Annotated in this window: 59 protein-coding genes and 1 tRNA gene (2 of these 60 cut by a window edge); 33 read left to right on the forward strand and 27 right to left on the reverse strand. The window is 62.4% G+C overall.

The features are described 5' to 3' along the window. The 4 genes from atpD to JYU29_RS12625 form a co-directional block, all read left to right on the forward strand. Positions 1 to 185 carry the 3' portion of a F0F1 ATP synthase subunit beta gene (gene atpD / locus JYU29_RS12610; protein WP_213985181.1) on the forward strand. The gene continues 1,255 nt to the left of window position 1, outside the view, so 185 of the gene's 1,440 nt are visible here — the last part of the coding sequence; its start codon lies beyond the left edge, outside the window; its stop codon occupies positions 183 to 185. Between the two features lie 66 nt (positions 186 to 251). Next, complete coding sequence (locus tag JYU29_RS12615; protein ID WP_213985182.1) at positions 252 to 650, forward strand: F0F1 ATP synthase subunit epsilon; 399 nt, start codon at positions 252 to 254, stop codon at positions 648 to 650. A 12-nt stretch (positions 651 to 662) separates the two neighbouring features. Further along, on the forward strand, positions 663 to 1,271 hold the full coding sequence (locus JYU29_RS12620; protein WP_213985183.1) for a hypothetical protein: 609 nt from the start codon (positions 663 to 665) through the stop codon (positions 1,269 to 1,271). A gap of 108 nt (positions 1,272 to 1,379) precedes the next feature. Further along, complete coding sequence (locus JYU29_RS12625; RefSeq protein WP_213985184.1) at positions 1,380 to 2,081, forward strand: glycosyltransferase; 702 nt, start codon at positions 1,380 to 1,382, stop codon at positions 2,079 to 2,081. Between the two features lie 74 nt (positions 2,082 to 2,155). On the opposite strand, the gene JYU29_RS12630 is transcribed toward JYU29_RS12625, so the two are convergent. Beyond that, the gene (locus JYU29_RS12630) at positions 2,156 to 2,689 is read right to left on the reverse strand and encodes an RNA pyrophosphohydrolase (RefSeq protein ID WP_213985185.1); all 534 of its coding nucleotides are present in this window, start codon (positions 2,687 to 2,689) and stop codon (positions 2,156 to 2,158) included. A gap of 122 nt (positions 2,690 to 2,811) precedes the next feature. On the opposite strand from JYU29_RS12630, the gene JYU29_RS12635 reads away from it, so the two are divergent. Together JYU29_RS12635 and JYU29_RS12640 are read left to right on the forward strand one after the other, a co-directional pair. Beyond that, positions 2,812 to 3,276 (forward strand): Rrf2 family transcriptional regulator, encoded by a 465-nt coding sequence (locus JYU29_RS12635; RefSeq protein WP_213985186.1) that lies wholly within the window; start codon positions 2,812 to 2,814, stop codon positions 3,274 to 3,276. After that, complete coding sequence (locus JYU29_RS12640; protein WP_213985187.1) at positions 3,266 to 4,156, forward strand: NAD(P)/FAD-dependent oxidoreductase; 891 nt, start codon at positions 3,266 to 3,268, stop codon at positions 4,154 to 4,156. The genes JYU29_RS12635 and JYU29_RS12640 overlap by 11 nt, the downstream gene beginning before the upstream one ends. Before the next feature lie 9 nt (positions 4,157 to 4,165). Here the strand turns inward: JYU29_RS12640 and JYU29_RS12645 are convergent, their stop codons facing one another. From JYU29_RS12645 to htpX, 13 genes are all read right to left on the reverse strand, one after another. After that, positions 4,166 to 5,236 (reverse strand): divergent polysaccharide deacetylase family protein, encoded by a 1,071-nt coding sequence (locus JYU29_RS12645; RefSeq protein WP_250157430.1) that lies wholly within the window; start codon positions 5,234 to 5,236, stop codon positions 4,166 to 4,168. Between the two features lie 225 nt (positions 5,237 to 5,461). Continuing rightward, a complete protein-coding gene (locus JYU29_RS12650) occupies positions 5,462 to 6,787 on the reverse strand; it encodes a S41 family peptidase (RefSeq protein ID WP_213985189.1) in 1,326 nt (441 codons plus the stop codon). Beyond that, positions 6,777 to 8,150 carry a murein hydrolase activator EnvC family protein gene (locus JYU29_RS12655; RefSeq protein ID WP_213985564.1) on the reverse strand — a complete coding sequence of 458 codons (1,374 nt, stop codon included), beginning with the start codon at positions 8,148 to 8,150 and terminating at the stop codon, positions 6,777 to 6,779. Before JYU29_RS12655 ends, JYU29_RS12650 begins: the two co-directional genes overlap by 11 nt. Positions 8,151 to 8,294: 144 nt before the next feature. Then, the gene (rlmH, locus tag JYU29_RS12660; protein WP_213985190.1) at positions 8,295 to 8,774 is read right to left on the reverse strand and encodes a 23S rRNA (pseudouridine(1915)-N(3))-methyltransferase RlmH; all 480 of its coding nucleotides are present in this window, start codon (positions 8,772 to 8,774) and stop codon (positions 8,295 to 8,297) included. 21 nt (positions 8,775 to 8,795) lie between these two features. Further along, positions 8,796 to 9,206: a ribosome silencing factor gene (gene rsfS / locus JYU29_RS12665; RefSeq protein ID WP_213985565.1), complete on the reverse strand. Its 411-nt coding sequence runs from the start codon at positions 9,204 to 9,206 to the stop codon at positions 8,796 to 8,798. Between the two features lie 100 nt (positions 9,207 to 9,306). Next, positions 9,307 to 9,903, reverse strand: coding sequence for a nicotinate-nucleotide adenylyltransferase (locus JYU29_RS12670; protein WP_213985566.1), 597 nt, complete (start codon positions 9,901 to 9,903; stop codon positions 9,307 to 9,309). Positions 9,904 to 9,951: 48 nt separating this feature from the next. Beyond that, complete coding sequence (locus tag JYU29_RS12675) at positions 9,952 to 11,232, reverse strand: glutamate-5-semialdehyde dehydrogenase (RefSeq protein ID WP_213985191.1); 1,281 nt, start codon at positions 11,230 to 11,232, stop codon at positions 9,952 to 9,954. Then, positions 11,216 to 12,382 (reverse strand): glutamate 5-kinase, encoded by a 1,167-nt coding sequence (gene proB, locus JYU29_RS12680; protein ID WP_213985567.1) that lies wholly within the window; start codon positions 12,380 to 12,382, stop codon positions 11,216 to 11,218. The genes JYU29_RS12675 and proB overlap by 17 nt, the downstream gene beginning before the upstream one ends. 3 nt (positions 12,383 to 12,385) lie before the next feature. After that, on the reverse strand, positions 12,386 to 13,429 hold the full coding sequence (obgE, locus tag JYU29_RS12685) for a GTPase ObgE (protein WP_213985192.1): 1,044 nt from the start codon (positions 13,427 to 13,429) through the stop codon (positions 12,386 to 12,388). A gap of 194 nt (positions 13,430 to 13,623) precedes the next feature. Then, positions 13,624 to 15,240, reverse strand: coding sequence for a bifunctional phosphoribosylaminoimidazolecarboxamide formyltransferase/IMP cyclohydrolase (gene purH / locus JYU29_RS12690; protein ID WP_213985193.1), 1,617 nt, complete (start codon positions 15,238 to 15,240; stop codon positions 13,624 to 13,626). Between the two features lie 77 nt (positions 15,241 to 15,317). Further along, a complete protein-coding gene (locus JYU29_RS12695) occupies positions 15,318 to 17,015 on the reverse strand; it encodes a heparinase II/III family protein (protein WP_213985194.1) in 1,698 nt (565 codons plus the stop codon). Between the two features lie 90 nt (positions 17,016 to 17,105). Then, complete coding sequence (locus JYU29_RS12700; RefSeq protein ID WP_213985568.1) at positions 17,106 to 18,473, reverse strand: RsmB/NOP family class I SAM-dependent RNA methyltransferase; 1,368 nt, start codon at positions 18,471 to 18,473, stop codon at positions 17,106 to 17,108. Positions 18,474 to 18,484: 11 nt separating this feature from the next. Beyond that, entirely contained in the window at positions 18,485 to 19,492 is a 1,008-nt protein-coding gene (htpX, locus tag JYU29_RS12705) for a zinc metalloprotease HtpX (protein WP_213985195.1), read from the reverse strand. A gap of 107 nt (positions 19,493 to 19,599) precedes the next feature. Here htpX and JYU29_RS12710 point away from each other — a divergent pair, with 107 nt between their 5' ends. Beyond that, positions 19,600 to 19,824, forward strand: a complete 225-nt coding sequence (locus JYU29_RS12710; protein WP_213985569.1) for a DUF1674 domain-containing protein — start codon at positions 19,600 to 19,602, stop codon at positions 19,822 to 19,824. 99 nt (positions 19,825 to 19,923) lie between these two features. After that, a complete protein-coding gene (locus JYU29_RS12715; protein WP_213985196.1) occupies positions 19,924 to 20,787 on the forward strand; it encodes a transglutaminase-like domain-containing protein in 864 nt (287 codons plus the stop codon). 316 nt (positions 20,788 to 21,103) lie between these two features. Here JYU29_RS12715 and typA read toward each other — a convergent pair whose 3' ends face one another. Further along, positions 21,104 to 22,924: a translational GTPase TypA gene (gene typA, locus JYU29_RS12720; protein WP_213985197.1), complete on the reverse strand. Its 1,821-nt coding sequence runs from the start codon at positions 22,922 to 22,924 to the stop codon at positions 21,104 to 21,106. Between the two features lie 151 nt (positions 22,925 to 23,075). Here typA and JYU29_RS12725 point away from each other — a divergent pair, with 151 nt between their 5' ends. Next, entirely contained in the window at positions 23,076 to 23,336 is a 261-nt protein-coding gene (locus JYU29_RS12725) for a hypothetical protein (protein WP_213985198.1), read from the forward strand. 3 nt (positions 23,337 to 23,339) lie between these two features. Here the strand turns inward: JYU29_RS12725 and JYU29_RS12730 are convergent, their stop codons facing one another. Beyond that, positions 23,340 to 24,299 carry a small ribosomal subunit Rsm22 family protein gene (locus tag JYU29_RS12730; protein ID WP_213985199.1) on the reverse strand — a complete coding sequence of 320 codons (960 nt, stop codon included), beginning with the start codon at positions 24,297 to 24,299 and terminating at the stop codon, positions 23,340 to 23,342. Positions 24,300 to 24,302: 3 nt separating this feature from the next. After that, complete coding sequence (locus JYU29_RS12735; RefSeq protein WP_213985200.1) at positions 24,303 to 26,345, reverse strand: M3 family metallopeptidase; 2,043 nt, start codon at positions 26,343 to 26,345, stop codon at positions 24,303 to 24,305. Between the two features lie 277 nt (positions 26,346 to 26,622). On the opposite strand from JYU29_RS12735, the gene JYU29_RS12740 reads away from it, so the two are divergent. Both JYU29_RS12740 and JYU29_RS12745 read left to right on the forward strand, forming a co-directional pair. Then, the gene (locus JYU29_RS12740) at positions 26,623 to 26,985 is read left to right on the forward strand and encodes a MarR family winged helix-turn-helix transcriptional regulator (RefSeq protein ID WP_250157432.1); all 363 of its coding nucleotides are present in this window, start codon (positions 26,623 to 26,625) and stop codon (positions 26,983 to 26,985) included. Then, positions 26,982 to 28,247, forward strand: a complete 1,266-nt coding sequence (locus tag JYU29_RS12745; protein WP_213985202.1) for a multidrug effflux MFS transporter — start codon at positions 26,982 to 26,984, stop codon at positions 28,245 to 28,247. Before JYU29_RS12740 ends, JYU29_RS12745 begins: the two co-directional genes overlap by 4 nt. A gap of 18 nt (positions 28,248 to 28,265) precedes the next feature. On the opposite strand, the gene JYU29_RS12750 is transcribed toward JYU29_RS12745, so the two are convergent. Next, positions 28,266 to 28,514, reverse strand: coding sequence for a hypothetical protein (locus JYU29_RS12750; RefSeq protein WP_213985203.1), 249 nt, complete (start codon positions 28,512 to 28,514; stop codon positions 28,266 to 28,268). A 138-nt stretch (positions 28,515 to 28,652) separates the two neighbouring features. Here JYU29_RS12750 and JYU29_RS12755 point away from each other — a divergent pair, with 138 nt between their 5' ends. From JYU29_RS12755 to ppa, 5 genes are all read left to right on the forward strand, one after another. Further along, positions 28,653 to 29,291: a LemA family protein gene (locus tag JYU29_RS12755; protein ID WP_213985204.1), complete on the forward strand. Its 639-nt coding sequence runs from the start codon at positions 28,653 to 28,655 to the stop codon at positions 29,289 to 29,291. A gap of 14 nt (positions 29,292 to 29,305) precedes the next feature. Beyond that, on the forward strand, positions 29,306 to 30,178 hold the full coding sequence (locus JYU29_RS12760; protein ID WP_213985205.1) for a TPM domain-containing protein: 873 nt from the start codon (positions 29,306 to 29,308) through the stop codon (positions 30,176 to 30,178). After that, a complete protein-coding gene (locus JYU29_RS12765; protein WP_213985206.1) occupies positions 30,179 to 30,814 on the forward strand; it encodes a TPM domain-containing protein in 636 nt (211 codons plus the stop codon). A gap of 130 nt (positions 30,815 to 30,944) precedes the next feature. Beyond that, positions 30,945 to 31,451, forward strand: a complete 507-nt coding sequence (locus JYU29_RS12770) for a GNAT family N-acetyltransferase (protein ID WP_213985207.1) — start codon at positions 30,945 to 30,947, stop codon at positions 31,449 to 31,451. A 119-nt stretch (positions 31,452 to 31,570) separates the two neighbouring features. Beyond that, positions 31,571 to 32,107 (forward strand): inorganic diphosphatase, encoded by a 537-nt coding sequence (gene ppa, locus JYU29_RS12775; RefSeq protein WP_213985208.1) that lies wholly within the window; start codon positions 31,571 to 31,573, stop codon positions 32,105 to 32,107. A 62-nt stretch (positions 32,108 to 32,169) separates the two neighbouring features. Here the strand turns inward: ppa and JYU29_RS12780 are convergent, their stop codons facing one another. Then, the gene (locus tag JYU29_RS12780) at positions 32,170 to 32,460 is read right to left on the reverse strand and encodes a YggT family protein (protein ID WP_213985209.1); all 291 of its coding nucleotides are present in this window, start codon (positions 32,458 to 32,460) and stop codon (positions 32,170 to 32,172) included. Between the two features lie 170 nt (positions 32,461 to 32,630). On the opposite strand from JYU29_RS12780, the gene JYU29_RS12785 reads away from it, so the two are divergent. The 12 genes from JYU29_RS12785 to JYU29_RS12840 all read left to right on the forward strand — a co-directional run bounded on the left by JYU29_RS12785 (position 32,631) and on the right by JYU29_RS12840 (position 42,410). Next, positions 32,631 to 32,706, forward strand: a tRNA-Ala gene (locus JYU29_RS12785). A gap of 143 nt (positions 32,707 to 32,849) precedes the next feature. Further along, positions 32,850 to 33,068 carry a hypothetical protein gene (locus JYU29_RS12790; RefSeq protein ID WP_213985210.1) on the forward strand — a complete coding sequence of 73 codons (219 nt, stop codon included), beginning with the start codon at positions 32,850 to 32,852 and terminating at the stop codon, positions 33,066 to 33,068. Beyond that, entirely contained in the window at positions 33,065 to 33,823 is a 759-nt protein-coding gene (locus JYU29_RS12795) for a Crp/Fnr family transcriptional regulator (RefSeq protein ID WP_213985211.1), read from the forward strand. The genes JYU29_RS12790 and JYU29_RS12795 overlap by 4 nt, the downstream gene beginning before the upstream one ends. 93 nt (positions 33,824 to 33,916) lie before the next feature. Next, positions 33,917 to 35,539 carry a cytochrome-c oxidase, cbb3-type subunit I gene (ccoN, locus tag JYU29_RS12800; protein WP_213985212.1) on the forward strand — a complete coding sequence of 541 codons (1,623 nt, stop codon included), beginning with the start codon at positions 33,917 to 33,919 and terminating at the stop codon, positions 35,537 to 35,539. Positions 35,540 to 35,562: 23 nt separating this feature from the next. Continuing rightward, positions 35,563 to 36,318, forward strand: a complete 756-nt coding sequence (gene ccoO, locus JYU29_RS12805) for a cytochrome-c oxidase, cbb3-type subunit II (protein WP_213985213.1) — start codon at positions 35,563 to 35,565, stop codon at positions 36,316 to 36,318. Positions 36,319 to 36,323: 5 nt separating this feature from the next. Next, on the forward strand, positions 36,324 to 36,500 hold the full coding sequence (locus tag JYU29_RS12810; RefSeq protein WP_213985214.1) for a cbb3-type cytochrome c oxidase subunit 3: 177 nt from the start codon (positions 36,324 to 36,326) through the stop codon (positions 36,498 to 36,500). A gap of 1 nt (position 36,501) precedes the next feature. Further along, positions 36,502 to 37,443 carry a cytochrome-c oxidase, cbb3-type subunit III gene (gene ccoP / locus JYU29_RS12815; RefSeq protein WP_213985215.1) on the forward strand — a complete coding sequence of 314 codons (942 nt, stop codon included), beginning with the start codon at positions 36,502 to 36,504 and terminating at the stop codon, positions 37,441 to 37,443. Between the two features lie 112 nt (positions 37,444 to 37,555). Beyond that, positions 37,556 to 39,091 carry a cytochrome c oxidase accessory protein CcoG gene (gene ccoG / locus JYU29_RS12820; RefSeq protein ID WP_213985216.1) on the forward strand — a complete coding sequence of 512 codons (1,536 nt, stop codon included), beginning with the start codon at positions 37,556 to 37,558 and terminating at the stop codon, positions 39,089 to 39,091. After that, the gene (locus JYU29_RS12825) at positions 39,088 to 39,567 is read left to right on the forward strand and encodes a FixH family protein (protein ID WP_213985217.1); all 480 of its coding nucleotides are present in this window, start codon (positions 39,088 to 39,090) and stop codon (positions 39,565 to 39,567) included. The genes ccoG and JYU29_RS12825 overlap by 4 nt, the downstream gene beginning before the upstream one ends. 14 nt (positions 39,568 to 39,581) lie before the next feature. Further along, a complete protein-coding gene (locus JYU29_RS12830; RefSeq protein WP_213985218.1) occupies positions 39,582 to 41,813 on the forward strand; it encodes a heavy metal translocating P-type ATPase in 2,232 nt (743 codons plus the stop codon). Next, the gene (gene ccoS, locus JYU29_RS12835; RefSeq protein WP_213985219.1) at positions 41,810 to 41,995 is read left to right on the forward strand and encodes a cbb3-type cytochrome oxidase assembly protein CcoS; all 186 of its coding nucleotides are present in this window, start codon (positions 41,810 to 41,812) and stop codon (positions 41,993 to 41,995) included. The genes JYU29_RS12830 and ccoS overlap by 4 nt, the downstream gene beginning before the upstream one ends. Further along, positions 41,988 to 42,410, forward strand: coding sequence for a hypothetical protein (locus JYU29_RS12840; RefSeq protein ID WP_213985220.1), 423 nt, complete (start codon positions 41,988 to 41,990; stop codon positions 42,408 to 42,410). Before ccoS ends, JYU29_RS12840 begins: the two co-directional genes overlap by 8 nt. 77 nt (positions 42,411 to 42,487) lie before the next feature. Here the strand turns inward: JYU29_RS12840 and JYU29_RS12845 are convergent, their stop codons facing one another. Further along, positions 42,488 to 42,928, reverse strand: a complete 441-nt coding sequence (locus JYU29_RS12845) for a pseudoazurin (protein WP_213985221.1) — start codon at positions 42,926 to 42,928, stop codon at positions 42,488 to 42,490. A gap of 211 nt (positions 42,929 to 43,139) precedes the next feature. Between JYU29_RS12845 and JYU29_RS12850 the strand changes: the two genes are divergently transcribed. The 3 genes from JYU29_RS12850 (at position 43,140) to JYU29_RS12860 (ending at position 46,837) form a co-directional block, all read left to right on the forward strand. Further along, positions 43,140 to 44,144 (forward strand): iron ABC transporter substrate-binding protein, encoded by a 1,005-nt coding sequence (locus JYU29_RS12850; protein WP_213985222.1) that lies wholly within the window; start codon positions 43,140 to 43,142, stop codon positions 44,142 to 44,144. Between the two features lie 147 nt (positions 44,145 to 44,291). Next, entirely contained in the window at positions 44,292 to 45,785 is a 1,494-nt protein-coding gene (locus JYU29_RS12855) for an ABC transporter permease (RefSeq protein WP_250157471.1), read from the forward strand. After that, entirely contained in the window at positions 45,782 to 46,837 is a 1,056-nt protein-coding gene (locus JYU29_RS12860; protein ID WP_213985223.1) for an ABC transporter ATP-binding protein, read from the forward strand. The genes JYU29_RS12855 and JYU29_RS12860 overlap by 4 nt, the downstream gene beginning before the upstream one ends. 12 nt (positions 46,838 to 46,849) lie before the next feature. Here JYU29_RS12860 and JYU29_RS12865 read toward each other — a convergent pair whose 3' ends face one another. Continuing rightward, the gene (locus JYU29_RS12865; protein WP_347879899.1) at positions 46,850 to 47,143 is read right to left on the reverse strand and encodes an ArsR/SmtB family transcription factor; all 294 of its coding nucleotides are present in this window, start codon (positions 47,141 to 47,143) and stop codon (positions 46,850 to 46,852) included. Between the two features lie 121 nt (positions 47,144 to 47,264). Continuing rightward, entirely contained in the window at positions 47,265 to 47,567 is a 303-nt protein-coding gene (locus JYU29_RS12870; RefSeq protein WP_213985224.1) for a hypothetical protein, read from the reverse strand. 277 nt (positions 47,568 to 47,844) lie between these two features. Between JYU29_RS12870 and JYU29_RS12875 the strand changes: the two genes are divergently transcribed. Continuing rightward, positions 47,845 to 48,324 (forward strand): hemerythrin domain-containing protein, encoded by a 480-nt coding sequence (locus tag JYU29_RS12875; protein WP_213985225.1) that lies wholly within the window; start codon positions 47,845 to 47,847, stop codon positions 48,322 to 48,324. Positions 48,325 to 48,328: 4 nt separating this feature from the next. Here JYU29_RS12875 and JYU29_RS12880 read toward each other — a convergent pair whose 3' ends face one another. Further along, a complete protein-coding gene (locus tag JYU29_RS12880; protein ID WP_213985226.1) occupies positions 48,329 to 49,051 on the reverse strand; it encodes a Crp/Fnr family transcriptional regulator in 723 nt (240 codons plus the stop codon). 195 nt (positions 49,052 to 49,246) lie between these two features. Here JYU29_RS12880 and hemN point away from each other — a divergent pair, with 195 nt between their 5' ends. Continuing rightward, positions 49,247 to 50,596, forward strand: a complete 1,350-nt coding sequence (gene hemN / locus JYU29_RS12885) for an oxygen-independent coproporphyrinogen III oxidase (RefSeq protein ID WP_213985227.1) — start codon at positions 49,247 to 49,249, stop codon at positions 50,594 to 50,596. 45 nt (positions 50,597 to 50,641) lie between these two features. Here hemN and lpdA read toward each other — a convergent pair whose 3' ends face one another. The 4 genes from lpdA to JYU29_RS12905 form a co-directional block, all read right to left on the reverse strand. Next, complete coding sequence (gene lpdA / locus JYU29_RS12890; protein WP_213985228.1) at positions 50,642 to 52,033, reverse strand: dihydrolipoyl dehydrogenase; 1,392 nt, start codon at positions 52,031 to 52,033, stop codon at positions 50,642 to 50,644. Positions 52,034 to 52,035: 2 nt separating this feature from the next. Beyond that, positions 52,036 to 53,370 carry a dihydrolipoamide acetyltransferase family protein gene (locus JYU29_RS12895; protein WP_213985229.1) on the reverse strand — a complete coding sequence of 445 codons (1,335 nt, stop codon included), beginning with the start codon at positions 53,368 to 53,370 and terminating at the stop codon, positions 52,036 to 52,038. A gap of 220 nt (positions 53,371 to 53,590) precedes the next feature. Further along, the gene (locus JYU29_RS12900) at positions 53,591 to 54,703 is read right to left on the reverse strand and encodes a TRAP transporter substrate-binding protein (protein WP_213985230.1); all 1,113 of its coding nucleotides are present in this window, start codon (positions 54,701 to 54,703) and stop codon (positions 53,591 to 53,593) included. Between the two features lie 163 nt (positions 54,704 to 54,866). Continuing rightward, positions 54,867 to 55,264: the 3' end of a CaiB/BaiF CoA transferase family protein gene (locus tag JYU29_RS12905; RefSeq protein ID WP_213985231.1), read on the reverse strand. Its footprint extends 787 nt past the window's final position; the window shows 398 of its 1,185 coding nt (coding positions 788-1,185); its start codon lies beyond the right edge, outside the window; it ends in the stop codon at positions 54,867 to 54,869.

Raw genomic sequence — 55,264 nt, forward strand, 5'->3', positions numbered from 1 at the left:
TCTTCGTGGCCGAAGTGTTCACCGGTTCGCCCGGTCAGCTGGTGCCGCTCGAAGACACGATCCGCTCCTTCAAGGGCCTCGTGGACGGCGAATACGACCACCTGCCGGAAGCCGCCTTCTACATGGTCGGCTCCATCGACATGGCCGTTGAAAAGGCCAAGCGTCTCGCTGCAGAAGCAGCCTGATAGTTTAAGCACCTCATGGCCGGCGAGTTTTCATCGCCGGTCATTTCAGCTGATATGTGAGACGTCATGGCCGAGCCCTACAAGTTCGAACTCGTTTCGCCGGAACGCCTGCTCGTTTCGGAAAGCGTTGAATCGATCGTCATCCCCGCCACCGAAGGCGAGATGACGGTGATGGCGAACCATTCGCCTGTGATGACCACGATCAAGCCGGGTATCGTCACGATCAAGACGGCTTCCGGCAAGGAAGACCGCTACGTCGTTTACGGTGGCTTCGCAGATATTCTGCCGGACGCCTGTACCCTTCTGGCCGAATCCGCCACGCACATCGACGCGCTCAACAAGGCCGACATCATGGCCCGTGTTGAACGTGCCCGCGCTGATGTCGGCTCCGCACCGGATGACCATGCCCGCACCCGCGCGGAAGAGTTCCTGCATCACCTGTCCGCTCTCAGCGACGCCGTCTGAGGCTGAACGGATATGACTGGCCGCGTCGTCGTTGTCGGCAATGGCGGACTGTCGCGTGATCTGACGGAGGATGTTGAAAGTGCAGACTTCGTTCTGCGCTTCAACGAGCCGAAGCAGGGCTTTGGTTTGTCGGGCGTCAAAACCGACATGCTGATGGTCTCCAATTCCGGAAAGCCGATGCAGCGCCGCTTGCGCGATCCCGGTTATTTCCGTTCCGCTATCGTTCAAAACGCTGGCGAGATCGTTTTTCCCTACCATCCCTATGCCATTCGGACCTACATGATCCGCCCAAACTGGTTGTCCAGTCTGCGCGGCCGCAAGGCGGACTGGACCATACAGGCCATCGAAGCCTTCGGAATGGCGGGCAAGGAAGTCCGCATCATGCCACCATCGTTCTACGAGGATGGCTGCGCCGAGCTGGGTATTCCGCGCGAACAGATGCGCACCGTCTTTCCAAGCACCGGCTATCTCGGTTTGCGCCACGTCTTCCATCATTATCCCGACCATCACGTTCAGATCTGCGGCTTTTCATGGGAAGGCTGGAAGCGGCATGCTTGGTCGGACGAGCGCGGTTGGGTCGAAAAGAAGATCGCCGACGGCCGCTTGTCGCTGCTGGTCTGACAATCAACCGCTTTTCACGCTTTCGATTGTTCCAGAGCGACAGTTTTCCTCGACATTGCCTCCAAGACCAGCAAGTTGCTTAGGCAGGTCATACGGAGGGCTTGAACCATGGATCAATCGCTGGACATCTATATCGGCTGGGACTCGCGGGAACCCATCGCGTATGACGTGGCCGAGAAAACGCTGAAGGATCATGCCAGCGTTCCGGTTCGCGTGTTCCCGATCAAGGTGCAGGAGCTGGTTGCACAGGGCGTTTACACCCGCGACATCGATCCGCTCGCTTCAACCGAATTCACCTATTCCCGCTTCTTCGTGCCCTACATGGCCGGCTTCAAGGGCTGGGCGCTGTTTTGCGACTGCGACTTCCTGTTCCTCGACGACATCGCCGAGATCCTTGCTCTGCGCGACCCGTCCAAGGCCGTGTTGTGCGTGAAGCATGATTACACGCCCAAGGCGACGGTGAAGATGGATGGCAAGGTTCAAACCAACTATCCCCGCAAGAACTGGTCGAGCTTCATGCTCTTCAACTGCGAGCATCCCTCGACGCAGCAGCTGACACCGGAGCGGATCAACAGCGAAAGCGGCGCCTACCTTCACCGCATGCAATGGGCAGCGGATGACGAGATAGGTGAAATCCCGATGCGCTGGAACTGGCTGGAAGGCTGGAACGAGAAGCCCGAAACCGGCACACCCGGCGCGGTCCACTTCACGAACGGCGGTCCCTGGTTCAAGGACTGGCAGAACGTCGATTACGGCGACCTCTGGCGCGCCGAAGCCGACAAGGTCGAACCCGGCTGGCAGCCGGTCTGATCCCCAACGCACTTGCTTGAAAAAAGGCGGCTTGTTCGACAAGCCGCCTTTTTTCTATCCACGTCTCGGCAAGCTCACGCGCTCGGCTGACCGGCGAGATGGCCGAACACATCCACGACCTGCAGATAGACCGAACGCTTGAACGGCACGATCAGGTCCGGCAGGGCTGCCATGTCCTTCCATTCCCAGGCATCGAATTCCGCGGTGTGACCGCCCGGCGGCGGGTTGATCTGGATCTCGCTTTCGTCGCCATCGAAACGAAACGCAAACCAGCGCTGCGTTTGTCCGCGAAACCGACCCTTGAACGCCACGCCCACCAGGTGCGGCGGCAGGTCATAATTGATCCAGTACGGGGCTTCTTCGAGCAGCGTCAGGCTCGTCATACCGGTTTCCTCGTAGATCTCACGCAGGGCCGCCGGAAGCGCTTCCTCGCCCTCGTCGATGCCCCCTTGCGGCATCTGCCAAAGCTGGGTGACGCCTGCCGTCTCGCTGTCTTCCTCCGGGATGCGATGACCGGCCCAAACCTTCCCGGCACCATTCAGCACCATGATGCCGACACAGGGTCGATAAGGCAGTGTTTCGGGATTGATATGCGGTTTATCCGGCATGGCTCGCTCACTCTGCGCTTTGGTTTGCCCGTTCTGTGTTCCCATACGGCTAATCTCTGACGGTTTGAAGACGCGTTGACCGCCGCTTGACACAGACCGCTTCATGGAACATATCGAGTTACATGAAACGCGATAGTCGCTTGTCGGGCATCCTGCATGTCCTCCTTCACATGGCCGAACAGGATGGTCCGGTCACATCCGAAATGCTGGCGACTGCCATGCAAACGAACCCGGTCGTGATCCGCCGCATCATGGGTGGCCTGCGCGACCAGGGCTATGTGTCGTCCGAAAAGGGGCATGGCGGCGGCTGGACGCTGACCTGCGATCTCAACGCCATTACCCTGCGCGATATCTACGACGCGATTGGCGCCCCCACCCTGCTCGCAATGAGCAACCGCACGGAAGCGCCCGGTTGCCTTGTCGAACAGGCGGTTAATGCCGCGTTGGTGCAGGCTTTCAACGATGCCGAGGCCTTGCTGCTCACAAGGCTCGGCGAAGTCACGCTGGCGCAGCTCAGCGCAGATTTTCACACCCGCCTTTCGCAACGCGGCGGCAAATTCGATCTGGAGACCGTTCATGCATCATGACGCCATCATCATCGGCGGCAGCTTTGCCGGCCTGTCTGCCGCCATGTATATCGCCCGTGCTCGCCGCTCCGTGCGCATCATTGATGCCGGCCTGCCCCGCAACCGCTTCGCAGCGCAAAGCCACGGCTTCTTCGGACAAGACGGCAGTGAGCCTGGCGCGATGCTCGACAAGGCGCGCGCACAGGTCGCAGCCTACCCCACCGTGCGCATCACCGATGGCCGTGCTCTCAGCGCCAACAAGAACGAAGACGGCTTCGCTGTGACGCTGGAAAGCGGCGAGCAGCTGCAGGCGTCGCGCATGGTGCTTGCCTACGGCATTTCCGACGAGCTCCCGGCCTTACCTGGGCTGGCGGAGCGATGGGGTCATACGGTGATCCATTGTCCTTACTGCCACGGTTTCGAGTTCGGCGGCCGGCGTCTCGGCGTGCTTTATTCAACCCCGATGTCCCTGCATCAGGCGCATCTTGTCACCGAATGGGGACCGACGACGCTTTATCTCAACGGTGCTGAACTGGATCCCGCCGCAGCAGCCAACCTGCAAGCCCGCGGTGTGCGGATCGAGCCGGCTCGCCTGATTTCACTGCATGGCGAAGGCAAGGGACTATCGGCGATGGAGCTTGCGGATGGGCGCATGGATCCTATCGATGCTCTGTTCGTAGGCCCGCTGATGCGCGCCAACAGCGACATCGCCGACCAGCTCGGTTGCGCCATGGATGATCATCCGCTTGGGCAAATCATTCATACCGACGAGATGAAGCAGACTTCCGTGCCCGGCGTGTTTGCTGCCGGTGACATCGCGCGCGGCGCCCATAGCGTCACCTGGGCAAGCGCCGATGGCGTGATGGCCGGCGTCGCCCTGCACCGCTCGCTGGTGTTCTAGGATCTGGCGTCAGCGGCGCTCGGGATCATTCGCTACGGCAGTAATAGGAACGACTTCGATGCCGCGGCGCTGCGCATCGGCCACCCAGGCGGATACCGTATCCACTGTCACGTCGAAGGCCGAGCCGGTGCCGACGGCAGAGCCGTTGGCTTGTGCCATGCGCTCGAGTTCGTCGAGCTTGGCAAGAATGGCGCCGCGCTCGCGCACAGCGTCGATCTGCATGTCGGAGGAAGCGAAGGGCACGCGGTTCACCTCGGCCAAAGGCTGCGCTTCATTGCGCGCTGTCGAACCGTCGTCGACAAAGGCCAGGCCGCGCTTGCCGAGCTCCGCCATCATGGTTTCAACCGGCTTCGCTTCGCCGAGAAAGCGCGCGCCCATATAGTTCATGACGCCGACATAGTTGGTCGTGCGCGCCAGAACCCATTGCAGGTTCTCGACCGTCTCGGACGCCGGCGCGTCCACCGTGAGCGTTGCCCGCCCCGGATCGACCGCAGGATAATCGAACGGCTCGAGCGGCACCTGCATGACGATCTCGTGGCCGCTCTGGCGTGCAGCCTGCATCCAGCGCGGCAGACTGTTACCGCCGGATGCCAAGGCCAGCGTGATCTCAGGCGGCAGCTTCTCGATGGCTTCCTGCGTGCCCGTTTGGCTGACCCCGAGACCGCCGATCACCAGCGCGATGCGCGCACCTCGTGCGCAGGACCACGGCCTTGCATAGGCATCAAAGGGCCGCCGCCCGTCTGCAGCGCGTTGCGGAAGCAGGCCGACGGGGCTCGTCTCGATCAGCGCCTGATCCGGAAGATGGGCAACGCGTACATCCCGCGGCATTCCTGGCGTGTTGCGGATGATCGTGGGGCCGTCGGCGGTGGCTGCCCCGGGATTGACGCGGATGATCGCAGGACCGCCTGCAGGATCGTCCGACAGGCTGGGACGCGGCGCCTTTGCGGGTTCGGTGGTGGCTGCAGCTGTTTGCACGGGCACGGAAACAACAGCGGCCTCCGGCATGCGAATCCCGCGATCACGCAGGGCAATGGCGCCGGCGCTGACGGCAAGCGCAATGGCGACCGCGGCGCTCGTCATCGATGAAGGGGATAGAGGCCGGGCCGGCTTCCGCTTTGCCGGGCCGCTGATGCCAAGGCCAAGCGGAAGGTCGATCTCCCGAATACGCGTCGTATCCTCGCCCCGCTTCTGCCCCTCCATCGTAACCCGAACGCTCTCAAACCTGCTTTTGCATCGTCCTGGAATCAAATGTCCGGCGAAGGGGTTCCTTCGCCGGACATGGTAACTTCAATCAGCGCAGCACGCTTACTGGTTCATGACCGCCTTGTCGGGGTTCGGCGGGAAGGCGGCATCGCTCTTGGCGCCGCGGATCAGATCCAGAGCATATTGCAGCTGGATGTCGTCCTTGGCTTCCGGCGGCACATAAGATGCCGAGCCCGAACCTTCTTCGCTTTCTTCCACACCCTTGATGTGACCGCGCAGAGCGGACTCACCACGGTTGACTTCACGACCCTTGAACTCTTCCGGCAGAGGCTGGTCGACCTTCACGTCGGGCGTGATGCCCTTGCCCTGGATCGATTTGCCGGCCGGCGTGTAATACAGCGCCGTGGTCAGGCGCAGAGCGCCGTTTTCAGCCAGCGGGATGATGGTCTGAACCGAACCCTTGCCGAAGGACTGGGTGCCGAGCACCGTTGCACGACGGTGATCCTGCAAGGCACCGGCCACGATCTCCGAAGCACTCGCCGAACCGCCATTCACCAGAACGATGATCGGCTTACCGTTCACCAGATCGCCGGGACGCGCATCGAAGCGCGAAATGTCCTGCGGATCACGGCCGCGGGTCGAAACGATCTCACCCCGGTCAATAAAGGCATCGGAAACACTGACCGCCTGGTCCAGCAGACCGCCCGGGTTCAAGCGCAGATCCAGCACATAGCCCTTCAGCTTGTCGTCCGGCAGCTGCTTGCGGATGGTGTTGATGCCAGCCTGCAGATCGTCGAACGTCTTTTCGGTGAAGGAGTTGATCTTGAGATAGCCGACATCGCCTTCGACGCGAGCCCGAACGGCCTTCACCTTGATGACGTCGCGGATGATGGTCAGCTTGATCGGCTTGTCCGCGCCATCGCGGATCAGCGTCAATTCGATCGGCGTATTCACCAGACCGCGCATCTTCTCGACGGCGTCGTTAAGCGACAGGCCGCGCACTTCCTGGCCATCGATTTCGGCAATCAGATCGCCTGCGAGAACGCCTGCCTTGGCAGCTGGCGTTTCGTCCATCGGCGTGATGACCTTAATCAGGTCGTTTTCCATCGTGACTTCGATACCGAGACCGCCGAACTCGCCCTTGGTCTGGACGCGCATATCCTTGGCTGCCTCTTGGTTGAGGTAGGAGGAATGCGGATCAAGCGAGGTGAGCATGCCATTGATGGCGTTTTCAACCAGCGACTTGTCGTCGGGCGGGGTCACATACTGGGCGCGCACGCGCTCGAAGATGTCGCCGAAGATCGCCAGCTGGCGATAGGTTTCGGAACCCGCAGCATTCGCAGTCGAGCCGGGCGCACCGTAGACCACGCTCATTGCCGAAGCCCCCATCAGGGCGCCGGCAAACAACAGCGACAGCTTACGAATCATTTGCAGTCCTTCCAGCGATCCGCTCCGACCACCAGGGGGCCGGGTCCACGGGTTTTCCATCTTTCCGGAACTCGACGTAAAGGTCAGGTCCGGTGCTGCCGTCCTTCAGCGAAACCGGGCCAGCGACCCTTGTTTCACCCATTGCTCCGATCGGCTCACCCGCCAAAACGGCTTGGCCAAGCGTCACGCTGATTCTGCCCATCCCCGCCAGCACGACATGATAACCGTCGCCGGCATTAAGGATCAAGAGTTGACCGTAGGATCGGAAGGGTCCTGCATACAAGACGCTCCCTCCGGCCGGTGAGGTAACAATTGCCCCGGATTGTGTTGTAATGGTGTCTCCCATCCTCACGCCGCCGTTATTGTCGGCTTCGCCGAACCGCGCCGTGCGACGACCCGTCGCTGGAAGGCCCATCTGTCCTTTCAAGGCGGCGAACGGGATCATGGACAGGCGATAGGCTTCGGGAATGGGTTTGTTGAGCTCGGCTTCCTCGCGCGCCATCCGCTCCATTTCCGCCTTGGCTGCCGCGTCCGCCGCGGCACGGGCGGATTGCCCTTCCTGTTCGAGCTTCGAGATCAGATCCTGGAAAGAGGATGCGGAAGCCGCAAGCTGCTCCGATCGCTTCTGCTCGGCAGCGTACACGGCTTCGGACTGAACCTGCAGCCGCTGCTTTTCTTCCAGAAGCATGCTGAGCCGCTGCTTTTCCGCCACCTGCTCTTCCGCCGTTACGCTCAAGCGACCGCGCTCGGCCTCGATCGAGGCTGCGACGCGTGACAACTCCTTGAGGTCAACAAGCAAGGTTTCGGTTTCCTGGCGCAGTTCCGGCACCACGGCGCCGAGGAGGATCGCGCTGCGCACCGATGACAGGGCGTCTTCCGGCTTCACCAGAATGGCCGGGGGCGGATTGAGGCCCATGCGCTGCAGGGCGCCGAGCACTTCGGCCAGAACCGCGCGCCGCCCATCGAGCGACGATTTGATGCCGGCTTGCTCGCCGCGCAAGTTGACGAGACGGCCGCTGATTTCCTCGACGTCTTCCGCGAGCTTCTTTTCGGTCTTAGCAGCCTGGATAAGCGCCGCGGTCACCGAAGCACTGTCCTTCTTCAGCGTTGCGATACCGGCCGAAATGGAAGCCAGCCGCTCTTCCGACAGCTTGATCTCATCCAGCGCGCGTTGATAGTCCGCCTGGGTTTGCGCCCGACGGGCTTCGATGGCAGCTATCGGATCATCCAGCTGGTTCTGCCTGATCGAAACGGCTTCGCCATCCTGCGCAAGGAGCGGCGAGACAGAGGCGAGCAGCAAGCCGAGCGCGATCGCAAGACCGCCCTTCGTCCGTGCCCCCGATCCTGTCTTGCCCGAAATCATGCTGTTCCATCCCTGCCGGCGATCGTAGGTCGGCTTCGTAAAGGAAGCATCAACCATCGCCCCGCGCCACGAGCATCGCTCCTTCTCAAGCGAATCGCACTTTCTCAAGGCGAGCTTACCTGAGGCGTTCAGACGAAGGGTGGTTCACACGCGATGATAAGGATGGCCAGAAAGGATTGTGGCTGCCCTGTAAAGCTGCTCGCCCAGCATCACGCGCACCATCTGATGCGGCCAGGTCGCCGCGCCGAAGGAAATCAGCGCAGTCGCCTGGCTCCGCAGGCTGGGTGCATGGCCATCGGGCCCGCCAATGGCAAAGGTGAGCTGCCTCAAACCGCGGTCGCGATGATCGGCAATCAACTGTGCAAAGGCGGGAGAGGCAAGGTTCTTGCCGCGCTCGTCGAGCAGGATCAGCCCGCCGGCGCCAAGAGCGCCTTCGAGCCGTGCCGCTTCCTCGCGCATTCGCTCAGCCGCAGAACCCAGCCGACTTTCCGCGCTTTCCGCCACGCCTGAAAACTCCAGGCCGAGCGGTGGACCCGCTTTGGCGAAGCGGTCGAGATAGCGATCGGCAAGCTCGCGCTCCGGCACGGCCTTCATCCGGCCGATGGCATTGATGCCGATCCGCATTGTTACCTCAGAAGATCCGTTTCAGTGCTTGGTCCCGTCGTCGAGATCAGGCGCCTGCCACATCTTTTCGAGGTTGTAGAACTCGCGCACCTCGGGCCGGAAGACGTGGATGATGATATCACTCGTGTCGATCAGCACCCAATCGGCGCCCGGCAGGCCTTCAACGCGCGTGTTGCTCACGCCGCTGTCCTTCAGCGCCTTCATCAGATGGTCCGCGACGGCCGCGACATGACGGTGCGATCGACCGCTCGCCACGACCATATGGTCGCCGAGGCTCGACTTCTTCCGGATATCGATGGCCACGATGTTTTCCGCCTTGGAGTCATCGAGACTGGCAAGAACGGTTTCGAGTTGGGAGGTCGCAGGCGCTCCAGCGCCGACTTCGACCGGCGAAAGCGAGGTATCCGCTTCCTTCCGTAGTTCTGTTCTCAGTGTCTTCCCTTTCTAAGGAACAACGATACGCCATGCTCAGCGTCTCTATAGATAGGCGCAGTTCGGTGAAGGTTTCAAGAACATAGGGTGGACGCAGTTATCAGGACTTTGCGATCTCAGCCTGCTCCCGCAGCGCCGTAGAGCTCAAAGGAGAGCGCGGACCATGCAAAAAGGTCCATGCCGGAGCCTGTCGGCTGGCCAGCACTTCCGAATCCGTTTCGTCTTCGCGGGCATAGGCAAAGGTCTTGGCCATCACCGAAGATAGAAAGGACAGCGTCGCACCCGGCCGGTCGATCACGGCGATCGGAAAGGTCATGGCGATGGTTCGCCAGCGTTCCCATTGATGGAAGCCCGCCAGACTGTCCGCGCCCATGATCCAGACGAAATGCACGCCGGGATTGCGCGCCTTCACCAGAGCCAGAGTATCGGCGGTATAGCGGACATTGGCGGCCGCTTCGAATGCCGTGACCTTGATGCGCGGATCTTCCACCAACTTCTCCGACAAGCGGATACGCTCGCCCAAAGGCGCCAGTTCCCGGGTGCTTTTGAGCGGATTGCCCGGCGTCACCATCCACCACAGCTGGTCGAGCCGAAGCTTGCGCAGGGCGATTTCGGCAACCAGTGCGTGGCCGGCATGCGGTGGATTGAAGGACCCGCCAAACAGCCCGACTGCCATGCCTTTTTCGACATATGGCATGCGCAAAAAGCGGTTTTGGATGGCGTCCGTCACGTCAAAACAGCAATATCACGGTCGAACCTGACCCGAACCGTGGACACGATAGTTGAACGAGGTCAGCTGCTCGACGCCCACCGGCCCGCGCGCATGCATCTTGCCCGTGGCAATGCCGATCTCGCCGCCAAAGCCGAACTCGCCGCCATCGGCGAACTGGGTCGATGCGTTATGCAGGAGGATGGCCGAATCGATTTCGTTGAAGAAGCGTGCCACCACATCCGCATCTTCCGCGATCACTGCTTCGGTGTGATGCGAGGAATAGGTGTCGATATGCGCGATGGCTCCATCGATGCCATCAACAAGCGCCACCGAAATGATGGCATCGAGATATTCGGTGCGCCAATCTTCGGTTGATGTCGGCTTGGCTGACGGAAAACGCGCCACAACCTCGACATCACCCCGGATCTCGCATCCGGCGGCTTGGAGCGCTTCGAGCATCGGCACGAGATGCGTGTCGGCGGCAGCTTGATCCACCAACAGCGTTTCGGCTGCGCCGCAAATGCCGGTGCGCCGCATCTTGGCGTTCACGATGAGGCTCACAGCCATGTGGAGATCGGCGGAGCGATCGACATAAACATGGCAAAGCCCTTCCAAATGCGCGAACACCGGCACGCGCGCATCGGCCTGCACCCGTGCAACAAGGCTCTTGCCGCCGCGTGGCACAATCACATCGACGTTGCCGTTCAGACCGGCCAGCATTTCGCCCACGGCGGCGCGATCGGTGGTCGGCACCAGCTGGATCGCGTCGGCCGGCAGGCCAGCTGTTTCCAGCCCGCTCTGCAAACAAGCATGGATGGCGGCGGAGGTGCGCGCGGAATCCGATCCGCCGCGCAGGATCACCGCATTACCGGCCTTGACGCAAAGCGCGCCGGCATCCGCCGTCACGTTCGGGCGGCTCTCATAGATCACGCCGATCACACCGAGCGGCGTACGCACGCGCTCGATCTTCAAGCCGTTCGGCCGCTCCCAGGCAGCCATGACGGCGCCAACGGGATCAGGCAGATGAGCAATGGCTTCCACCCCGGCCGCCATGGCTTCGATGCGCGCATCGGTAAGCTGCAACCGGTCCATGATGGCCGCCGAAAAGCCGGCGGCATGGCCATCGGCAAGATCCATCGCATTGGCATCAAGGATCGCCGGCGCGCCGGCGCGGATCGCGGTTGCCATCGCACGCAGCGCATTTGCCTTCACCTGAGGCTCCGCCATGGCCAGCGGCTTTGTTGCCGCGCGCGCCTTGCGGCCGATCTCGGCCATCATCTCGGTGATGTCAGACTGTTCAAGCACTTTCAGCATGGCTTGTTTCCTGCACGGATGCGTCGCTGCGCGCGGCCTGTCGCGTCATCACGAGATCGTCGCGATGCACCATGGCCGAACGCGCTTCATAGCCGAGAACTTCTGAAACTCTGGCGCTCTTCATGCCGGCGATCTGAAGCGCATCCCCGGAATCATAGGCGGCCAGCCCGCGGGCGATTTCAGCACCATCCGGACCCAGAACGGCGATCGTGTCGCCGCGTTCGAACACACCGCTGACACCCGTTACACCGGCCGGCAGCAGCGATTTGCCGGCGAGAAGCGCGTTGACCGCACCATCATCCACCGTCAGCCGACCCGCTGGCTCAAGCTGCCCGGCGATCCAACTCTTATAGCCACGAACTGGATGATCCCACGCCTTGAAGAAGGTCGCGCGCTCGCCTTTGTCGATGGCCGCAAGCGGATGAAGCCGATCGCCCGCTGTGATGATCATCGCAGCACCCGCTGCCGTCGCGATCTTGCCCGCATCAAGCTTGGTGCGCATGCCTCCGCGCGACAGCTCGGACGCTGCCGCGCCGGCCATGGCGTCGATCTCGCCCGTGATCCGCTCCACGTAAGGGACAAACCGCGCATCGGGATCGCGCTGCGGCGGGGCGGTGTAGAGCCCGTCGATGTCGGACAAAAGCACAAGAAGGTCCGAATTCATCATCGTACCAACGCGCGCCGCCAACCGGTCATTGTCGCCGTAACGGATTTCGGAGGTAGCAACCGTGTCGTTCTCGTTGATCACGGGCACGGCGCCGAGCTTCAACAGCGTGCCGATCGTGGCGCGGACATTGAGGTAGCGCCGGCGTTCTTCGGTGTCGCCCAGCGTCACCAGCACCTGGCCCGACTTCAGGCCGACACCAGCCAGTTCCTCAGACCAGGCACCTGCCAGCGCGATCTGACCAACCGCGGCTGCCGCCTGGCTTTCTTCCAGCTTCAACGCACCGCGCCCGAGCCCCAGAATGGTGCGGCCGAGCGCAATCGCGCCCGACGACACGACAAGAACATCCGCACCGGTTTGCCGCAAGGCCGCTACGTCACGTGCCAGTGAGGCCAACCATTGCCGTCTCAGACCGCTTTCGCGATCCACAAGCAAGGCCGAGCCGATCTTGACCGTGATGCGGCGATAAGAGCCGAGCGGCTGCAGCATTCAGGCTTCGCCCTTCTGCCAGCGGGGATCCTCGACCTCCGGCTCTTCCTGCTTGCGCGCGGCCTGCACGACTTCCATCAGCGCGCGCAGCACCGTTTCGGTGCCTTCGTTGGTGGCAGCCGACAGCACGAGCGGCGTCTTGCCCGATGCCTTCTTCAGGGCCGCGAGCTTTTCCTTGCGCGTGTCCGCATCGATCGTGTCGGTCTGGCTCAGCGCCAGAACTTCCTGCTTTTCATCCAAACCGCCGCCATAAGCTTCGAGCTCGTTGCGCACGGTCTCGTAGGTATAAGCGACATCCTCTTCCTGCGCGGAAACGAGATGCAGCAACACGCGGGTCCGCTCGACATGGCCGAGGAAACGGTCACCGATGCCCACACCTTCATGCGCGCCCTCGATCAAACCGGGAATGTCGGCAATCACGAATTCACGCGCGTCGATCCGGGCAACGCCGAGGCCCGGATGCAGGGTCGTGAAGGGATAATCGGCGATTTTCGGCTTGGCCGCGGTCACGGCCGCCAGGAAGGTCGACTTGCCGGCATTGGGAAGACCGACGATGCCGGCGTCGGCAATCAGCTTCAAACGCAGCCAGATCGACTTTTCCTCGCCCACGAGGCCGGGATTGGCGCGTCGCGGCGCTTGATTGGTCGAGCTCTTGAAATGCGCATTGCCGAAACCGCCATTACCGCCCTTGGCAAGCAGGATCTTCTGACCGATCTCGGTCAGGTCGGCGATCAGCGTTTCATTGTCATCTTCGAAAATCTGCGTACCGGCCGGGACTTTCAGGATCACGTCCGAGCCCTTGCCGCCGGCAAGATTGCGGCCCATGCCGTGAACGCCGGTCTGAGCCTTGAAATGCTGCTGGTAGCGATAATCGATGAGCGTATTCAGGCCTTCAACAGCCACCGCCCAAACATCGCCGCCGCGCCCGCCATCACCGCCATCCGGACCGCCGAACTCGATGAATTTCTCACGGCGAAACGAGACCGAACCGGCCCCGCCGTCGCCCGATCGAATGTGAACTTTTGCCTGGTCGAGAAATTTCATCGTATCAACTGCCTTTCAAGCGCCGTCATGTAGCGCAAACGCCACCAAAGCGCGAGAGGCAGGATGAATCGAGGCGGTCCAGGCTATCCGATCGCTGTGAGATAATCCGTTCGCCTGCTAGGCGCGAAACCGATGGAAGCCTTATGGCTTTCGAGGCTTCGCAACAACGCAGGCGAACGGATTAGCCTCAGCGATCAGTGGCGGAAGTGGCGCATGCCCGTGAACACCATCGCGAGGCCATGCTCGTCGGCGGCGGCGATCACCTCGTCGTCGCGCATGGAACCGCCCGGCTGGATCACCGCCGTCGCACCGGCTTCCACCGCAGCCAGCAACCCGTCGGCAAAGGGGAAGAAGGCGTCGGACGCAACAACCGTGCCCTTGGCAAGCGACACATCGAGCCCGGCCGCGTTGGTCGCGTCCTGAGCCTTGGAGGCAGCGATGCGCGACGAATCCACACGGCTCATCTGGCCAGCGCCGATGCCAACCGTTGCGCCATCCTTGACGTAAACGATGGCATTCGACTTCACATGCTTGGCGACGCGGAAGGCAAAGCGGAGATCGGCCAGTTCCTGTTCCGAAGGCGCGCGCTTGGTGACGGTCTTGAGATCGAGATCATCAACGACGCCGTTGTCGCGCGACTGCGCAAGAAAGCCGCCAGCAACCGTCTTCACGGCCATGCCCGGCGCACGCGGATCCGGCAGACCGCCGGTGACGAGCAGACGCAGGTTCTTCTTGGCGGCAATGATCGCAATCGCTTCTTCGGTGGCATCCGGCGCGATGATGACTTCTGTAAAGACCTTGACGATCTCTTCGGCTGTCGCCCCGTCGATCGTGTTGTTCAACGCAACGATGCCGCCGAAGGCCGAGACCGGATCGCAGGCCAGCGCCTTCTTGTAGGCGTCCACCAGGGTTGCGCCGGTTGCGACGCCACACGGATTGGCATGCTTGATGATGGCGACAGCAGCACCCTTGGCCGGGTCGAACTCGCCGACCAGCTCGAAGGCCGCATCCGTGTCGTTGATGTTGTTGTAGGACAAGACCTTGCCCTGCAGCTGCCGCGCGGTGGCGACACCCGGACGGTTTTCGCCGGTCTTGTAGAAGCCGGCCGTCTGGTGCGGGTTCTCGCCGTAACGAAGCTCGGAGGCCAGCGTGCCGCCAAGGCTGCCGTAGGTCGTGGCCACGCCTTCCACGGCGCTGGCAAACCACGAAGCGATACCGGCATCATAAGCAGCCGTGCGCGAAAAAGCCTTTGCCGCCAGGCGCTGACGGAAAGCCAGACTGACGCCACCATCGCCCGCCTTCATCTCGTCCAGCACGGACTGGTAATCTGAAGGGTCAACCACGACGCTGACATATGCGTGGTTCTTGGCCGCCGCACGCAGCATGGCCGGACCGCCGATGTCGATATTTTCCACGATCGAAGCATAGTTCGCGCCCGACGCGCGCACGCTTTCGAATGGATAAAGGTTCACCACCAGCAGGTCGATCGGCTCGATGCCGTGCTCGGCCATGGCCGCCTTGTGCTCGGCATCGTCACGGATCGAAAGCAGCGCGCCATGAACGCTCGGATGCAGCGTCTTGACGCGGCCGTCCATGATCTCGGGAAAGCCGGTGATGTCGGAGACGTCCGTGACCGGCAGACCGGCTTCGGCAATCGCCTTGGACGTGCCGCCGGTCGAAAGAAGCGTCACGCCGGCTTCGTGCAAGGCGCGGGCGAAATCCACCACACCGGCCTTGTCGGACACGGACAACAGTGCACGCTTGATATGAACGCGGTCAGGTGCCGGAATGTTCTTTGAAGGGACGGCCATGGCAAGAGATCTCGGGCTTCGCTGGGGAAAGGCGGACCTAGGCCAAGGGCGCGGTCAAATGCAAGCGCTGAAGGCGCTCAAACCGCGATTCTTGTAAAACGCCAAGCCAGCGTCGGATGTTCGGCGGCATCGTAATGCAGCACGATCTGCTTGGTACGCGCCGGTCCTGCCAGTCCTGCAAAGAAGATGGAATCCTCGATCTCGGCCCGCACCTCGCCACAGCGGAAGATCCAGCCTTCGCCGTCGCGCCCCTGGATGGTGAGGCTGTCGCCGTCGCGCTCGAGCTCGGCGTCCGGATGCACATGAAAGCGGATGGCGACATGGCCGCTGCGCGGCAAGCCGTTTTGGGCTGCATGGAAGCGGTCGATGCCCTCCAGCATCTGGCCGCCATCCGAAAGAACGAGCTGACGTTCGTGGAACAGGCCGAAGCGCTGGAGATAACCGTCATGGCTGGCGATGAAGCCCTGCAAGGTTGACCCGTTGCGTCCTTCATCCAGCCGGCGCGAGCGCACGGCGCGCGGGCCCGCCACCAGCGGCGTTCCGAGCAAGCCGTTCATGCCTGCCAGGTTGAAGCGCGCCGAGGACGCATCGTTGAACACGGCGGTGGAATGGGCGGCCGTTGCACGCGCCAGCGGGCGGAAATCGCGCGCGCCGAACGTGTCCACGCCGGCGTTGACGATAAACGAGCGCCGTGACGACGACAGTTCAAACGACAGGCAACCGGCATGCGCCTGCGCCGAATGGTCGACGGCCGGCGCAGCGCCCGTGTCGGCAATAACCGTCGTGCCGCCCATGGAAAGGCGCTCATAGCCGGAATGCGGCGCATGAAGCAGCGGCGCGGCACCGGCGTCGTCATGGCGCAGGATCGCCGCGACACGGTCATGCACGGTAACGCCCATGCCGTTGAAGCGGGCCAGCGAGCCATCCTGATGGCGAAAGAAGCGCAAGGCTGGAAGCATCCGGTCCACCGCGCCCAACAGCGCCTGCGGCGGCGTCGCGGACTGATTGGCGTAGGTTTGGCGCAGCGGCAAAAGATCGGCGAGCAGTTCCAGAACGGCAAGCGGGCTGCGCGAGATATGTCCACCATCCGGCAGGATCTGGCGGTCGAGTTCTTCCGCAAGGCATCGTGTGGCGGTGCGCAAGCTCGCGGCCGACACAGGCAAGGACAAAGAAGCGAAGGCCAGCGCGATGCGAACGCGCAACCGATCCTCGCCCATCGGCATCTCGGCAACCACGGCGCGCAGATATCGAACCTGCACGCTCAGCGCCTTCAGGAACTGGCGATAGAAAGCGAAGTCGGCACCCTGCAAGACGATGGAGGAATGCTGCAACCAGCTGATCACACGACTGGCAGTAATCCCCGCATCCCAGGCGGGATGGCTGATGCGCTTGCCATGCAGGCCGATCCACTCGCCCACCAGGGCGCGAGCGTTGACGGCGGCCAGCTCGGTCTGTGCGGCGCGCAGATGGCGCAGCCAGTGGAAGTTCTGCAGCGCCTCGACCCATTCAGGCGAAGCAACCTTGATATGGAAGGGCGAGCGGCCGCTGGTTTCCACCACCTTGCCGGCGAAGGGAAAGCGCCCGTAATAGATGTCCTGCGCGATCTGCGGATCGGCAACACGCAGATCCGGCGGTGCGATCAGCAGCCGGTCAGGCGTGCGGCCGGCATAGCGGAAGCGCCAGCCCGGACCGGCACGCAAGCGCCGGCGCGTCTTGCGCCACAGCGCCTTTGCCACCAAGCCCCACAGCTCCGGCGCTTCTACGGCAGCACTCACCCGACCATCCCATCAATCCATTGCTCGGCGGCAACCTAGCCGCCGGATGGTTAATGGAGATTTGACGAGGTCACAGAGATCAACCTGATATTAACCACGCCGCCGCAGGCGAGCGGCAAAAAAGCCGTCCATGCCGGCCAGTGCAGGATTGTCATGCGGCAGATCGGCAGGCGTCGTCCGCACAGTCCCAGCCGGCGTCAGGAACGCATCCACGACAGGAATTTCGCCTGCAACGATCGGCTTGAGTTCCAGCTCCGGCTGTTCAAGGAGAATGCGCTCCACCATCTGCTCACCTTCAAATGGATCGAGCGAACAGTTGGAGAAGACGATGCGCCCGCCAGGCTTCACCAAACCAACCGCCGCCTTCAACAAGCGGAACTGAACGGCCGCCAGCTTCTCGATTTCTTCCGGCGATTTCGTCCAAAGCACATCGGGATGCCGGCGCACGGTTCCGGTGGAAGAACAGGGCGCATCGAGCAGAACGGCGTCGAACAGCTCAGCCGGTTCGTAAGATGAAAGATCCGCTTCAACGACCTCGGCGGGAAGATCCAACCGTTCGAGATTGGTGCGCAAGCGTTTCAAGCGGCTGCGCGAGATATCGAGTGCCGTAACCTTTGCGCCGGCCTGGATCAGCTGCGCCGTTTTACCACCCGGTGCTGCACAAAGATCCGCAACGTGCTTGCCCGCGACATCGCCCATGATCAGCGCCGGCAGAGCCGCTGCCGCATCCTGCACCCACCAAGCGCCGTCTTCGTAACCGGGCAGACCTGAAATCGCGCCTTCCGGCCGTGCCACGCGCACGGTGCCGGTCGGCAACACGATGCCGCCGAGCTTTTCCGCCCATCCAGCCGCATCGTTCTTCACGGTGAAATCCACCGGCGCTTCCGTCAGATGCGCGAACAGGATCGCCTTGGCGCGCTCTTCCCCGTAAGCCTCGTTCAGCCGGCTCACGAACCAGTCAGGCGCATTGGCGATCGGGGTCCTGTTGAGGATCTGCGCCTTGCGTCGAACGATCGAGCGTAGCACGCCATTGACCAGCCCATCGAAACGCCGCGTGCGGGGATCGGCCTTCGCCTGTTCCACCGCGATATCCACGGCTGCGCGATCCGGAACGTCGAGATAAAGGATCTGTGCGATGGCGACATGCAGCACATGGCTGAGCGTCAGCGCATTGCCTGGCAGTGGTCGATCGAGCTGGTTCGAGATTGCCGCCTGGATCGTGCCGCGGAAGCGCAAGGCCGAGATCAGAATGGCCCGCACCAGCGCCCTGTCACGGTTATCCAACGCGCGATAACCGGGATGCCCATGCTCTTCATCGGTCAAACCGTCCAGCGAGGTTCGTGCATCCACCACGGCCGCCAAAAGCTTGGCCGCAGCTTGGCGCGCAGGAAGGCCCGGAACGTCGGAGCTTGCATTGGAAAACGACGATGACCAGCGATTGGCGTTGCCGTTACGCATGCGAGCCTCGCTCAAGACCAGGGTCCCCGGCGGCTGGAAGACGGATTGCGCGAACGGCTCCACGGTCCGGGAGCGGCCTGGTTGCCGGATCGCTGCGACCCGCCCCACGGCCCGGATGCACTCTCAGGCTCGATAGCTTCTTCGTGCTGGAACCCGCCGCCATAGCGCTGGCCGGGCTGAATGTCGGTCATCGCCTGAAGTGCTGCGATCCGGTTTTCTGTTGCCGGGTGGGTCGAAAACAGATTGTCCATGCGCTGGCCCGACAGAGGGTTGATGATGAACATATGGGCCGCTGCCGGATTGCGCTCGGCACCCTCGTTGACGATCTGATGCGCGCCTCGCGCAATCTTGTTCAGGGCCGACGCCAATGCGTTCGGGTTGCCGCAGATTTCCGCGCCGCGCCGGTCGGCCGAATATTCGCGCGTCCGGCTGATCGCCATCTGCACGACCATCGCAGCTAGGGGTGCGACGATCATCGCAACCAGCACGCCGATGAAGCCAAGCGGATTGTTGTTCTCGCGGTTGCCGCCAAAAAAGAAGGCGAAGTTGCCGAGCATGGAGATCGCACCGGCGAGCGTCGCGGTGATCGTCATGGTCAGCGTGTCGCGGTTCTGCACATGCGCCAGCTCATGCGCCATCACGCCGGCCACTTCGTCGGCATTGAGGCGGCGCAGCAGGCCCGTGGTTGCAGCAACGGCAGCGTTTTGGGGGTTACGCCCGGTGGCAAATGCGTTCGGCTGGTCCTCGTTGATGAGATAAACGCGCGGCATCGGCAGGTCCGCGCGCCGCGCCAGATCTTCCACGATCGCGTAATATTCTGGCGCCGAACCGCGATCGACTTCCATCGCATTGTTCATGCGAAGAACCATCTTGTCGGCATTCCAATAAGAAAACAGGTTCATGCCGGCGGCGAACAAGAAGGCGATGCCCATGCCACCCGTGCCGCCGATAAGATAGCCAACGCCCATGAAGAGCGCGGTCATGAAGGCGAGCAACATCGCGGTTCGGATCATGTTCATCGTCGAGGCGCCTCCTTTTTGCGCGGGCAACAGTTGAGAACGCGGGCCCTTTCAGGCCGCATGCGTGACGCCTATTATCATGGGAAGCGCAGAAAGGGACTTCAATGATGGATGACAACACCGCCAACACCCAGCATCCACCGGAAACCGGCGAAGCGGCACGCAAATCGCTATCGCCGGCGGCCGAACGCGCCCTGGCCGAAGCGCGAGCGCGCCGTGCCGAATACGAGGAAGCGGAAGCCGCCATGCCCAAGGAACGCGGCGGACGCGGCGGTCATGACCCGGTTCGCTATGGCGACTGGGAGAAGAAGGGCATCGCCATCGATTTTTAGGCAGGGCTTCCTTGCTCGATCCATTAGAACTTTAGGAGAGCCGGAACAAAGCCGACTGACGCGGCGTTATGTTGCATTCTCTCTAAAGTGGAACGAGTCATGCTGATCCGCATAGGCTATGAACTGGGCGTTCAATGCCCCGCGCCGACCCCCATCATCGCCGCGCTGGAAGTTCGGCCCGAGCGGCGCGTCGATCTTGTGCGCGAAGAAACGGCACAGCTCACGCCGCATGTTCCGTCATCCATCTACACCGACCAGTTCGGCAACCGCTGTCGCCGATTCATCGCTCCTGCCGGCGACACGACGATCCGCTACGATGCGATCATCGCCGATAGTGGCGAATATGATCCGGTGAATCCGATGATCGGCGAAGTGCCGATTGCCGACCTTCCCGATGACGCGCTGGTCTACATGCTGGGCAGCCGCTACTGCGACACCGACCTGATGATGGACACGGCATGGAACCTGTTCGGTCATATCGCGCCCGGTTGGCAGCGCGTGCAGGCGATCTGCGACTACGTCCACAATCGCATCTCCTTCGGCTATTCCTATGCGCGCTCCACGCGCACTGCTGGACAGGCCTATGAAGAGCGTGTTGGCGTGTGCCGCGATTTCGCGCATCTCGCCATCACGATGTGCCGCTGCATGAACATTCCGGCCCGCTATACCAACGGCTTTCTCGGCGACATCGGCGTGCCGAAAGATCCGGCGCCGATGGATTTCTCGGCCTGGTTCGAAGCCTACCTGGAAGGCGGCTGGTATACGTTCGACGCCCGCCACAACAAGCCGCGTATGGGCCGCGTGGTCGTTGCTTATGGCCGCGATGCCACCGACGTGCCGCTGATCCACACCTTTGGCCCGCATCGCCTCACGACGTTCAAGGTCTTCACCGACGAACTCGAGCCGGAAGAAGCGCGTCGCATCCTTGCCCAAAGCGAGATGCGTGTACGCGAAGCGGCTTAACCTCCGCAACCTGACCTGCTCCCAAGAAAAAAGCCGCCTCGCTGATGCGAAGCGGCTTTCCGTGTATTCGTCCGTGGCGCGGTCTTGTTCCCCGGGCGCTATCCAAAGCGCTCGTCCGCGCGTCACATCCTAGCGGGAAGGCTGCTCCCCACAGAGACGATCCATCGAGACCACGCAACGAGAAACGAAATCACTCGACATTCGATCACCTCCTTCCAATCTGTTGAACACAAATGGAATGTGGGACCGTTTTGCCGGACACACAAGCAAAAACCGGCTGACTATACGTCAACCGGTCTTTAGTCGTTCATGGGGATCAGGCAGTCTTTGCCGACTTTTCGAAGCGCTTGCGCTCATTCGGGTCGAGGTAGAGCTTGCGCAGGCGGATCGACTTCGGCGTCACTTCCACCAGTTCGTCGTCCTGAATCCAGGACAAAGCGCGCTCCAGCGTCATGCGGATCGGCGGCGTCAGCTTCACGGCCTCATCCTTGCCAGCGGCGCGGATGTTGGTGAGCTTCTTGCCCTTCAGCACGTTCACTTCGAGATCGTTGTCGCGCGAATGGATGCCGATCAGCATGCCCTGGTAAACCTTGACGCCGGCATCGATGATCATCGGGCCGCGATCTTCCAGGTTCCACATCGCAAAGGCGACCGATTCACCCTGATCGTTGGAGATCAGCACGCCGTTGTTACGTCCGGCGATCTCGCCCTTGTAGGGCTGATAAGCGTGGAACAGGCGGTTCATGATCGCCGTGCCGCGCGTATCCGTCAGAAGCTCGGACTGGTAGCCGATCAAACCACGGGTCGGCGCATAGAACACCATGCGCACGCGGTTACCACCGGACGGACGCAGCTCGACCATCTCGGCCTTGCGCTCCGACATCTTCTGCACGACCGTGCCCGAATATTCCTCATCGACGTCGATGACGACTTCTTCGATCGGCTCAAGCTTTTCGCCGTTCTCGCCGTCCTTCATCACGACGCGCGGACGCGAGATCGAAAGCTCGAAGCCCTCGCGGCGCATGTTTTCGATCAGAACGGCCAGCTGCAGTTCGCCGCGGCCGGACACGAAGAAGGAGTCCTTTTCGGTCGATTCTTCGATCTTGAGCGCAACGTTGCCTTCGGCTTCCTTCAGGAGGCGGTCGCGGATCACGCGGCTCGTCACCTTGTCGCCTTCGGTGCCAGCATACGGACTGTCATTGACGATGAAGGACATGGTCACTGTCGGCGGATCGATCGGCTGGGCTTCAAGCGGTGCGCTGACCGACGGATCGCAGAACGTGTCGGCAACCGTGCCCTTCTGAAGACCGGCAATGGCGATGATGTCGCCAGCCTGGGCTTCTTCGATCGGCTGACGCTCGATGCCGCGGAAAGCGAGGATCTTCGACAGGCGGCCGTTTTCCAGAACGGTGCCATCCTGCGCCAGAACCTTCACGGCCTGGTTTGGCTTGATCGTGCCGGAATGAATGCGGCCCGTGATGATGCGGCCAAGGAACGGATCGGCTTCAAGGATCGTGCCGATCATGCGGAACGGACCTTCGCCAACCGTCGGCGCCGGTACGTGTTCAAGCACGAGGTCGAACAACGGAGCGAGACCCTGGTCCTTCGGGCCTTCCGGGCTCAGCGCCATCCAGCCATTGCGGCCCGAACCGTAGAGGATCGGGAAGTCGAGCTGCTCGTCGGTCGCGTCGAGATTGGCGAACAGGTCGAACACCTCGTTCACCACTTCTTCATGGCGGCCATCCGGACGGTCGATCTTGTTGATCGCAACGATCGGCTTCAAGCCGACCTTGAGCGCCTTGCCGACCACGAACTTGGTCTGCGGCATCGGGCCTTCGGCAGCATCAACCAGCACGATCGCGCCGTCCACCATGGACAGGATGCGCTCGACTTCGCCGCCGAAGTCGGCGTGGCCTGGCGTATCGACGATGTTGATGCGCGTGTCTTTCCAGACAACCGACGTCGCCTTGGCAAGAATGGTGATGCCGCGTTCTTTCTCGATGTCGTTGGAGTCCATCATGCGCTCGGCAACGCGCTGGTTCTCGCGGAAGGAGCCGGACTGCTTCAGAAGCTCGTCGACAAGCGTGGTTTTGCCATGGTCAACGTGCGCGATGATCGCGATATTACGAAGGTTCATACGGGGCTCTCGGAGGTTGGCGCGCGCGAAAAGCGCCCGAAAAACGGATATGCGCTCGGATTTGCCGCGCTCTTACAGGTTTTTTCGCAGATGCGAAAGGGGTTTGCAACAACAGGAGGGAACCACAACCCACTCCAGCCGTTTTTCTGCCATGAAAACGCTCACGCTCTCCGCACTGATTCTCGCAGCCGCCATCCCTGCCACCGCTATGCAGGCCTACGCTGGCGCGGCCTCCCCCAACCTTTCCGCTGCCAAGGAGGTTTCCGGCAGCATGGAGCCCATTCGCGTCGTTCGCAGCGCCTCGGCGCCCAAGAGCACCGACTGCGAAAAGGCGACGTGGCCGTATATTCCCGCCTCGTGCTTGCAGCGCGAAGCGAAGCCGCAGACCTCGACCATCTCCCTCAACAACTAACGCCTAAAGCGCGTCGCCCCAATCCGCACGGCGTGCTCGTTTGTAGACCTCGCCTTCGCGTCGGGTAACAAGCCGCTCACGCGCGGCACCATCCGCACAACAGAGCTTCAGCTCGACCTTGCCAGAGCTTTCGCGCGGCGGCAGCAGGACACGTGCTTGTGCCTGATCCGCGCCTAAGCGACTCGCTGCGAGATAGATGTACTTCTCGTCTTCCCACGGTACCGCACCGCGTTTGGTCATGCGATGCATGGTGGAACGCGCTACGCGCCGTGAGAAATGGCACCAATCCGGTTCGAGCAAGGGGCACGCCGCATGGTGCGGGCATGGTGCGACGAGTGTCGCCCCCGCCTCGATCAAGCGATCCCTTACCGCCAGTATGCGCCTCCACCCGGCGGGCGTACCCGGCTCCACCACAACCAGCATACCGGTCGTGCGCGCCCATGCCTGATCGATCAGCGCCAGCTGAACGACTGGCGTGAGTTCATCGAGCACATAAGCCAGCGTGACGAGGTCGGCGCTGGTTTGGGGCAGGGTATCGCGTGCAATATCGAACGCGCGCCAGTCCGTTGTGACGCGGCTTTCCGTGCTGAACCTCGAACCCAGCGCGCGGATGGAAGGACTGGCATCCAGCAACAAAGCCTGATCCAGGCTCGGCCAGCAATCGGCCGAAGCCCACATGGCCGTGCCCGGTCCTGAACCGATATCCATCAAGGTCGATGGTCGGAATTGGGGCGTGAGCTCCGCCGTATGCTCCAGCGCCGCGCGGACCGCCGCATAGGTCGCCGGCAATCGCGCCGTGACATAAGCAAGCGCGGCCACTTCGTTGCCAAGATGCAGCTGCCCATCCAGCACCTCGCCGCGATAGCGCTGCGTCAGGCGCTCTGACGCGCGTTGGAGATCAGCGAGCGGAACGCCTGCCAGGGCAGCATCCACCGCCTGACGCAGGCGAGCCGGAAGCTCCATCGCTCAGGCGATACCGCGCTTGGCCATCATCGCATCAGCGGACGGCATGCGCCCACGGAACGCGGTATAAAGCGCTTCGGGATCCTGCGTACCGCCGGCCGAATAGATGAACTGGCGCAGCTTGGCGGCCGTTTCGGGATCGAACGGGTTGCCCGTTTCCTCAAACGCCGCGAATGCGTCGGCATCCAGCACTTCCGACCACATGTACGAGTAGTACCCAGCCGAATAGCCGTCGCCGGCAAACACGTGCTGGAAGTGCAGCGTGCGGTGACGCATGGCGATCGCATCCGGCTTGTTGAGCGCCTTCAGCGTGTCGGCTTCAAACGCGAGCGGGTCTTCCGGTGCCTGGGACAGCTGGTGATAGGCCATGTCGATCAGCGCCGAGGAGGTGAACTCGACGGTCGCGAAACCGGCATTGAAGGTCTTGGCCGCTTCCATTTTCTCGATCAGCTTTGCCGGAATCGGCTCGCCGGTTTCCTTATGCCGCGCATGCTTTTCCAGCACTTCAGGGACAGTCAGCCAGTGTTCGTAGAGCTGCGACGGCAGTTCCACGAAGTCGCGGCTGACCGCCGTGCCGGCGACCGATGGCCAGGTTACATCGGTCAGCAGTCCGTGCAATGCATGGCCGAATTCATGGAACAGGGTGCGCGCTTCATCCAGCGAAAGCAGCGCCGCCTCGCCTTCCGGCGGACGCGCGAAGTTCATGACGTTGTAGATGATGGGCTTGGAGCCTTCACCGAGCTTGTAGCCGCTTTGCAGCGCACTCATCCAGGCGCCGGAGCGCTTGGTCGGGCGGTTGAAGTAGTCGGCGAGGAACGTGCCGCGCTGTGAGCCATCTGCGTCCAGAACCACAAACGTTCGCACATCGGGATGCCAGGCGGTGACGCCTTTTTCCTCGCGAAAACCGATGCCGAACAACCGTGTTGCCACGTCGAAACATGCGGCAATGACGTTTTCCAGCTGAAGATAAGGCTTGAGCTCGGCTTCATCGAAAGCAAAGCGCTGTGCACGCAGCTTTTCGGCGTAATGGCGCCAATCCCAGGCGCCGATCGGATGATTGTGACCTTCGCCCGAAGCGATCGCCTGAAGGCCTTCCTGGTCGATTGCAGCCTTTTCCAGCGCCTTCTGCCAGACGGGCTCGAGCAGGCCCTGAACGGCAGCCGGCGTTTTGGCCATGCTTTCTTCGAGTTTCAGCGCGGCATAGCTTTGATAACCCAGCAGTTCAGCCTTTTTGGCGCGGAGTTCCAGAGTCCGACGCACGACTTCGCCATTGTCGGTTTCGCCGCCGTTCTGGCCGCGCATGGTGAAGGCGCGGAAGGCTTTTTCTCTGAGGTCGCGGCGTTCGGAGAAGGTGGTGAAGGGCTCGTAGATCGAGCGCGACAGGGTGACAGCATACCGGCCGGGCTCGCCGCGCGAGGCTGCAGCCTCGGCCATGGCGGCCTTGAGAAAGTCCGGCAAGCCCTTGAGATCATTGGCATCCAGCATCATGACCCAGCTTGATTCATCGGCCAGAACGTTCTGCCCAAACGTCGCGCCGAGGCCTGCCAGCTCCTCGTTGATCTTGCCCAAAGCGGCCTTGGCTTCGGCCGGCAGCTTGGCGCCGGAGCGGACATAACGGCGCCAGGTCTTTTCGAGAACGCGGCGTGCTTCCGGATCGAGATCGAGGTCGTCGCGGCGGTTGAAGAGGTCGTCAATTCGCGAAAACAGCTGGTCGTTCATGGCTATTTTGGAGAAATGGCGCGCCATTTTTGGCGATATTGCGCGTTCTACAGCCTGAATTCGCGCGTTGGTATGTGCACCTGCAAGCATCCAGAACACCGCCGACACACGATCGAGAGGATCGCCGCTCAGCTCCAGGGCCTGCAGCGTATTTTCGATCGTCGGCGTGTCGCTGTTGCCGGCGATGGCTTCGATTTCGGCATCATGCGCCGCGAGCGCTGCGTCGAACACGGGCTCGAAGTCACCGTCGTCGATGCTGCCGAAGGCCGGCAGGTCGAACGGGCCGGTCCAGCGGGTAAGCGGATGGGTGCCGAGATCGATGGTCATGGAACAAACCTGTGCTTGGAAACCGCGCAGCGCCGATCGGTCGACCGGTGCCTTGGGTCTTCGATGTAACCCCGTCGATGTAAGGGGACGGAGACACAGCTGCAACCGCTTGACGATAATGCCGGTAGATAATAAGTCGCCCTTATTATATTTCGGATTTCAGATTTTCGTCATGCCACGCACACTTGATCCAGACTCGTTTGGGTTCCTCGTCACCGATTTTTCTCGCCTTCTGCGCAACGAAGCCGACCAACGGTTCAAAGAGGCCGGATGCGACATGACCCATGGCGAAGGCCGTGTTCTGGCGCATGCGTCACGCGCCGGCACGGTTCGCCAGAATGTGCTGGCAGAGCGCATGGGTATTGAAGCCATGACGCTGTCGGGCCATCTCGACCGCTTAGAACGACGGGGTCTGGTGAAGCGCATTCCCGATCCCGTTGATCGCCGCGCCAAGCTGATTTCGGTGACGGAAGCAGCCGATGTTCTGCTGGATGCCGTGCGGGACGTGTCGATTGGCATTCGCACCGATCTCGCCGCCGAGTTTCCCGAAGAAGACTGGCAGCACTTCACGGCCATGCTGAAAGCCGTTCGAGACAAGCTTCTGGCCATGCGCTCGGATGGGCAGGCCAACGCGGCATGAATATCCAGCCGCAGTTCACCACCGCAAAACAGCCCTTGATGAGCGAGCGCCGGGTGGCGCTGATCGGTGCGATCCTGGTTGCGATCGGTCCGGCTTCCATGGCGCTGTTTACGCCGGCCATGCCGGAGATCGTACGTGCCTTCGGCACAACCGAGCAGATGGTGAAGCTGACGCTGACGCTGTATTTCGCGGGCTTCGCCTTTGCCCAGCTGATCTGCGGCCCTCTCTCCGACGGCTGGGGTCGCCGCCCCGTCACCATCGCCTTCATGGGCATTTATTGCGTGGCGAGCGCGGTCGCCTTGTTTGCCCCGAGCGTAGAAGTGCTGATCGTCTCGCGCTTCATACAGGGTGTGGGTGCTGCCGTTGGCGTGGCGATCTCGCGCGCTGTGGTGCGCGATCTGTTTACGCGCGACCAGTCGGCCCGCATCATGAACCTGATCGGTTTGATCCTTGGCGTGGCGCCCGCCGCCGCACCGACGATCGGCGGTCTGACAATGGAAGCGTTCGGCTGGCACGCAATCTTCATTCTGATGTTTGCAGCCGGTGCCGGCATCGCGATCATCGTTTACACCTCCCTGCGCGAAACGGTGGTGCGCGACCTGTCCCGCGTGCAGCCGAAAGCGCTGGTCGGCTCCTATGCAACGCTACTGAAAAGCCGCTACTTCCTGTTTTCCGCAATCGTGGTCGGCGGCACAACCGGCGCGGTTTATGCGCAGGCGACCGCCCTGCCCTTTATCCTGATGACCCGCGTTGGTTTGACGCCCAGTCAGTTCGGCGTCGGCATGCTGATGCAGTCCGGCTTCTACTTCGTTGGCAATCTTGTTGTGCGCCAGCTGATGCGGCGCATGCATGCCGCAGCGCTCGTTCCGATCGGACTGTGTTTCACGACGATCGGCATCACCACGCTGTTTTGTTTTCTCAACCTGTCCGACCCGACATTCCTGAAGGTGATGGGGCCGATCGCCTTCGCGTCCTTCGGCCTCGCCTTCATCATGCCGGCCATGACCACGGCATCCCTTGCGCCCTTCCCCCATATTGCCGGGGCGGCATCAGCCTTGGCCGGCTTTTTCCAGATGGGCTCGGGCATGGTGGGCGGTTTGCTGATCGCAACCTTTTCCGACCCGGTTATGGGCCTCGCCACCGTCGTGCCGGTGATGGGTGTCACCAGCATCATCTCCTGGTTCTTGTGGCGGCGATTGCCCGAACCGGCGCTGGCCAGCGTGAAAACCAATGCCGTCGTGCCGGATAGTCCCCAGTCCTGAAACGCTGCGGAACGTCGATCAGCCCTGCAACACGAGCCAGCCGAGATAAGCCACCACCGCAAGCAGCAGGATGATGCTGATCATGCGACCGATGCGCGTGCCCCACACCTCGATCCGGTCGCTTTCATCCGCATCCACGGCGCTGAAATGATCGCGCCCGCGTGCAGCCGTGCGGCTGACGACCTCCATGGGAGAACCTTCGCTCTCACCGTTCATCCGCTCGAGAATGCGCTGGGCTTCGCGTGTGCGCTCGTCGTCCCTCGTCATCGCTTCCAACCTTCCACGCTGCACCATCCGCCAGCATAACAAGGCCTGCGCAGGAACCAAGCGTATCCGACGCCTCTTGTCTCGCGATCGCAAGGGAGCATGTAAGAAGCGCTATCATACGTTTTTGCGAGGCTTTCGATGATCCGCGCCTTTTCCTTGCCCCGCCCGAGCGTTTCCGTTCCGGCGCTGCTGCTTCTTCTCCTTATGCCGCTGCTGGCCGGTTGCGGCATCAACACGATCCCGACCGAGGAAGAACAGGCCAAGGCCGCCTGGAGCGAAGTACAGAACCAGTACCAGCGCCGCGCCGATCTGATCCCGAACCTCGTGGAAACCGTGAAAGGTTATGCGCAGCAGGAACGCGAAGTGCTGGAAGGCGTAATCAATGCTCGTGCCCGCGCCACGCAGGTTCAGGTTTCGCCCGAAATGCTGCAGGATCCGGCAGCCGTAAAGGCGTTCCAGGACAGCCAGGCCAACCTGACCGGCGCCCTGTCGCGCTTGCTGGCCGTGGTCGAAAATTATCCCGACCTGAAGTCGAACCAGAACTTCCTGGCGCTGCAGGCGCAGCTCGAAGGCACGGAAAACCGCATCGCCGTGGCGCGCCGCGATTATATCGAAGCCGTGCGCGTTTATAACACGACGCTGCGCACCTTCCCGAACATCCTGTGGGCCAAGATCTGGTACACGGATGCCAAGCCATTCCAGGCTTTCACCACCACGGAAGAAAACCAGTCGCCGCCGAGCGTCAACTTCGGCACCGGCGCCCAGCCGGCCAACTGAACCGCTGACGCGCCATGACCGCTGCTCTGCGCATCCTCCTGACCCGCCTGTTTGCCACGCTTTGTTTCGTGGCAATCACAGGCTTGGGCGTCGCGGGTGCAGCGCAGGCGGCCGAACTCCCGGCGCTGAGTGGGCGGGTGGTGGACCAGGCAGGCATCATCGATCCCGCCATTCGGACGCAGATTACGGAAGCGCTCGCTGCTTTCGAAGCGCGGTCCAGCGACCAGATCGTGGTGGCAACGATCGCCAGCCTCGATGGCGAAGCGATCGAGCCCTATGCCAACCGCCTGTTTCGCGCCTGGAACTTAGGCCAGGCCGGTGAAAACAACGGCGTCCTCCTTCTGGTCGCACCCAACGATCGCAAGATGCGCATCGAAGTGGGCTATGGGCTTGAAGGCACGCTGACCGATCTGCATTCCAAGCTGATCATCGAAAACGTTCTCGTTCCCGCATTCCGCGCAGGCGATTACGGCCAGGGGATCCAGGCTGCGACCAACGACATCATCGGTGTTCTGAGCGGCAACGCCGCCGAACTGGAAGCGCGTTACAAGCGCAATGCGCCGGCGCAAAGCGGCAACAATTCGGGCATGGGCATCGACCTGTTTGCCTTGATCTGGTTCGGCATCATTTTCTCCTCCTTCATTCTGCCCTTCATGGCGCGTCGTTTCGGCCGCAAGATCGGGCCGGGCCGGTATCGCTGGCTCGGCATGACCTTCGGCGGGTCCAGCGGCCGGCGGAGCGGTCGCGGCGGGTTTGGCGGCGGCTTCGCGGGCGGGCTGGGAGGCGGGTTCGGCCGTGGCGGCAGTGGCGGCGGTTGGTCGGGCGGCGGTGGCTTTTCCGGCGGTGGCGGATCGTCGGGCGGCGGCGGCGCATCGGGGAGTTGGTAGATGACTGCGCTGATCACTTCTCCCGATCACGAGCGGGTCACCAACGCGATCCGCGAAGCCGAAGCGCGCACTTCCGGCGAGATCTATTGCGTGCTCGCGCACCAAAGCGGCGATTACTTCTATGCCGCCGGCTTTTCCGTTCTGTGCGCGATGGTTGTTGCAGACGTGGCGGTCGCCTTTCTCCTCGATCATCTCTGGTTTTCGCTGCGCCTGCCTTTGTTTGCCGCACTCGAAGCGGCTGCGGTGATTTCCGTGCTGGGTCTGCTCTGGGTGTTTCCGGCAATGCGGCTGCATCTCGTGCCGCGGCGCGTGCTTTACCGCACGGCGCATGACAACGCGCTGCGCCAGTTCCTGGCCCGCAACGTGCATCGCACGCAAAACCGCACCGGCATCCTGATCTTCGTGTCGCTGGCCGAACACTACGCCACCGTTCTGGCCGATGAGGGCATTGCGGAAAAGGTGCCGCAGGAGAACTGGAACGCCATCATTGCCGATCTTGTTGAAGCGGCGAGAACCAACCGGCTCGCCGATGGCTATGTGCAGGCGGTCACGGCATCGGGGCTTCTGCTTGCCGAACATTTTCCGGTCGGTCTCGCCGACCGCAACGAACTCGACGATCATCTGGCCGAGATCTGACGGCGCCTGCGGCCCGGAACCGCTGCTGAGTCCTCCACGCCACAGCTGATCGGTTTCGTTTCGACTATTCGTTGAGCCAGGCAGAAGCCTGCTTGGCGAGATGCATCGCTGTGTTTATGGTTAAGCAATCATGAAGACGGTGACGATCGACATCCGCCGCGCAGAACCTCGCGATGCCAATGCAATCGCGGAGGTGCATCGCGCCGCGTGGCAGGGTGCTTATTCCGGCATCATCCCCCATACGGCCCTGAACGCGATGATCAGCCGCCGCGGCGGCAACTGGTGGGCCAATGCCATTCGTCGCGCCGCGTCCGTTCTGGTGATCGAGATCGGCGGCGACATTGCCGGCTATGCCACGCTTGGACGCAACCGGGCCCGCGACCTGCCGCAAGGCGGCGAGATCTACGAACTTTATCTTCGTCCGGAATGCCAGGGCATCGGCCTTGGCAGCCGCTTGTTCACGGCCGCGCGCCAGAAGCTTGCCGATCACGGCCTCGATGGCATGGTGGTCTGGGCGCTGGAAGAAAACACCGGCGCGCTGTCCTTTTATCGCGGCATCGGCGGACGCGACATTGCCGAAGGTGTCGAAGTGTTCGACCAGAAGGCACTGCGCAAGCTCGCCTTCATCTGGGATTAACGACGCTGATCAATCCTGGCGAGAGCAGCCAAGACGACCTGGCCCTTTGTTATCACTCGCTTATACCCTGTTAACCGGCTCCGCGCTAAGCGCGTTGCGATCAATCGGAGAACGACCCCTTGCGTATCGATGCCATCCCCGTGGGCAACAACCCGCCGGAAGACGTCAACGTCATCATCGAAGTGCCGATCGGTGGCCAGCCAATCAAGTACGAGATGGACAAGGAAGCCGGCGTCTTGTTCGTCGACCGCTTCCTGTACACGCCCATGAGCTATCCCGGAAACTACGGCTTCGTGCCGCATACGCTGTCGGGTGACGGCGATCCGGTGGACGTTCTGGTTTGCAACACGCGCGGTCTGCATCCCGGCAGCGTGATCAATGTGCGCCCGATCGGCGTGCTGATCATGGAAGACAATGCCGGCGAAGACGAAAAGATCATCGCGGTTCCCTCGCCCAAGGTCACCCGCCGCTACGAGAACGTGCACGACTACACCGACCTGCCGGAAATCACCCGCCAGCAGATCGAGCACTTCTTCACGCATTACAAGGATCTGGAGCCCGGCAAGTGGGTCAAGATCGGCGGCTGGCACGATGCGGCCCGCGCGCGCCAGATGATCGTTCAGGCGATCGACCGCGCCAAGACAACGGAAGCCTGATCGGCTTCAGCTTCAAGCATTCAAAAGGGGTCGGCTCGCGCCGGCCCCTTTTTTGTTGCCGCTTAAAGAATCGCCGGTGCAACCGTGGTGAGCAGGAAGGTGCGCACGAAGAAGATGATGATCAACACGATGATCGGCGAAAGGTCGATGCCGCCGAGATCGGGCATGAAGCGCCGGATCGGGCGATAAAGCGGTTCGGTCACGCGAAACAGCATGGTGCCGATCGTGTCGACCACCTGGTTGCGCGAGTTGATGACGTTGAAGGCGTAGAGCCAAGAAAACACCGCCGACAGGATAATGACCCACCACAGAAGATCGAGCACGAGAACGAGGGTCTGGATCAAAGCGAGCATGCCGGTCTCCTTTTAGGCAGGCCAGATGTAGCCATTGCGATCCAAACGAACAAGCCTCGCAAACCGCTCTCCCGTGCTGCCCGCATCATCGTGATCGCGACCCGAGCGCCGTCCCGCTGCTTGCTTGACAGGTGATCTAGCGCGGATCAAGATTTCGGTAGAGGTGGAACGGGGCTGTAGCTCAGCTGGGAGAGCGCGTCGTTCGCAATGACGAGGTCAGGGGTTCGATCCCCCTCAGCTCCACCAACACTCTTCGCTCAAAAGACATGATGACCGTCCGCACCCGCTTGTCGCCCGACTGCGCCGAGCCGTGCGCGTTTTGATCCAGATCAAGGCGAGCGGGCATCGGGGGCGCTAGGCATTCGGGCAGACAAAGCTCGGGGGCTTTCATGACAACGAACACGCGTATCGCCTTGATTATCTACGGCCTGGTCAATGCCGTGGTGTTTGGAACGGGTGCGATCATCATCCTGTCCGTTGCATCGCTGCAGGAACACTGGCCGATCCTGCTGCCCGTCATCGTTGTGGTGAGCCTGGTTGTGGCTTGGCCGATCGCCCAGGCGATCGCGCCGAGGCTGCGTTCGCGCTATGGAAGGCGCGGGCGGTGAAACAGCCTGACCCGGAAGATGCCGCCGTTGCCGGCACGTCGTCCCTTTGCCCCACCTGCGTGGAATGGCGCTGCGGCGTGGGCAGCCTGCTCACACCCGATGAAGCGCGCCAGATCGCGGCCGTTTCGGTTCGCAGACAGGTGCCTGCCGGAACCGAACTGATGGCGACGCCGAACCTGCGCGACAGCTGCATTGCGCTGCTGCGCGGCGTGGTGAAGGTCTCGCGCCTCCTGACGGATGGCCGCCAGCAGATCGTGTCCCTGAAATCCGCGCCCGATCTTCTCGGCGCGCCGTTTGCACCGCCCGGCGAGGTTTCGGTGCGCGCCGTGACCGAAGCCGACATCTACTGCGTGCCGCGCCATGCTTTCGAAGCCGTGGTTCGGCAGAACCGCGGGCTCGAACATCGTTTGCATCTGCGTGCGCTGGAGGATCTCAGCGAAGCGGAAGCCCTTTTGCTGACGCTTGGCCGCAAAACGGCGCGCGAACGCCTCGCGACCTTTCTGCTCGACATGGCCGGGCGTTTCCGTCCTGCGGAAATCGGCAAGCGCTGTGACACGCTGGATCCCGCTTACGATCACGACACGCTCGACCTGCCGCTGACCCGCGCCGAAATCGGCGATTTCCTGGGCCTGACCTTCGAAACCGTCAGCCGCCAGTTCGCCGCCCTGCGCCGCGACGGTTTGATCGACTTTTCCGATGCACGTCGCGTGTCGGTCAAGGACAGGAAGCGGCTGCGAAGCGCTGCCGGCACCTGACCCCAGGCAATTGGCGCCCGCAGCTTGATCCAGATCAAAGCGGCGCCTGCAGCAGGTTGCTAAGCAGCCTCATACCTATCGGAGAGCCTCAAAATGGAATTGATCAAGCCGGGATTGCTGTTCCTGGCGGCCGTCGTGGCAGCCATCGCCTCCGGCCTTGCCCATGACACCCAGTTTGCCGTGCATATGGCGCTGTTTGCCGCCATTGGTCTTGGCCTTGCCATCTGGACCATCACCAGTTCGGACCCGACCGGCCGCCCCAAGCCTGCCGGTCTCGATGACGGCATCTACATGGACGGCCCGATCCGTTACGGCGTGATCGCCACCGTGTTCTGGGGCGTGGTCGGCTTTCTGGTCGGCGTCATCATCGCAGCCCAGTTGGCCTTCCCCGATCTCAATCTCGAGCCGGTGCTGAATTTCAGCCGTTTGCGCCCACTGCATACTTCGGCGGTGATCTTCGCCTTTGGCGGCAACGCTCTAATCGCGACGTCCTTTTATATCGTCCAGCGCACCACGGCTGCCCGGCTGTTCGGCGGCGGTCTCGCCTGGTTCGTGTTCTGGGGCTACCAGCTCTTCATCGTTCTGGCCGCGACCGGCTACCTGATGGGCGTCACCCAGTCGAAGGAATATGCCGAGCCGGAATGGTATATCGACATCTGGCTGACGATCGTCTGGGTCTGCTACCTCGTCGTGTTCCTCGGCACGATCGTGAAGCGCAAGGAGCCGCATATCTATGTGGCGAACTGGTTCTTCCTCGCTTTCATCGTGACGATCGCGATGCTGCACGTGGTCAACAACCTGGCCGTGCCGGTGTCCTTTCTCGGCTCCAAGTCCTATCCGATCTTTTCGGGCGTGCAGGATGCACTGGTGCAGTGGTGGTACGGCCATAACGCGGTCGGCTTTTTCCTCACCGCGGGCTTCCTGGGGATGATGTATTACTTCATTCCCAAGCAGGTGGAGCGCCCGGTCTACTCCTATCGCCTGTCGATCGTGCACTTCTGGTCGCTGATCTTCATGTATATCTGGGCCGGCCCCCACCACCTCCATTATACCGCCCTGCCAGACTGGGCGCAGACGCTCGGCATGGTGTTCTCGATCATGCTGTGGATGCCGTCCTGGGGTGGCATGATCAACGGCCTGATGACGCTGTCGGGCGCCTGGGACAAGCTGCGCACCGATCCCGTTCTGCGCATGCTGGTGATCGCGGTGGCCTTCTACGGCATGGCGACCTTTGAAGGTCCGATGATGTCGATCAAGGCGGTGAATTCGCTGTCGCATTACACCGACTGGACCATCGGCCATGTTCATTCCGGCGCACTCGGCTGGAACGGCATGATCACCTTCGGCGCGATCTATTACCTCACGCCGCGCCTTTGGAAGACGAACGGCCTTTATTCGCTGCGCCTGGTGAACTGGCACTTCTGGTTGGCCACGATCGGCATCGTTCTCTACGCCGCCGCCATGTGGGTCGCCGGCATCACGCAGGGCCTCATGTGGCGCGAATACAATGCGGAGGGCTACCTCGTTTATTCCTTCGTGGAAACGGTCGCGGCCATGTTCCCCTTCTACCTCATCCGCACGCTCGGCGGTTTGCTCTACCTCACCGGCGGTTTGCTGATGGCCTACAATGTCTGGCGCACCATTCGGGGTGAAAACACCCAGACGGTTCCGGTCGGAACCGTTCAGCGCGGCGGCCTTCTGGCCGCTGCCGAATAAGCCGGGCAGTTCAGGATAAAATCATGCTCGATCCGATTTCCAAGTTCCTGTTCCGTCACCACCACAAGGTGGAGCGCAACGTCTCGATCCTCCTGATCTTCTCGTTTCTGATCGTCACCATCGGTGGCATCGTCGAGATCGTGCCGTTGTTCTATGTCGACAACACGATCGAGAAGGTGCAGGGCGTCCGGCCCTATACGCCGCTCGAACTGGCCGGCCGCAACATCTACGTCCGCGAAGGCTGTTACACCTGCCATTCGCAGCAGATCCGTCCGATGCGCGACGAGGTCGAACGCTACGGCCATTACAGCCTTGCCGCGGAATCGATGTACGATCATCCGTTCCAGTGGGGTTCCAAACGCACGGGCCCCGATCTCGCCCGCGTCGGCAACCGTTATTCGGATGAATGGCATGTGCGCCATCTCGTGGATCCGCGCTCGGTTGTGCGCGAATCGATCATGCCGCGCTACAGCCATCTGGCTTCCACCGACCTGCGCACGGACGACATCGCCGACCATCTCAAGACCAACCGCCTCATCGGTGTTCCCTACACCGACGAGATGATCGCCGACGCCAAGGCCGACCTCCTCGCTCAGGCATCATCCGACGCCGATACGACGGCGCTCGGCGAGCGCTACCCGAAGATGCAGGCGCGCGATTTCGACGGCAATCCGCAGAGGCTGACCGAGATGGACGCGCTGGTCGCCTATCTTCAATCGCTCGGCACAATGGTGGACTTCACCCAGTACGAGCCCCTCAGCCACGAAAACTTGAGGTGATCGACATGGGCGACACACCAAACCTCTATGAAGCGCTTCGTCATTTCGCCGACAGCTGGGCACTGGCCGCGCTGACCCTGATCTTTGCGGCCATTCTCGTCTGGGTGTTCCGCCCGGGCTCGCGCAAGTCCTACCGCGACCAGGCCGACATTCCCTTCAAGTACGACCGTGAGAACCGTTGAGATGACTGACATCGGTGCAGACAAGGGTTTCCCCCGCGTTCCCGGATCCGAGCCTTCCCGAGGCGAGGTCGACCAGCCGACGGGCACCGCGACCACTGGCCATGAATGGGACGGCATCAAGGAACTGAATACGCCGATGCCGCGCTGGTGGCTGTGGGTGTTCTACGCCACGCATGTCTTCGCGCTGGCCTATATCATCCTGTATCCATCGATCCCGCTTCTGCGCGACAGCACCACCGGCCTGCTTGGCTGGCATTCACGCTCCGAAGTGGCGCAGGAGATCGACACTGCCGAAACGGCGCGTGCGACACTCTACGCCCAGATCCGCGATCTGCCGGTGGAAGAGATCGTTCGCAATGACGAGCTACGCGAAACCGCGTTTCGCGGCGGCGCTTCGGCCTTCAAGGTCAACTGCGTGCAGTGCCACGGCGCGGATGCGTCCGGCAGCCCGGGCTTTGCCAACCTGCAGGACGACGACTGGATCTGGGGCGGCACGCTGGCCGACATCCAGACCACCATTACCCATGGCGTGCGCTTTGCCGGTGACGACGACACACGCTACTCGGAAATGCCCGCATTCGGCCGTGACGGCATTCTCGAGCCTCAGCAGATCCGTGCGGTTGCCCGCCACGTTCTGGCGCTGAGCCAGTCTGGCGAGGACAATGCGGAAGGCGCCGAGATCTATGCCCAGAACTGTGCGTCCTGCCATGGCGAACGCGGCGAAGGCAGCCGCGACATGGGTGCGCCGAAGCTGAACGACCAGATCTGGCTTTATTCCTCGGCTTTGCCGGATATCGAACGCCAGATCACCGCGCCGCGCCATGGCGCGATGCCGGCATGGGGCCAGCGCCTCGACCCCGCCACCATCAAGCAGCTGACCATCTATGTTCATGCGCTCGGCGGCGGCGAGGCTTCGACGCAAGACGACGCGGCAACGCAGTAGAGACCGAGCACTGCCGGGACGCGACGCAAGGTCGCTGCCCGGCAGTGTCCTACCGGGCTCGACCTTGATCCAGATCAAAGTCGGTTCGCTTGCCGAGGCGTAAAACGCCGACATGGCCACCTTGCTCGACACCATCCAAAGCGACCCGCGCGGCACCCAAGTGCCCGCCGAGAACGCCACCCCCGTCAACAATCACGAGTTTCGCGCCGATTACGAAGCGCGGCGCAAGATCTTCCCCTCGCGCGTGCAGGGTTTCTACCGCCGCCTGAAGTGGATCCTGGTGGCGGTTCTGCTCGGCATTTATTGGCTGACGCCCTGGATCCGCTGGGATCGTGGACCGCACGCGCCGGATCAGGCGGTTCTGCTCGATCTCGCCCACCGCCGCTTCTATTTCTTTGCGATCGAAATCTGGCCGCAGGAATTCTATTACGTCGCCGGCCTGCTGATCATGGCGGGCCTCGGCCTGTTCCTCGTCACGTCGGTGGCCGGCCGCGCCTGGTGCGGCTATGCCTGCCCGCAAACGGTGTGGACCGACCTGTTCATCCAGGTGGAGCGCTGGGTGGAAGGCGACCGCAACGCCCGCATGAAGCTCGACGCGGCGCCATGGACTTTCAACAAATGGCGCAAGCGGCTGACGGTCTGGGCCTCTTGGATCCTGATCTCGGTGGCAACGGGCGGCGCCTGGGTGTTCTACTTCGCCGATGCGCCGACGCTCGCCCGCGAGATCGTGACGCTGCAGGCTGCTCCCACCGCTTACTTCACCATCCTGACGCTGGCTGCGACCACCTTCTGGCTCGCCGGCTTCATGCGCGAACAGGTCTGCACCTATATGTGCCCCTGGCCGCGCATTCAGGGCACGATGCTCGACGAGAACTCGCTGATCGTCACCTATAATGACTGGCGCGGCGAACCCCGCTCGCGCCACGCCAAGAAGGCGGCGGCGCAAGGGCTCGATGTCGGCGATTGCGTGGATTGTAACGCCTGCGTAGCCGCCTGCCCGATGGGCATCGACATTCGCGACGGCCAGCAGCTCGAATGCATCACCTGCGCGCTGTGCATCGACGCCTGCGATACGGTGATGGACAAGATCGGCAAGCCGCTCGGGCTGATCTCCTATTCCACGCTGGTTGATTTCGAGCACCATACGCAGACAACGAAGGCGCAAGGGCGCGAAGCGGCCAAGAGCGAGCAGAAGCGCGTGTCGTTCGCCCGCTTGGCCAGGCCGCGTACGATCCTTTACCTCACGCTGTGGACGGCAATCGGGCTCGGCATGCTGTTCGTGCTGTTCACACGCGGCCATCTCGACGTCACCGTGCTGCACGACCGCGCGCCGCTTTACACCACCCTGTCCGATGGCTCGGTGCGCAATGGCTACACGCTGAAACTCGCCAGCAAGACGCTGGAAGATCGGCCGCTCCAGCTTCAGCTCGAAGGACTTGACGATGCGGTGATGTGGACGCCCGAAACGGAAACGCGGGCGCGGTCCCTGACGGTGATCGTTCCCCCCGATGCGGTGCGCGATCTGCGCGTTTTCGTCAGCCGTCCGCGCGGTGCCGCGCCCGACAGGTTCACCTTCGTTCTGACCGATCCCCAAAGCGGCGAAACGGTTTCGAGCACGGCGCAATTCGAGGCAGGAGCCAGGCCATGAGCATCATTCCACGCGACGGACATCCGTTCACCGGCTGGCATATGCTGGGTGTGGTGTTCCTGTTTTTCGGCACCATCATCTCGGTCAATATCGCGATGGCCTATTGGGCGGTCAGCACCTTTCCCGGCCTCAATGCGCATAATTCCTATGTCGCGAGCCAGAACTACAACCTCCTCCTGAAAGACGCCGCCGCGCAGGAGAAACGCGGCTGGCAGGGCAGGCTGACTGTCGATGACGGGCGTCCGATGCTGACGCTGCGTGACCGCGAAGGCTCGGCGATCCATGGCCTCGACGTGGCGGTTCTGGCTGGGCGCCCGTCCAATGCCTCCACCGATCGCGAGCTGACGCTGGCGCCAGTGCCCAACGGCTACCGCGCCGACCAGGCGCTCGAACGCGGTCGCTGGCTGGTGGAGATCGAAGCGCGCCGAAACAACGAGCTTCTTTGGCGCCAAACCAAGTCCATCACCGTCGAGTGAAAAAGCAGCCCATCATGAGCGCCACCACCACCCTGTCTTCCCCCATCCGGCTGATCGATCCGGCCTTTATCCGTACGGCGAAGGACGGCACGCGCAGCCTCGACCTGCTCGTCGACGACATGCATTGCGCCGGCTGTCTTGCCAAGGTCGAGCGCACGGCATCAGCCGTGCCGGGCGTCGCGCATGCCCGCGCCAATCTCACAACCAAGCGCCTGGCGGTGGATCTCGATCCCAGTGGCTCGCCGGAAGCGGTGCTTGAAGCGCTGCACAAGGTCGGTCGCTCCGCGCGGCCCTTCGATCCCGGCGTTGCAAGCGACACCAAGAACGAAGCGAGCGAGTTGATGCGCTGCATGGCTGTGGCCGGTTTTGCATCCATGAACGTGATGCTCTTGTCGGTTTCCGTCTGGTCGGGTGCGGATGGCACGACGCGCGACCTGTTCTACTGGCTGTCGGCGATGATCGCGATCCCGACCGTAATCTATTCCGGCCGTCCCTTCTTTCGCTCGGCCTGGAACGCGTTGCGCTACGGCCGCACCAACATGGACGTGCCGATCGCCATCGGCGTTCTCGGCGCCACCGCCTTGTCGCTCTACGAAACCATCACCAGCGGTGAACATGCCTGGTTCGACGGTTCGGTCGCGCTTTTGTTCTTTCTTCTTGTCGGCCGTGTGCTCGACAACCGCATGCGCGATGTCGCGCGCGGCGCCGCAGCCCGGCTGCTGACGCTGGCGCCGACGGTGGCGAGCCTTGTGCTTCCCGATGGCCGCGCCCGCGACATTCCGATCAGCTCGGTGCGGATCGGCGACACCTTGCGCGTTCTTCCCGGCGAGCGCGTGCCGGTGGATGGGATCGTCACATCGGGCGCCAGCGATCTCGATCGCGCGTTGCTCACCGGCGAATCCGTGCCGGAAGCGGTTGGGGAAGGCGCGGCGATCCATGCCGGCGCCAACAACCTGACCGGCCCGCTCGAAATGCGCGCCACCGCACCTGCCAACGAAACGGTGCTCGCCGGCATCATCCGGCTGATGGAAAAGGTCGAACGCCCCGACGGCCGCTTCGTGCGCCTGGCCGATCGCGCCTCGCGCCTTTATGCGCCGGCCGTTCATTCGGCGGCCTTCCTGACGCTGATCGGCTGGCTCGTGCTGGGCTTCGGCGTGCATGCGGCCGTGACCGCTGCGGTTGCCGTTCTCATCATCACCTGCCCCTGTGCGCTCGGCCTCGCCGTTCCCGCCGTGCAGGTCGTGGCCGCCGGACGGCTTCTGTCTGCCGGTATCATCCTCAAGGATGGCGCAGCGCTCGAAAAGCTGTCGGAAGTGGACACGGTGGTGTTCGACAAGACGGGCACGCTGACTTTGGGCACCCCGCGTCTGGTGCAAGGACCTGAAGCGGGCGACGCCTGGGCGGTCTCCGCCGCCTTGGCTGGAGGCAGCCGCCATCCCCTGTCACGCGCTTTGGCTGAAGCAGCGGACGCGCAAAATATCCGCGCTGCTCCGGTGACCGATCTCGCAGAGCGCCCCGGCTTCGGTGTCGAGGCCCGATGGAACGGCCTGCCCGTGCGGCTTGGCCGCGCTCAGTGGGTCGACGCACCCACCGATAGACGATCGGGCCTGTCGGAGGTCTGGCTACGGATTGGTGATGATGAACCGCAGGCTTTTCTGTTCAGCGACGAGTTGCGTTCGGATGCCAAGGCAACGATTGCCGAACTGGAAGCGCTCGGCCTCGATATCCGTTTGGTTTCCGGCGATGCCCAGGGCGCGGTCGAACGGATCGCGGCGCAGGCCGGTATCAGCCAAAGCCTCAGCAACTGCCTGCCGGGCGGCAAGGTCGAAGCGCTGGAGGTTCTTGCGAAGGAAGGCCGCAAGGTGCTGATGGTGGGTGACGGCCTGAACGATGCTCCGGCGCTCGCTGCCGCGCATGTGTCGATGTCGCCGGCATCCGGTGCCGATATCGCACAGGCCGCCGCCGGGATCGTGTTCACCGGCGAACAGCTCGGGCCTGTACTGCAAAGCATCGTTACGGCCCGCAAGGCGCGCCGCAAGATCTCGGGCAATTTCGCTTTGGCGGTGGGCTACAACATCATCGCCGTGCCGATCGCCGTGCTCGGCTTCGCCACGCCGCTGATCGCCGCCGTGTCGATGTCGGCGTCCTCGATCCTGGTGATCGCCAATGCGCTGACGCTCGGGCTTTCCCTGCGCCGGATCGGGACACGCCACCCCACGAAGCCTGTTGCCGGGAGCGTTTCATGAGTGCCCTGCTCGGCCTGATCCCGATCGCGCTCGGCTTCGGCATTCTGGCGCTTCTCGTCTTCCTGTGGTCGCTGAAGAACGGCCAATATGACGATCTCGACGGCGCCGCCGCCCGCATCCTGATCGACGACGAACAGCCGGCCGACACCAATCCGGACAAAAAGGAACAGCGCCATGTTTGAACTTCTGAAGATGGCGCATCTCATCACGATCGCGATGGTGTCCGGCCTGCTTCTCGCCCATTACGTCGCCTTGCGCGCGAGTGCCGGACGCGAAGGGGAAGCCGCGCTGGCGCTGACACGCCGCACGCTGGCCGACATCACCAGCTTCGGCGTCGCCTTCGCCTGGATCAGCGGATTGACCTTGCTGTGGAGCCGCTATGGCGGCGGCGACCGCGCGCTCAGTGCCTGGTTTACCGCCAAGTTCCTGCTGGTCTGCGTTTTGACGATCGCGCACATCATGCAGCGCGTGCGCGCCGCCCAACTGCGCCGCAGCGGCGATTTCGTTGGGGGCCGTCGCGTGGCGGAACGCTGGGTGTCGTTTGCCTGGATCTCCGCGCTGTTCGCGATCTGCTTTGCCGTGATTGCCTTCAAATAAGCGCGCCTCTTCCAGCAGCAGCCAACAAAATAGGCCGGATCGCTCCGGCCTTTTTTGTTTTGAGATTGGAGAAAGGCTTACTTCGCTCGGGCGAGCAGCTCGCTCATCTTTGCCTTGGCCTTGCCCGGAAGCTTCACGGCGGCGACCGCGTCGGCATTTGTCGGTGCGCCGACCTTGATCAGCGCCACCATGCCCATGCCGAAATGCGGTGTGCACTTCACGCCGTAGAGACCTTCCTTGTCGAGCGTGACGGTCACTTCTTGGTTGATCTTGCCCTTGAACGGCTCGGCGCCCGCCGGGATCATGGCCTTGATGGATTCGGCATCATGACCCTTGTCGGTCGGGATAAAGGTCACTGTGTCGCCGGGTGCGGCCTCGATGTAATCCGGCTGGAAAACCATCGCGCCCTTCTCACCCTTGTTCAGCATCTGAACTTGGTGATCAGCTGCGAGCACCGGGCCGGCAAAGACAATGGCGGCGACCGCAGCCAGAAGAGAAGATACTGTGGAACGCTTCATGTCTCGTCTCCTTGACGTTTGATGGGCTGCGTTTACGCCGGCGCGTTTCGTCCTCCGTTGATCTGGATCAACACGCGCGCAAAGATCGGCGTCGGCGAGTGGCTGCGACCCCTTCGGGAGATGCGCGGAAAAGTTGACCACCCAACTCAGCTTCCTCTAGACTGAAAACAACCGGCGCGGATCGATCGCGTCGTTTGGAGGTGGCTTCACCATGATGATTTCGCGCATCGCAGCGCTTTCGCTGCTGGCCTTCAGCCTGCTTTCGCCTCAAGCACAGGCGCAGGAAGCCGGCTCGCTCATCGTTTATAATGCGCAGCACGAGAACCTCGCGCGCGAATGGGCGCAGAAGTTCACGGCCGAAACCGGCATCCGCATCACCATGCGCCAGGGTGCCGATCTCGAAATGGCCAACCAGATCCTTCAGGAAGGCGAGGCATCACCCGCCGACGTGTTTCTGACCGAGAATTCGCCGGGCATGGTGCTAGTGGACAAGGCCGGCCTGTTTGCGCCACTGTCGCAGGACACGCTCGCCAATGTGCCCGACACATTCCGCCCATCGAGCGGCAACTGGATCGGCATTGCCGCGCGCAGCACCGTGTTCGCCTATGACAAAACCAAGCTGACCGAAAACCAGCTTCCGAAATCCGTGATGGATCTCGCCGACCCCGCCTGGAACAACCGCTGGGCCGCATCGGCCGGCGGCGCTGATTTCCAGGCCATCGTCGGCGCCATTCTTGCCTTGAAGGGTGAGGAAGCCACCCGGACATGGCTGGAAGCGATGAAACAAGGCGTCAAACCCTATCGCGGCAACAGCGCGGCGATGAAGGGCGTCAATATCGGCGAGGTCGAAGGCGCGCTGATCTATCATTACTATTATTTCGGCGATCAGGCGCGCACGGGAGAAAACAGCGGCAACGTGGCCCTGCATTATTTCCGCAACGAGGATCCCGGCGCGTTCGTCAGCATTTCGGGCGCGGGCGTTCTGGCTTCAAGCAAGCACAAGCCGGAAGCCGAGCGCTTCGTGCAGTGGATCACGGCCAAGACCGGCCAGGCAGTTCTGCGCGACGGAACGTCCTTCGAGTACCCCGTCGGCAAGAATGAAGCCGCCAATCCCGTCCTGGTGCCGCTGGCCGATCTGCAAGCGCCCAAGCTCGATCCCGACAAGCTCGACAGCCAGAAGGTCACCGAGATGATGACCGACGCAGGGCTGCTTTAACGCCCGAACGCGATCCACGTTCAGCAAGGTCATGGAACAGCCAGCGTGACGCAAGCGCAGCTCAGTGCAGCTTCTCTTCTCCACGACCCTGTCGGCCGGGCACCCCTGCGCCTGCGCCCGCAGCGCCGGCTGTTTTCGCCCGTTGTGATGGCGGCCCTTCTCGTGTCGCTGGTCAGCCTGGTGCCGCTCGGCTTCGTGATGTGGGTCGCCGTGGATGCGGGCTGGGACACGGTTGTCCGGCTGGTGTTTCGCGCCCGTGTCGGCGAATTCCTCCTTAACACGCTGCTGCTCGAATTGCTTGCCGTGCCGCTCTGCATCGCACTGGCCGTGACGCTGGCCTGGATCACCGAGCGCAGCGATCTGCCGGGCACAGCTCTTTGGCGCGCGGTTGCTGTGGCGCCGCTGGCGATCCCCGCTTTCGTGCATTCCTATGGCTGGATCAGCGCCGTGCCTTCCTTGCATGGCTTGCCGGGAGCGGTGCTGGTGTCGGTTCTGGCTTATTCACCGTTTCTGTATCTGCCGGTCGCCGCACAACTGCGCCGCCTCGATCCCGCGCTGGAAAACGCTGCCGCCTCGCTCGGCAAGACACCTGCTGCCATTTTCGCTCTCGTGGTTCTGCCCCAGCTTCGCCTGGCGATCTGCGGCGGTGCGCTGCTGGTCGGGCTGCATCTCCTGGCGGAATACGGCCTGTTCGCGATGATCCGTTTCGATACGTTTGCGACCGCGATCGTCGATCAGTTCCAGTCTTCCTACAACAGCCCTGTCGCCAACCTGCTCGGCGGCGTGCTTGTCCTGTGCTGCATTGGCCTGCTGGCTTTGGAAGCGATCATCCGTGGCCGCGAACGCTATGCGCGGGTCGGCAGCGGGGCGGCGAAAACGGCCTCGCGCCATCGCCTCGGCCGGGGAATGCCGATGGCGCTTGGCTTTGTGATCCTGTTTGCCGCTCTGGCGCTCGGCGTCCCGCTTCTCACCGTTGTGCGCTGGCTGTGGTCCGGGGGGCTGGCGGTCTGGCCGGTGGCGGAAGTGGGTACGGCCTTCGGACAAACGCTGGCGCTGGCATTCGGCGGCGGCATACTGGCGGCGGTGATTGCAGCCCCTGCCGCCTGGCTGGCTGTGCGTGCGCCGGGGCGTTTGCAGCGCGTCATCGAAGCCTGCCACTTCTATGTCGGCTCGCTTCCGGGCGTCGTGGTGGCGCTGGCACTGGTGACGATCACCGTGCGCATCATGCTGCCGCTGTATCAGACTTATGCGACGCTGCTCATCGCCTATGTCCTCCTGTTCCTGCCGCGTGCGGTGACGGCGCTGCGCGCCAGCCTTGCACAAGCGCCGGTGGAATTGGAATGGGCGGCCATGGCGCTCGGCCGTTCGCCATGGCAGACGATCTGGCAGGTAACCGCACGGTTGGCGGCGCCCGGCATTGCTGCCGGTATCGCGCTGGTTGCGCTCGGCATCACCAACGAACTCACCGCCACGCTGATGCTGTCGCCCAACGGCACGCGCACGCTTGCCACCCAGTTCTGGATCAAGACCAGCGAGCTCGATTATGCCGCAGCAGCCCCTTACGCGCTGATGATGATCGTGCTTTCCCTGCCGCTGAGCCTGCTTCTTTACACCCGCGCACAAAGAGCATCCGTGCGATGAGCTTCCTGTCGGTTCGCGCGCTTTCCAAGCATTATGGCCCGGTCACCGCGCTCGATGCCGTCAGCCTGGACGTCCGGCAAAACAGCCGCACGGCGATCGTCGGTCCATCCGGCTCCGGCAAATCCACCCTGCTGCGCATCATCGCGGGCTTCGAGCCTGCCGCTTCGGGCACGGTTCAACTCAACGACGAGGTCCTGGTGGACGGACCCAATGCAGTGCCGGCGCATCAGCGTGGCATCGGCATCGTTTCACAGGACGGAGCGCTGTTTCCCCATCTCAGCATCGCCGACAACATCGCCTTTGGCCTTCATCGCCGTTTGCCCGATCGAGACAAGCGTGTTCGCGACCTCATGGCGCTGATCGGCCTCGACCACGCGATGCTGGATCGGCGGCCGCATCAACTGTCGGGCGGCCAGCAGCAACGCGTGGCGCTGGCCCGTGCGCTCGCCCGCCAGCCGCGCTTGATGCTTCTCGACGAGCCGTTCTCGTCGCTCGATACCGGTTTGCGCGAACAGATGCGCCAGGCGGTGACGCAGATCCTCGGGACGGCCGGCATCACCTCCGTTCTGGTGACCCACGATCAAGCGGAAGCCCTGTCCTTTGCCGATCAGGTGGCGCTGATCCGAAACGGACGATTGGTGCAGCGAGGAACGCCGGAAGAGGTGTATTTCCGCCCTGCCGACCGCCAAACCGCGCTGTTTCTCGGCGAAGCGGTGATTTTGCCAGCAAGGCTCAACAACGGCACGGCCACCACGGCACTCGGGGTTTTCCCGACCAACCAGCGGGCCTCATCGGGTGCCGCTGAAATCCTGCTGCGGCCGGAGCAGATCACGCTTTGCGCGCCCGTTGCAGGTCAGCCGCAGCTCGAGATCGAACACGCCGCCTTTAGCGGGGCCAACTGGACGCTTCAGCTCAGATTGATCGACCAGCCGAACCATCCGCCGCTGCATCTGCGCGTCAGCGGCATCGACATGCCACCGGCGGGAAGCCGCGTCGGTTTGGCGATCAACGGCTTTGCGCATGTGCTCGGACAAGACCAGGTGGCCGCCTGATCCGAAGCCGGTTTAGTGATCGGCCTGATGTGCGGAATAATAGGTGTCCAGCACACCGAGTAGGCGGCGGGCAATCTCGGACTGGCTGGAATAATAGATGGTCTGCCGGTTGCGCCGGGTTTCCACCAGCCCGGCGTCCCGTAAACGGGCCAGATGCTGGGAAATGGCGGATTGGCTGAGATTGACGCGTTTGGCCAGTTCGTTGACGGCCAGTTCGCCCTGCAGCAGGTGGTGCATCACCAGAAGGCGCTTGGCATTGCCCAGCACCGCAAGAAGCGCGGCCGATCGTTCGGCGTTGTCAATCACGACCTCAGACAACCTGCCCTCGCAAACCTGATGTCATCCGAAAACGACAGAGCCAGCAAAGGGTTGCATGGTTTGTAAAGATCAAAACCCTGGGATGCGGCGCAAATTAGAGGGTGCAGCCTTAGTCGGTTGAGCGATCCTCGTCGCCATCGTCGGACCCGTTTTCGGCCATCGCCATTTGAACCAGCTCGATCTTTTCCAGCCACATCTCGCAGGCCAGCGCCTTCGTGGGAAGCGATGAGCTGGTGCTGCCCAGCCCCTGCTCGAGCGTGTCCGCATAGTCCTGCAGATCGCGCACGAAGGCTTCGCCCTGAAAGCCGGGAACGTCGACGATGAGGCGGCGCACCAGGCGCTTCAGAAATTCGTTGTTGAGATCCTGCTGAAGCGCAAACATCAGCATACGCAGATTTTCGGCGCGCGGCATTGCGTGTTTCCAGTGCTTCTTGTCGGCTGATCCAGCGAAGCCTCGACCAGCCGCTGGCGATCGACTGCAGGTGCTGTGAACTCCTAGCGCGGCTGGCATAAGCGAACCGTTAAGGTTCGAAACCACGCCGACCGCTATGCCTGTGGTTTCGGCTGCCGGGTGTCTGATCCAGATCAAAGTGCAGCCTTCGCCCGAGCGATAGATCTCCCATCATGAAGATCCTGCCGCCGCACCGTCCAGAACGCCACTCATTCAACGCTCCGGGGAGGAGTTCGTGATGCCCAGCCCTTCGCTTCAGCTTGCTTTATCCAGTCTTGGCACCAGCCATGACGACATGCTGCAACTTTGCAACCAGCTCGAAACGATCGCCGACAGTCTGCCGTCGAATGTGGATCGACAACACTGCCTTCATGTCGCGCGTGCCGTGTGCCGCACGGTTGTCGACGCCCATCGCCTGGAAGAAGCCGTGCTGTTTCCGGCGCTCGAACCCTTGTCCGCCACGCTGAAAACCATGCCGGCGACTTTGGAGCGGCTGCGCTACGAGCATTACGAGGATCTATGCTTTGCCGAAGAGGTGGCCGACACGCTGCTTGGACTGGGCAAGGGTGAAAACCGCCTGTCGAGCGATGCCGCCGGCTATATGCTGCGCGGCTTCTTTGAAAGCGTGCGGCGGCACATCGCCTTCGAGCGCGAACTGCTGACGCCGCTCCTCCAAATGTCCTGGAGCACGGCACCGGAACCGCGCGCCGTCGCCTGAGCGATCAGCCGCAGCGGTTCTTCAAGCGCGCCATGTCGATTACATCGACATGGCGGTTGCCAGTAATGGCGATCACCTTGTCGGCCCGCAGTTTGGAAAGCTGGCGCGACACGGTTTCCAGCGTCAGTCCGAGAAAATCGGCAATGTCGCCGCGGGTCAGCGGAAGATCGAAATGGCGGACCGCTTCGCCTTCGTGGCTCGGATCGAGATGCGTGGCGATCAGGTAAAGAAAGCTCGCGACCTTTTCCGCCGCCGTTTTGCGGCCAAGCGTTACCATCCAGTCGCGCGCTTCATCGAGCTCACGAAGGGTCTGCTGCATCAAGCGATGTTCGAGCGCAGGATTGTCCGCCATCAGGCGCTCAAGTGCGGTGCGCGGAACGCGGCACAGATCGACATCGGACGCTGCTTCGGCCGTGACCGCGCTTTCCTTCGTATAAAGACGGCCGAGGAAATCGGGTGCAAACTGCAGGCCGACGATCTGCTGGCGTCCGTCTTCCAGCGTCTTGGTCAGCTTCACCACGCCACGCATGACATTGGCGTAGGACTCGATCGGCTGGGCTTCGGCCGCGAGTTCCGCTCCCGCATCATGCTTCACCATGCGCGTGATCTTCGACAAGGCCATGAGCTCGTCGGGCTGCAGAACGCCACACATTCCCTTGTGCCGCGCTTCGCAGCTTTGACACAGCACCGGTACATCCGAGTTGTGGATGTCTTTTCGATCCGTCATCGCACTTTCCGTTTCCTGCGCAGCACCTTGTTTCGCCGGCATGATCTGCCTGAACCGGTTTCTGGCCGCGCATTTCCCCGATGAAAGCGGGCGGCCTTGATCGAGATCAAACAGCCGCCGAGCCTTCGGGGATAAGAACGGGGCAGCCGGAACACTTCCGAACGAGATCCCCGAAACAGATCGGCGAGAGATCCCATGACTGCGAACCTGATCGCCCGCTATGCGGGCCCCGTCCCCCGCTACACCAGCTATCCGACAGCGCCCCATTTCCATGATGGGATAACCCAACAGACCTATGCGCGCTGGCTCGGCGCCATTGATCCGAACGAACCTATATCACTTTATCTGCATCTACCGTTCTGCGACAGATTGTGCTGGTTCTGCGGCTGCAACACCAAGCAGGTCCGGCGCTACGACCCGATTGCCGCCTACCTTGATGCCTTGAACATGGAGATAGCAACCGTTGCGCGCCATCTTGGCCGTGCGCAGCCGGTTGTCGCGATCCATTTCGGCGGCGGTTCGCCGACGATGATCGAGCCGGCCGATCTTGCCCGCCTGCGCGCCACGCTCGATGCGCATTTCACGGTGTTGCCCGGTTGCGAGATCAGCGTCGAGGTCGACCCCAACGACATCACGCAAGCCCGGCTCGATGCCTGGGGCGCGTTCGGCGCGACACGTGCGAGCTTCGGCGTGCAGGATTTCGATTTGAAGGTTCAGCAAAGCATCAATCGCCTGCAAAGCTTCGAGCAAACGCGCGAGGCGCTGGACGGTTTTCGCCAGCGTGGCGTTCAATCGGCCAATCTCGACGTGCTCTACGGTCTGCCGCATCAGACGGAAGAAACGCTGGCCGCCACGATCCGACAGGTGATCAGCCTCCATCCGGACCGCATCGCTTTGTTCGGCTATGCGCATGTGCCCTGGATGAAAAAGCACCAGACGATGATCGACGAAGCGGCGCTGCCGAATAAGACCGAACGCTTTGCTCAGGCAGCACTGGGTGCGCGACTGCTGACGGAGGCCGGTTACGTCCAAGTCGGGATCGACCATTTTGCCTTACCCGGTGACCGGATGGCGAAAGCTGCCCTCGATGGCACGTTGCGCCGCAACTTTCAGGGTTACACGACCGACACCGCCAATGTGCTGATCGGCCTTGGCGCGTCGGCGATCGGCTCGCTAGAACAAGGCTATATCCAGTCGATTACCGCAACCGCGCAATACAGCCAGCTAGCCTTGGCGGGCGAACTGCCGGTGGCGCGCGGCTTTGCCTTGAGCGACAGCGACAAAGCGCGGCGCTGGATCATCGAATTCCTGATGTGCGGCTTTGCCTTTGACGTTGCAGAGTTGCGGAAACTTTTCCCGCAACACGCCGAGCCACTGCTGCGGCAAGCCGCGAGCTTTGTTGCGGCCGATCCCGACGACCTCGTTCGAATGGACGGCGAGCGTTTCACCGTCACGCAGCAGGGCCGCCCCTTCGTGCGCGTCGTTGCATCCTGGTTCGACGATTATCTCGCCAGAGGTGCGGCCCGCCATTCGGCCGCCGTATAGGCAAAACTTGAGAAGGCTGGATGCTTTGCGCCTCCAGCCTTCGCGTCACATATGCAGGGCGTGACCGAGCGCCTTGAAGGCCGCTTCCTGCAAGGCTTCCCCGCGCGTGGGATGCGAATGGATCGTGCCGGCGATGTCTTCCAGGCAGGCGCCCATCTCGATCGCCAGGCCGAAGCCTGCCGCCATCTCCGAAATACCGGCACCGACCGCCTGAATGCCGAGAACGAGATGATTGTCCTTGCGCGCGACGATGCGGATGAAGCCGTCTTCGCGCTCCATCGTCATGGCACGGCCATTGGCGCGGAACGGGAAGTTGGCCACGATCGTCTCGAACCCGGCCGCCTTCGCGTCTTCCGGCAGCAAACCGGCCGACACGATTTCCGGATCGGTGAAGCAGATCGCGGGAATGCAGCGCTTGTCCCAGCTCTCGTTCTTGCCGGCCAAGACGCCCGCCACGATCTCGCCCTGCGCCATCGCGCGATGCGCCAGCATCGGTTCGCCGGTGACATCGCCGATGGCATACACACCGCGCATGGAAGTCTGGCAGCGATCGTCAACCTTGATGAAGGCGCGATCCATGTCGAGCGCGAGGTTTTCGAGACCGAGGCCGCGGGTGAAAGGACGCCGGCCGACCGTGACCAGGATCTTGTCGGCAGCGATCCGCTGATTGGCACCGGCGGCATCCCCCACCTCGACCGAACCATCCCTGGCGCCAGTCACCTTGGCGCCGGTCAGAACGGTGATGCCGAGCTCGTCGAGCCGCTTTGTCACCGGTCCGGTGAGTTCGGCGTCGTAAAGCGGAAGGACGCGATCGGCCATTTCCACGATGGTGACGGCACTTCCGAGCTTGGAATAAGCGATGCCGAGCTCAAGCCCGATATAGCCGCCGCCCACCACGCAAAGCTTTCCCGGCACAGCGTCCAACGCCAGCGCGCCGGTCGAGGATATCACGTCATCGCCGAACGGCAGGAACGGCAGCTCGACCGACTCCGAACCGGTCGCGATGATAATGTTTTCGGCCGTAATCGTGTCGCTTTCGCCATCCGACCTCGCGACCTGAACGGTCTTGCCGTCCTTGAACGTCGCCGTGCCCTCGACCACCCGCACCTTGGCCTTGCGCAAAAGACCGGAAACGCCGCCGGTGAGCTTGTCGACCACGCCATCTTTCCAGGCCATCGCGGTCGGCAGATCGACTTTGGGCGAGGACACGGAAATGCCGAGCGCATTGTTTCCCGTGAAACGATGCGCCAGTTCGAATTGTTCGGCGACATGGATCATCGCCTTGGAGGGGATGCAGCCGACATTGAGGCAGGTGCCGCCGACGCGTGCCGCTTCCACCAGGATCGTGTCGAGGCCGAGCTGGCCGGCGCGGATGCCCGCGACATAGCCACCGGGACCGCCGCCGATCACCAGAACTTTGCAACGATGGTCGGTCATGATCAGCCCTCCATGAACAACAATGCGGGCTCTTCGAGCAGCTGCTTGATGCGCTGCACGAAGGTGGCCGCGTTCCAGCCATCGACGATGCGATGGTCGAAGGATGAGGACAGGTTCATCATCTGGCGCGGGATGAACTCGCGCCCGTCCCACATCGGGCGGATCTGCATCTTGTTGACACCGACGATGGCGACTTCCGGATGGTTGATGATCGGCGTGTGGACGAGACCGCCCAGCGCACCCAGCGAGGTGATGGTGATGGTGGAACCGCGCAGTTCGTCGCGCGTGATCGAACCCTTGCGCGCCGCGTCCGCCAGCCGGTTCACTTCCGCCGCCGTGTCCCACAGATCGCGCGCTTCGCAATGCTTGACGTTGGCGACCATCAGACCGGTCGGCGTTTGCACGGCCATGCCGACATGCACGCCGCCATACTGATGCACGACGCCGGCTTCATCGTCGAAGATCGCGTTCACCACCGGCTCGTCGCGGACAGCCAGCACCAGCGCCTTGATCAAGAAGGGCAGCAGGGTGAGCTTGGGCTGGTCGTCGCGCTTGGTCTTGTTCAGCGTTGCGCGCAGTTCCTCGACCTTGGTGACGTCGACTTCCTCGACATAGGTGATGTGCGGGATGTGCTTCTTCGAGGTCGACATCTTGTCGGCGATCATGCGGCGCAGGCCGACGACCTTGATATCCTTGACCGAAGTGTCCGCCGCCAGACCGCGCTTGGCGGAACCACCGCCGGGCCTTGCGCCCCTTTCGAAAACGGCATCGAGATCGGCATGGCTGATGCGGCCGGCGGGGCCAGTGCCCTGCACCTGGCGCAGATCGATGCCGGCATCTCTTGCCCGAGCGCGAACGGCTGGCGACGCCAGCGGCTTCTCGCCTTCCGCACGCGGAGCCGTCGCCGCGCCGGTCGAACCCGTCGAGGCCGGTTTCGCGGCAGGTGCCGGTGCTGGCTTTGCCGCCGCCTGCGCAACAGGCTCTGCCTTCGGCTCCGGCTTGGGCGCTTCATCAGCGGGAACGGCCGCATGCGCGCCGACCGGTTCGGACGCAACCGGTTCCAACACAACCTCTTCTTCCGAAACATTGCCGGCGCCCGCCACTTCCAGACGAACCAGCTCGCTGCCGATCGCCATCTTGGAGCCGACTTCACCGCCGAGCGACACCACCGTGCCATGCACGCTGGAGGGAATTTCCACCGTCGCCTTGTCGGTCATCACGGAAGCGATGACCTGATCCTCCTGCACCGCGTCATCAACCGCGACGTGCCATTCAACGAGTTCCGCTTCCGCGATCCCCTCGCCGATATCCGGCATCTTGATCCTGAGAATACCCATGCGCTCCACCCTTCCCAAGGCCACTCGATCAAACGAGCTTCCCTTGCATCCTATCCCGATGCAAGCCGGAAAGACTTTCTTTTGATGCGGCTAGGCGGTCACGCAGCAGAAGGATCTTTGCTGCAAAGATCGATCAACAGAAGAAAACCACTGCGCCTGCGGGCAATGCAGCAGGCGCAGTTGTGTCGAGGGGATGCCGATCGCGCGGCATCCCTTCTGCTTACTTGGCCGGCTGCTGCGCCTGAGCCTGTGACGATGCGAACGTGTCGAACGGAATTTCCGCGACGCGTGCCCAAACGCCCTGCTTCTGCGAGTAAGGCAGCCAGTTGTCGTAGAACTTCTTGAACTTCGGATTGCTCGCCGCATACTCCGTGTAGAGCTTGCGCGACTCTTCAAGGGCCGCCTTCAACACGTCCTGCGGGAACGGGCGAAGCTGCGCGCCGGCGCCGACCAGACGATAAAGCGCATCGGGATTGTTGGCGTCGTATTTGGCCAGGCAGTGCGACATGGCTTCGGACGCAGCCGCTTCGAGGGCTGCCTGATAAGGCTTCGGCAGCTCGTTCCACTTGTCGAGGTTGATGGCCAGCATGACGTTGGCCGTGCCTTCCCACCAGCCGGGATAATAATAGAACGGCGCGACCTTCTGCAGACCGAGCTTTTCGTCGTCGTAAGGACCAGAGAACTCGGCCGCATCGATCGTGCCACGTTCGAGCGACGGATAGATGTCGCCGCCGCCGATCACCTGCGGCACGACGCCAAGACGCGACAGGATCGTGCCGCCGAGGCCCGCGATGCGCATCTTGAGACCCTTGAGATCTTCGAGCGACTTGATCTCCTTGCGATACCAGCCACCCATCTGAGCGCCGGTATTGCCCGACGGGATTGCATGAATGTTGTAGTCCTTCATGAACTCGTTCACGAGCTCGCGGCCGCCGCCGTAATAAAGCCAGCTGATATGCTGGCGCGTGTTGAGGCCGAATGGCAGCGAGGTGTCGAAGGCGAAGGTCGGATCCTTGCCGATCGAAAAGGACGACAGCGTGTGGGCGCATTCCACCGTGCCGGCCGTGACGGCGTCGGTTGCCTGCAGCGCCGGCACGATTTCGCCGGCGGCAAAAGGCTGAATGGTGAAGTTGCCTTCGGTCAGTTCCGAAACGCGCTTCGAGACATCCGTGCTGATGCCGTACAGCGTATCGAGGCTCTTCGGATAAGCGGATGTCAGGCGCCAGCTGACCTTCGGCATCGACTGCGCGATGGCCGGTGCCGCCAAAACGGAAGCAGTTGCGGCCGCAGCACCTGCGCTGCCGGCTTTGCGGAAAAATGAACGACGATCCATAGTGTCCTCCCCTGGGTGACGATGAATGATCAAACCAGCGGTGCCGGGTTCCTCCCGCACCTGCTCCCTTCTTGATTACGCCGCCGCCGGGAGCCTGCCTAGGCTGAAACAACAAAAACCCGTTCGGCCAGGCTGCTCCCAGTTCTCGGCGCGATTCCTGGCCTCAACCCGGCTGGCGCTGTGCCCAGAGCGGATCGCCGGCAACCTCCGCCGCGTGTTCGCCGAGACGTGGGCTTGGCCGCGGATCGGCCATCGGCTGGCCGTTGATCAGAAGCGGCGTGCGCACGCCCGGAATGCTGCCGCTTGCCGCCGCGTCGCTCGGCAGATCGAGCCGCAAACCGCGATGCTGGACCTGCGGATCATCGAATACGTCGCCGATCGTGTTGATCGGGCCGCCCGGTACGGTCGCGCCTTCCAAACGCTTGAGCAGCGTGTCGCGATCAAAGCGCAGCGTGGCGGCGGTCAGCGCCGGCACCAGCTCGCCCCGGTTCTTTACCCGCAAAGCGTTGGTTTGGTACTCCGCTGCTTCAGCCAGATCCGGCCGGTCGAGTGCCCCGCAAA

The organism is Tianweitania aestuarii (assembly GCF_018457165.1).
Taxonomy (GTDB): domain Bacteria; phylum Pseudomonadota; class Alphaproteobacteria; order Rhizobiales; family Rhizobiaceae; genus Tianweitania; species Tianweitania aestuarii.

Coding starts and splice junctions, on each gene's coding strand:
- JYU29_RS12875 (WP_213985225.1), top strand. CDS start 47,845: ATGCCCAGCCCTTCGCTTCAGCTTGCTTTATCCAGTCTTGGCACCAGC.
- JYU29_RS12625 (WP_213985184.1), top strand. CDS start 1,380: ATGGATCAATCGCTGGACATCTATATCGGCTGGGACTCGCGGGAACCC.
- JYU29_RS12830 (WP_213985218.1), top strand. CDS start 39,582: ATGAGCGCCACCACCACCCTGTCTTCCCCCATCCGGCTGATCGATCCG.
- JYU29_RS12780 (WP_213985209.1), bottom strand. CDS start 32,460: ATGCTCGCTTTGATCCAGACCCTCGTTCTCGTGCTCGATCTTCTGTGG.
- JYU29_RS12640 (WP_213985187.1), top strand. CDS start 3,266: ATGCATCATGACGCCATCATCATCGGCGGCAGCTTTGCCGGCCTGTCT.
- JYU29_RS12725 (WP_213985198.1), top strand. CDS start 23,076: ATGAAAACGCTCACGCTCTCCGCACTGATTCTCGCAGCCGCCATCCCT.
- JYU29_RS12730 (WP_213985199.1), bottom strand. CDS start 24,299: ATGGAGCTTCCGGCTCGCCTGCGTCAGGCGGTGGATGCTGCCCTGGCA.
- typA (WP_213985197.1), bottom strand. CDS start 22,924: ATGAACCTTCGTAATATCGCGATCATCGCGCACGTTGACCATGGCAAA.
- JYU29_RS12670 (WP_213985566.1), bottom strand. CDS start 9,903: ATGCCATATGTCGAAAAAGGCATGGCAGTCGGGCTGTTTGGCGGGTCC.
- JYU29_RS12615 (WP_213985182.1), top strand. CDS start 252: ATGGCCGAGCCCTACAAGTTCGAACTCGTTTCGCCGGAACGCCTGCTC.
- JYU29_RS12755 (WP_213985204.1), top strand. CDS start 28,653: ATGATCCGCGCCTTTTCCTTGCCCCGCCCGAGCGTTTCCGTTCCGGCG.
- JYU29_RS12870 (WP_213985224.1), bottom strand. CDS start 47,567: ATGCCGCGCGCCGAAAATCTGCGTATGCTGATGTTTGCGCTTCAGCAG.
- JYU29_RS12770 (WP_213985207.1), top strand. CDS start 30,945: ATGAAGACGGTGACGATCGACATCCGCCGCGCAGAACCTCGCGATGCC.
- JYU29_RS12630 (WP_213985185.1), bottom strand. CDS start 2,689: ATGCCGGATAAACCGCATATCAATCCCGAAACACTGCCTTATCGACCC.
- JYU29_RS12750 (WP_213985203.1), bottom strand. CDS start 28,514: ATGACGAGGGACGACGAGCGCACACGCGAAGCCCAGCGCATTCTCGAG.
- JYU29_RS12700 (WP_213985568.1), bottom strand. CDS start 18,473: ATGCGTAACGGCAACGCCAATCGCTGGTCATCGTCGTTTTCCAATGCA.
- lpdA (WP_213985228.1), bottom strand. CDS start 52,033: ATGACCGACCATCGTTGCAAAGTTCTGGTGATCGGCGGCGGTCCCGGT.
- JYU29_RS12740 (WP_250157432.1), top strand. CDS start 26,623: ATGACCCATGGCGAAGGCCGTGTTCTGGCGCATGCGTCACGCGCCGGC.
- JYU29_RS12710 (WP_213985569.1), top strand. CDS start 19,600: ATGGATGACAACACCGCCAACACCCAGCATCCACCGGAAACCGGCGAA.
- JYU29_RS12850 (WP_213985222.1), top strand. CDS start 43,140: ATGATGATTTCGCGCATCGCAGCGCTTTCGCTGCTGGCCTTCAGCCTG.
- JYU29_RS12790 (WP_213985210.1), top strand. CDS start 32,850: ATGACAACGAACACGCGTATCGCCTTGATTATCTACGGCCTGGTCAAT.
- JYU29_RS12860 (WP_213985223.1), top strand. CDS start 45,782: ATGAGCTTCCTGTCGGTTCGCGCGCTTTCCAAGCATTATGGCCCGGTC.
- JYU29_RS12845 (WP_213985221.1), bottom strand. CDS start 42,928: ATGAAGCGTTCCACAGTATCTTCTCTTCTGGCTGCGGTCGCCGCCATT.
- JYU29_RS12880 (WP_213985226.1), bottom strand. CDS start 49,051: ATGACGGATCGAAAAGACATCCACAACTCGGATGTACCGGTGCTGTGT.
- htpX (WP_213985195.1), bottom strand. CDS start 19,492: ATGAACATGATCCGAACCGCGATGTTGCTCGCCTTCATGACCGCGCTC.
- hemN (WP_213985227.1), top strand. CDS start 49,247: ATGACTGCGAACCTGATCGCCCGCTATGCGGGCCCCGTCCCCCGCTAC.
- rlmH (WP_213985190.1), bottom strand. CDS start 8,774: ATGCGGATCGGCATCAATGCCATCGGCCGGATGAAGGCCGTGCCGGAG.
- ccoO (WP_213985213.1), top strand. CDS start 35,563: ATGCTCGATCCGATTTCCAAGTTCCTGTTCCGTCACCACCACAAGGTG.
- obgE (WP_213985192.1), bottom strand. CDS start 13,429: ATGAAATTTCTCGACCAGGCAAAAGTTCACATTCGATCGGGCGACGGC.
- ccoP (WP_213985215.1), top strand. CDS start 36,502: ATGACTGACATCGGTGCAGACAAGGGTTTCCCCCGCGTTCCCGGATCC.
- JYU29_RS12895 (WP_213985229.1), bottom strand. CDS start 53,370: ATGGGTATTCTCAGGATCAAGATGCCGGATATCGGCGAGGGGATCGCG.
- JYU29_RS12825 (WP_213985217.1), top strand. CDS start 39,088: ATGAGCATCATTCCACGCGACGGACATCCGTTCACCGGCTGGCATATG.
- JYU29_RS12635 (WP_213985186.1), top strand. CDS start 2,812: ATGAAACGCGATAGTCGCTTGTCGGGCATCCTGCATGTCCTCCTTCAC.
- JYU29_RS12715 (WP_213985196.1), top strand. CDS start 19,924: ATGCTGATCCGCATAGGCTATGAACTGGGCGTTCAATGCCCCGCGCCG.
- JYU29_RS12810 (WP_213985214.1), top strand. CDS start 36,324: ATGGGCGACACACCAAACCTCTATGAAGCGCTTCGTCATTTCGCCGAC.
- JYU29_RS12760 (WP_213985205.1), top strand. CDS start 29,306: ATGACCGCTGCTCTGCGCATCCTCCTGACCCGCCTGTTTGCCACGCTT.
- JYU29_RS12840 (WP_213985220.1), top strand. CDS start 41,988: ATGTTTGAACTTCTGAAGATGGCGCATCTCATCACGATCGCGATGGTG.
- JYU29_RS12900 (WP_213985230.1), bottom strand. CDS start 54,703: ATGGATCGTCGTTCATTTTTCCGCAAAGCCGGCAGCGCAGGTGCTGCG.
- JYU29_RS12655 (WP_213985564.1), bottom strand. CDS start 8,150: ATGATTTCGGGCAAGACAGGATCGGGGGCACGGACGAAGGGCGGTCTT.
- JYU29_RS12735 (WP_213985200.1), bottom strand. CDS start 26,345: ATGACCATCGATCTCGGCACCCATCCGCTTACCCGCTGGACCGGCCCG.
- ccoG (WP_213985216.1), top strand. CDS start 37,556: ATGGCCACCTTGCTCGACACCATCCAAAGCGACCCGCGCGGCACCCAA.
- JYU29_RS12645 (WP_250157430.1), bottom strand. CDS start 5,236: ATGACGAGCGCCGCGGTCGCCATTGCGCTTGCCGTCAGCGCCGGCGCC.
- ccoN (WP_213985212.1), top strand. CDS start 33,917: ATGGAATTGATCAAGCCGGGATTGCTGTTCCTGGCGGCCGTCGTGGCA.
- JYU29_RS12650 (WP_213985189.1), bottom strand. CDS start 6,787: ATGATTCGTAAGCTGTCGCTGTTGTTTGCCGGCGCCCTGATGGGGGCT.
- JYU29_RS12620 (WP_213985183.1), top strand. CDS start 663: ATGACTGGCCGCGTCGTCGTTGTCGGCAATGGCGGACTGTCGCGTGAT.
- JYU29_RS12745 (WP_213985202.1), top strand. CDS start 26,982: ATGAATATCCAGCCGCAGTTCACCACCGCAAAACAGCCCTTGATGAGC.
- JYU29_RS12855 (WP_250157471.1), top strand. CDS start 44,292: ATGGCGGCCCTTCTCGTGTCGCTGGTCAGCCTGGTGCCGCTCGGCTTC.
- JYU29_RS12765 (WP_213985206.1), top strand. CDS start 30,179: ATGACTGCGCTGATCACTTCTCCCGATCACGAGCGGGTCACCAACGCG.
- ccoS (WP_213985219.1), top strand. CDS start 41,810: ATGAGTGCCCTGCTCGGCCTGATCCCGATCGCGCTCGGCTTCGGCATT.
- purH (WP_213985193.1), bottom strand. CDS start 15,240: ATGGCCGTCCCTTCAAAGAACATTCCGGCACCTGACCGCGTTCATATC.
- JYU29_RS12675 (WP_213985191.1), bottom strand. CDS start 11,232: ATGCTGAAAGTGCTTGAACAGTCTGACATCACCGAGATGATGGCCGAG.